Genomic DNA, 57,671 nt, shown 5'->3' with positions numbered 1-57,671 from the left:
CCCGGCCCCGACGGTTATCAAGTGTGCGAACAACTCAAAACCGACCCCGCCACCTCGCACATTCCGGTGGTGCTGCTCACGGCCCGTGCCGACCCGCACGACAAGCTCCAAGGTCTTGAAACCGGCGCCGACTCCTACCTCGCCAAGCCGTTCAACCCGCGGGAACTGCGGGCGCAAGTGCGCAACCTGCTGGCGCTACGGCGGCGCCTGCAAAGCCGGTTTGCCGTGTCAGGGGCCGTAGCGCCAGTGGCCACGCCAACTGCCGCCGCGCCTCAAAGCATGGCCGTGGTTCCTTCCCTGCTACTTTCTCCGCTGGAGCAGCACGCCGCCGCCGTGGCAGCGCTGCCGTCCCTCGACCAGGCCTTCCTGCGCCGCGTGGAGCAAGCCGTAGAAAGCCACCTCGACGACGGTGAATTCAGCGTGGAAACCCTCAGTCAAGAAGTTGCCCTGAGCCGGGCGCAACTGCACCGCAAGCTGAAAGCCCTCACCGGCCAAGCGCCCAGCGACTTTATTCGAACCACCCGGCTACTACGCGCCCATGCTCTGCTGCAAGGCCAGGTCGGCAACGTGGCGGAAGTGGCTTATCTGGTAGGTTTCAACAGCCCCACGCATTTCAGTACCAGCTTCAGCAAGCATTTCGGTCACCCACCAAGTGAGGTAAGAAGCTAAAGCTGTGCATCTAGCTCCCCTCCTTTTTTCAAGGAGGGGTGGCCGCAAGCCAGGGTGGTAAAACCGTCAGAACAGTATCTAGCTCTAGCTTTCTACTTTTAGATAACCACCCCCAACCCCTCCTTGGAAAAAGGAGGGGAGCTAGCTTATTAGCCTCTAGCCTCGCTCACGCCAACGCCCAGCGGACGGCGGCGGTGCGGCTATCGACGTTGAGCTTGGAGTAGATATTTTGCAGGTGGTTTTGGGTGGTGCGTAAGCTGATGCCGCAGACTTGGCTGATGGCTTTGTCGGGGAGGCCTTGGGTGAGATGGAACAGCACTTGCGCTTCCCGAGGTGTGAGGCCGAGGCGTTGCAGGGCTGCCGCAGAAGGCAACGCCCGCTCGTCTAACAAGAGCAGCAACTCACCCGCCCCGGTCGGAATAAGGCGTACGCTCAACTCCGTGTGCTCGGCGCGGTGCACGAAGTCGGCAAGGGGCATTTGGGGCGCGGTACGGTATTGGTGCAGCCACCAGAGCAACATGCTGGGAAGCGGGCGGCCCTGAAAGGAAGTCAGCCCGAAGTGCCCCCGCAGCAACCGCTCGGCGGTAGGGTCGCAGGAAAGCAGGGAGCCGGTGGCATTAATGCGAGCCAACCCCGTAGTGGCGCTGGCCCCGATGGTGGCGGGCGTGGGCTGCTGTAGCCGCGCCACGGTGAGGGCATTGCGCACGGCTGCCACGAAGTGCGGCCGGAGCAAGCTGATGATGGTGCGCTCGTCCTCGGTAAAGTCGCGGTGGCGGCGGTTGAGGGCGCAGGTAATCCAGCCGTGGTTGGGCACATCCATGCCCGTGATGAGCTGGTGGGTGAGGGAGTAGGGCCGGTAGAAGTCGTTGAAGAGGGTGGTGCGAAAATACTGCTCCATGTGGCAGAAGTCGCTGGTGCGCATGGCCTCGGGCCGCCGCTGAACGATAATCTCCTGAAACAGCGGGTGCTGAAACAAATGCGCTTGCAACACTGGGAAATCGGCGGCGGCCCAGGTGTCTTGTGGGTACGAGCCCAAGTGCCCAATGCGGCCAGCCGGGTCGAACCCATCGAAGCAAGCCGTTTCACTGCTAACCGCCCGCGCCGCCGCCTCCGACATCCGGTCGAACAGCGAATCGGGCGTTACGTCGGTGTGCAGCACTTCGATGGCCTCCAGCAGGCGGGCCATGGATTGGTAGGCTAAGTGAGGCATAAAAACGGCGGCTAAGAACGGGGCAAAGGGGCGGTTGCTGAGCTATATAGAGACTAGGTAATAATACTCATTTCTGGCGGTTTGCTGCCCGATAGTTTTGGCTTTTCATCAGGCTTGCCTCAGCGCCCGGGCTGTAGCCACGACCCCACAGTTCCCTTTTTCCGGTCAAAAAAACCTTGGGTTTGCCATGCGTTGCGACCAGCGCATACGCCTTTGCGACCTGCGTGAATGTCGTGCGACGATGGCTGTTCTTTCTTTGTGATGTCGTCAAGTGGCAGGTTTACAGATGATTGGCTACTGCGTTATATGTCGATTTTCGTGTCTGCTCGTCGTTCCTCTTTTTCCCTCTCCTCATTCGTCATGAAGCATTGTCTACTCTTTGGTTTCGTGTGGGTCGTGCTCAATGGCCTGGTGCAGCCCGTGCAAGCGCAGGTAGGCGTGGGTACTACCACCCCCGATGCTTCGGCCGCGCTGCACGTGAGTGCCACCAACAAAGGCGTGCTGTTTCCGCAGGTGAATCTGGCCTCACTCACCGATGCCGCCGCCGTACCTAACCCGGCCCCAAGCCTGCTGGTGTACAATACCAACGCCGCCCTAAGCGGCGGTGTAGGCTTCTACTATAACGCCGGCACCACCACCGCCCCTACCTGGACGAAACTCAACACGAGTGCTGCCCCAACTGGCGCCGGCTGGAGCCTCACCGGCAACGCCGCCACTAACCCCGCCATCAACTACGTGGGCACCACCGACCGGCAGCCGCTGGTGTTTCGCACCCAGGGCATCGAGCAAGCGCGGCTGGGCGTGAACGGCGCGTGGTGGCTAGGCGGGGCTCCCATCGGGTCCGCCAGCTACCCTGACAACAATTTGCTGCTTGGCTATCAGGCAGGTAATTCGCTGGGCCCAACTGCCGATATCAACAACCACTTTGTAGGGTATCAGGCGGGGCTGAATTCCACGGGTGCATTCAATCAGTTTACGGGTTTTCAGGCGGGCTACAACAGCACTTTCGGTGAGGAGAACTATTTCAGCGGAATGCGGGCTGGCTACGCTACAACCACTGGCAGCTACAACCACTTTGTAGGGTATCAGGCGGGCTTGGCGAATACCACGGCTTCGCGCAACCACTTCGAGGGCTACCGGGCCGGACAAAAAGCCACCGGCAGCAACAACTATTTCAGTGGGTATGATGCGGGCCTGGATAACACTACGGCTAGCAATAACCATTTCGTAGGCTACGAGGCCGGCAAACGCAACGTCACGGGCCAGAACAACTATTTCTCGGGCTACCAGGCCGGTGCCAACTCCACAGGCGGTTCCAACCATTTTGTTGGGTATCGGGCTGGTTTCAACAACGCTGGTGCAGGTATCAACCATTTCGAAGGGTATCAAGCGGGTTTCAGCAATACCACCGGCGAAGCCAATCACTTCAGCGGCTACAACTCGGGAGCCAGCAATACCACGGGCGCGCAGAACGTGTTTGTGGGCTACCGAACTGGCGACAGCAACACCAGTGGCCGCGACAACGTGGTGGTAGGCTACTATGCCGGGGCGGCAGGTACAACGGGCAGCCGCAATTTTTTTGTGGGCTTTCAGGCAGGCCAGAATGCCACCGGCAGCAACAACCACTTCAATGGCTACAACGCGGGAGTGAATACCACCACCGGCGAAAACAACTATTTCAGCGGGTATGATGCGGGCCACAGCAACACCACCGGCGAAAACAACTACTTTGAGGGCTACCGGGCCGGGTATGCCAATACCACGGGCCGCTACAACCACTTTATTGGCTACCAGGCCGGGTATGCCAATACCACGGCGTTTAACAGCCATTTCTCGGGCTACCAGGCCGGTACCAGCAATACCACTGGTGTCGAAAACCATTTTGAAGGCAACAACGCGGGCCGCTACAATACCACCGGTAACAACAATTTCTTTATTGGAAACGAGGCCGGCTATCAAAACGTAACCGGTAACACCAACACGTTTGTGGGCAATGGGGCCGGCACCGACAACGTAACGGGCAGCGGCAACCTGTTTGTGGGCTATCTGGCCGGGTGGCGCAGTACCGGCGGTGGCAACCACTTCGTGGGCCACCTGGCCGGCCAGTTCACTACCACCGGCATCAGTAACCACTTCGAAGGCTCTTTGGCCGGGCGGAATAACACGACAGGGGAGAAAAACTATTTCAGCGGCTACCAGGCCGGCCTGACCAATATCAGCGGCGACAACAACCTGTTTGTGGGCTATGGGGCCGGCAAGGCCAGTACGGCGAACAACAACCACTTCGTCGGCTACCAAGCAGGCAGCCGTATCACTACGGGCACCGGCAACCAGTTCGAGGGCTACCAGGCCGGCCTCAATAGCAGCGGCAGCGAGAACCTCTTTATTGGCTATGAATCGGGCTCGGCCACTGCCACCACGGCCCGCAACACGTTTGTGGGCTACCAGACCGGCAAGGCCAACGTGACGCCCGACAATCATTTTGTGGGTTATCAGGCTGGGCTGGCTAACACCAGCGGCACCCGCAACACCTTTGAGGGTAGCCGCGCCGGGGCCGGTAATACTGATGGCGACGACAACACTTACCTCGGCTACCAAGCCGGCGACGTGAGTTACAGCGGCAACGGTAATACCTTTCTCGGTGCCAATGCGGGCGGGCTCACCAATTTCGGCGACGACAATGTGTTTGTGGGCCGGCAGGCCGGACAAGGCAACCGCAACGCCAACGAAAGCACCTTCGTGGGAGCCCACGCCGGGGGCGGGGCGCGGTTCGGCCCCAGGAATGTGGCTCTGGGCTACTTCGCGGGCAACAACATCAGTACGGGCAACAGCAACACGCTGCTCGGGGCCAACGCCGACGTGGACAATGGCAGCCTGACCGGGGCAACGGCCCTGGGCTACGGGGCACGGGTAAGCCGGCAGAACGCCATGGCCTTCGGCAGCACGGATGTCACTTACTGGTCGTTTGGCCGCAGCTCCACCGACAACCTGGGCATCTGCCTGCAGGTGGGCGTGGCCAACAATTTCAACGGCAACGGTGCCTACCTCAGCAACGGCGGCACCTGGACCAACGCCTCCGATATCAACCTCAAGGAAAACATTGAGCCCGTGGAAGGCGCGCAGGTGCTGGGCCTAATCCGGCAGCTTCCCATTAGCCGCTGGGCCTACAAAGGCACGCGCGGCGAAACCCACCTCGGCCCAATGGCGCAGGACTTCTACCGCCTGTTCCACCTCGGCCTCAATAACACCAGCATCAGCACCATCGACCCGGCCGGGGTGGCACTGGCGGGCGTGCAGGAGCTGGCCAAGCAAAACGACCAGTTGAAGGCCGAGAACCAGCAACTCCGCCAGCAGCTACAAACCATTCAGGCCAGCCAAACCACCCTTGAAAGCCGACTGGCAGCGCTGGAACAGGCGCAGCCCCTCGCGCCCACTGCTGCTACAGCCCCTATGCCGCAGCTCCACTAGCCTTCTTTTTCCACAATCCTTTATTGCCTGATTTCCTATGAAACCATTGAAATTTCTCCGGCTACTAGCACTCCCCGGCCTAGCCCTTTTTGCGGCCAGCTGCGACAAAAACGACGAGGATAATTTGCCCTCGAAAGCCGCGCAGCTCACGGCCGTTACGTGGCGGGAAAGCAGCTCCTCGCTGGTGGTGAACGGCGTGGAAGGTATCCAGACCGTGCCCGTAGCCAGCGCCGACAGCTACAAATTCAGCTCCGATGGCAAAGTGGTGGTAACCGAGGCCAGCGGCACCGCCACCAACGGTACCTGGGCCCTGACCGACAACGACAACCAAGTGGCACTAACCATGGGCGGGCAAACCCAAACGCTCCAGGTCTTCACCTTGTCAGCCACCAATTTATCGTTGGGAACCAGCTTTACGGAGGCGCAGGTGAAGGCCTCGCTGGCCGGCCAAACTGTGCCAGGCATGCCCAACGGCTCGATTTCACTGCTGCTGTTGTCGGCGGGCGGCTTCACGTTCCCGCCCAACACGCCCACCCTTAATGCTAATACCATTACTAGCCTACAGGTGCGCACCAACATGGTGCCGAAGTAGCCGCGCTTTTCTTCCGGGCTTTCCACCCTAATCAGCTATTCCTATGCCTTCCTTCCGCTATTTCTACCGTTCCGTTGCGCCACTGCTGTGCGGGGTGCTGCTGCTGAGTGCCTGCGGCAACGACAAAGACGACGACGATGCCGCCACTGCCGGCGACGGTACCGTAACCTGGACCCACAACGGCACCACCTACACCAGCACAATGTATTCTGCGGCTGTTGTCGATGGGGTCAGTAAGCTGCTAGTCACGGGCGCCTCTGCGGACCTGAAAAACACCGTGTCGTTAGCCCTTGAGGGCATTGATACCAAGGGGGCCAACGCCTACGATTTACGCAAAGGCTCGGTGCTCGACAACCTACCCTCGGCGGCCCTTACGCTCAGCAACGGCACCACGGGCACGACCCACAACACGCTCTACGGCCCCAGCGCAAGCAACGGCACCATCACGGTAACCCAGTACGACAAGGCGGGGCAGAAAATCAGTGGCACGTTCAGCTTCACGGCGGGGGCAGTGCCCAACACCAGCGCCACCGGCACCCAGGCCGTCACCAACGGTAGCTTCAGCTTCACCAAGTTCCGGTAGGCGGCTAGCCGCGCATTTATTCAATTGTTTTTAGTTCTGCTCTCGCCATGAAATTATACGTTCTGCTGATCTGCCTGCTACTGTTCGGGTACCCCTCTGTACAGGCCCAAAACGCCGCTAAACAGCCTGAAACCGGCTTTCTGAAGCGTAGCGTGACGGTAGGCTCCCGTACTTACGCTTACCGCGTGTACGTACCCGCCAACTACAAGCCCGGCAAAGCCTACCCGGTGGTACTCTACCTGCACGGGGTGGGGGAGTGGGGCCAAGACAATGAGAAGCAGATGGGCGGCCCGAACCTGGGTAGCGTGATTCAGCTGTATTCTTACAAAGAGCCGTTATACAGCCAGTTTCTGGCGGTATTTCCGCAGGAGCCCGAGCCCGAGCTGTGGTTTGGTGAAGGTGCCGAGCAAGCAGTAAAAGCCCTCGACCAAACCGTAGCCGAGTTCAACGCTGACCCCGCGCGGCTCTACGTTACGGGCCTCTCGATGGGGGGCTACGGCATCTATTATCTGGTGGCCAAATACCCTGGCAAGTTTGCGGCGGCGGCTCCGGCAGCGGGCGGGGTGGTGGTGCCCGAATGGTTCACTCAGGCTTTTCCGTCGCCGATGCTTACTGCCTACAAAGGGCAGGCGCTGTACTCGTATCCGGCCACTGCCAAAGCTGTGAGCAGCACACCTTTCTGGGTGTTTCACGGGGCGAAAGACGAGGTAGTGCCCGTGACGGAATCCCGCCAGATGGTGGCGGCCCTGCAAGCCAACGGCCACCCTGCCAAATATACCGAGTACCCCACTGAGGGCCATTTTATAGCCGATAAGGTGTACACCGACCCTGCTTTCTGGCAGTGGCTGCTCGCTCAGAAGCTGCCCAATACCAAGCCGGCCACTGCCCCAGCTGCCGCCGGCGCCCGGCGCTAAGGCCAGTTTCTCACTACTCAACCACCGCTCCTAAGCTCCAACCTTAGGTCTGCTATGCAGCACGGCTTGGCCGTGGCCTTCATTTTCCAGCGTATCGTTTTCGCCTTCCTTCCACATCATGAAACTAGTGCTACAATTCTTCTTGCTGCTATTGCTGCTCCTGGCCTCTGCCTCACTCCGGGCACAGGTGGGCGTGGGCACCACCACGCCCGACAGCAAAGCCGCCCTCGACATCCAGGCTACCGACAAAGGCCTGTTGATTCCGCGCCTCACGCAGGCCCAACGCTTAGTCATTTCGCGACCCCCACAGGGCCTGATGGTGTACCAGACCGATGGAACGCCTACAGGCGGACCTCAAACTGGCTTCTGGTACTATGCCGGCGCGGGCGGTTGGGTGTTCGTGGAGCCCGCGGCCGGTGGTAGCGGTGTGGTGTTGCCTTACACTGGCTCGGCCAATGCTGTAGGCAGCGTGTTCCAGGTTACCAACTTGGGTGGTGGCATTGGGGTGCGGGGCGCTTCGGCCAGCGGGCAGGGGGTGGTGGGCCGCGTCAATGGCACTGGCCCCGGCCAGGGTGTGGTCGGCGCAAAAGGTACTAGCCTACCTACTATAGAAGATGCCGGCGTGGTAGGCCTGAGTGAAGCAGATTACGGCGTGTATGCCCGAAGCACCCAGGAAAGCGGTGTCGTTGGCCTTACCGACGGCAGCGCCGCCGGTGTGGCGGGCGTGCGGGGCCGCGCCACGGGGGCCGGCCTGGGCGTACTGGCTGAGTCGGGTAGTGGCGCGGCGGTGCAGGCAGCCAGCACCAGCGGCTACGGCGTGCAGGCCAGCTCGGGCAGCACGTCGGCTGTGTTTGGCTCGGCCAGCAATAACTCGATTAGCAACGGAGCCGTGGTAGGCACCAATACCAATGCCGGCAATAACGCCGTGGGCGTACTGGGCCTGACGCAAAATGGATGGGGCGTGCGCGGGGTGGCCTCGGCCAGCAATGGATTTGGGGTGGAAGGTGTAGGCACGGCCGGCTACGGTGTGCGCGGGCTCTCAACCAGCGGCAGCGGCATATATGGTCGTACGGATGCCGCTGGAGGCAGCGCCGCAGATGTGGCCGGAATGCAGGGGTATAGCAGCAGCAATACGGGCATCGGTGTTCTGGGCTCAGCGGGTAGCACAGGCGGCGGCACCGGCGTGCTGGGCAGTACCAACAGCGGCATTGGGGTGTGGGGCGTGGCTACTGCCAACGGAACAGGCGTGCGGGGGCAGACAGCCGGTGGCTATGCCGTACAAGGCGAGGCCACCGGTAACAACGGCACAGCCGTGTTTGGGGTAGCAACAGGCAATGCCTTCGGTGGGGTGTATGGCCAAGCTAGGAACAGCGCAGCCAATGCCGTGGTAGGAGAAGCCCAGGGCGCCGGGCGGGCAGGCTACTTTATCAAAAGCCTGAGCGCTAGCACGGCCAACGCGCTGGAAGTGCAGAACAACGGCCTGGGCCGCACGGGATTCTTCAGCCAAAATAACGCGGCTGGCACGGCCAACGCGCTGGAAGTGCAGAGTAGCGGCCAGGGCAATGCAGCCTACCTCAACCTGAACAATAGCGCCGCCTCGGCTAGCGCCCTAGAGCTGCAAAGCAATGCTGAGGGCTATACGCTGCAAATCACGTCTTTAAGCAATTATGATGACAATGGCTCTATTGCCTTTCGGCGGCCGGGCGCCAACAACCAGTCTGCTACCATTACCGCTAGCCGCATCAGTTCTTCAGGTGGGCCACGGGGCTTTCTGTCCATGGCCTGCCTGAACGCTGATAACCTCTTGCAAAAAGGGTTTATCATGGGAACTGCCATTCGGAACAACGCGCCAGCAATCAGCGGCCTACTACTCGATGATTGGCAGGTGAGTGGGCGTCTGGCCGTTACGGGTTCCTTGTCGAAGCCAGGCGGCTCGTTCAAAATAGACCATCCGCTCGACCCCGCCAACCAATATCTCTACCACAGCTTCGTGGAAAGCCCCGACATGATGAACGTCTACAACGGCAACGTGGTGCTTGATGCCAGCGGCGCGGCCACGGTGGCGCTGCCCGACTACTTCGAGGCCCTCAACCGCGACTTTCGGTACCAGCTTACGCCCATCAGCGCCGCTTTCACGCCCTACGTGCTGGCCGAGGTCAGCGGCAACCAGTTTCGCATTGCCGGGCAGCCGGGCGGCAAGGTGAGCTGGCAGGTGACGGGCATCCGACATGATAAGTGGGCCGACACCCATCGTATTCCGAATGCCGAGCGGAAAGAGCCGGAAAACCAGGGCAAGTACCTGCACCCGGCGCTGTTTGGTCAGCCCGAAAGTCAGGGCATAGGGTACGAGCTGAGCGAAAGAACGGCGCAGGCAGGCAAGCCCGGTTCAGGTAGCCCGGCAGTACCCTCTAAGGCTACCACCGCTACCCCAACTGTTTCGCGCCATGACTAAGCTACTCACTTCCCGGCGCTACGGGCCGCTTGTGGCGTTAGTGGCCGCCGCGCTGCCATTATCCACGCAGGCGCAGCTTGCGGTGCCCGCCGGCAGCACGCTGAGTGTAAGCAGCGGCAGCACGCTCAGCGTGACGGGCGCGGTGCTGAATGCTGGTACCCTCAGCAACGAGGGCACCGTACAGCTCACCGGCAACCTCAGCAGCATCGGCATCCTGAGTGGCACCACCGGTCAACTGAAACTAACCGGCACCAGTACCCCCCAAACCCTGAACGTTACCAGCCTCGTACCGGCCCTAGAAATACTGAACCCGCAGGGCGCCACGCTGGCAGGGCCGTTGCGGGTGCGGCAGTTGGCCCTTACAGGCGGTGCGGTTCGGCTGGGGGCACACATACTTACATCTACCACCGGCGGCAGTATTACCGGCGTTGATGGGGCTGCGGGGCGCTTCATTATCACCGATGGTGCGGGTATGTTGCAGCAACAGGTAGGTACCACGGCCCGGCTATTTCCAGTGGGCGCCAGCGCCACCAGCTACGCACCCGCCACCCTTGCCCGCTCTGCTGGCTCTGGGCTGTATGAGCTGCGCCCGGCCAGCGGCTTCCTCAGCAATGGCAGCACTGGTACCCCACTTACCACCGATGCCGTGGGCCTGCACTGGGAACTAACGCCGCCCGATGCCGTGCCATTCACTCTTACTGTGCAGTGGCAAACTGCCGACGAGCTATCCAACTTCACCCGCGCCCAATCGGCGCTGGGGCGCTGGAATGGCACGGCATATGGGTTGGAAGAAGCCTTTGGGCCGGTGGGTGGTGCGCCGCCTTACAGTCGCACCGTGAGTGGTCTTACCAACGCTGGCCCCTACGTGGTCCTCGACCGCCAGGCCCCGCTGCCCGTGGAGCTGACGCGGTTTGAGGCTACCCGGCCCACTGGTCAGCCGCGGGTGTTGCTGAACTGGACCACGGCTTCCGAGCAAGACAATGCCGGCTTCGAGGTGCAGCGCCAGGATGAAGGCCAGACTACCTTTCGGCGCGTGGGCTTCGTGGCTGGGCGCGGCACCACCAGCGCCGCCGCTGAATACACCTTCCAAGACCCCAACGACTTTCGCGGCCTGAGCTACTACCGCCTCCGCCAGCTCGACCAAAACGGCACCGAAAGCTTCTCGCCGGTACGCACGGTGGCGGGCTTAGCGGGTGGTGCGTCATTCAGTGTGGCCGTGTATCCCAACCCCGTAGCCCCGCAAGGCATCCTCACGCTGGAAGCCACCGGCCCGCTGCCCGCTGGCCTTCAACTTACTCTCTACGCCGCCGATGGCCGTGTGGTGCGCCGCTTTAATTGGCCCACCGGCCAAGCGCAACACAAGCTATCTGCCGACCTGCCCGCCGGAGCTTACTGGCTGCGCTACCATGCTCCCAATGGCACTGCCGGCACGCTGCCAATGCTGGTGAGCGAATAGCCTGCTCCAGTAAACGTGCCGTGCAGTACCTAATCAGGCACCCACCGCAGTGTTCTTTTTGCTCCGATCAGTTCTACCTCTCTACCCCGTTCACACTATGAAAACTGCTGCTATTGTCCTGAAAATTCTGTTCGTTTTGCTGCTTGTTATTACCGTAGCGTTGGCCGCCTTCCAGCTCCGGCAGGCTCGATACCAGGCCGCCGACCCGGCTTTCCGCCAACCTGCCTCAGCGGCGCCTTCCGTGTACGCCTACGCCCGGCCCGGCGCCCAATAGTCACATGATTGTGTGATTGTGCGAGGCATACATTTTTCCGTGCTTGAGCCTCGCCCTGATTTGCCTTTCCCAGCTGATAATCCGGACAGAATTTCTCTACTCCTTTCGTTGCTCGTACTCATGAAAACAATAGTATTTCTGGCGGGTCTGCTGAGCGCCGCTGCTGCGGTGGCGCAGCCCACCGCCCCCTCGGTGCCAGCTACCGACACGTACTTCGGGGTGAAAGTAGAGGACCCCTACCGCAACCTCGAAAACCTGCAAGACCCCACCGTGGCCGCCTGGATGAAAGCGCAGAGCGAGTACGCCCGCAAAACCCTGGATGGCATTCCGGGTCGGCAGAAGCTTATCGACCAGATGGTGGAATTCGATAAGCGCAAAGCCACTAAGGTGACCGAGTTGCGCGTGGCCGACAACGACCGGTACTTCTACTTCAAGTCGCGGCCCGAAGACCAGCAGCCCAAGCTCTACTGCCGCGAAGGCTACAAGGGCGCCGAAACGCTGCTCTTCGACCCCGAGACGTTCGAGCCAGGGAAAGTGTTCAACATCAGTGGCTTTGCGCCCACCAACGACGGTTCGAAAGTATCGTTCGGTATCAGTGAGAAAGGAGCGGAATTGGGGCGCATGCTGATCATGGACGTTAAAACCCGCAAGCTCTACCCCGAGCAAATACCCCTTACGCGCGGCGGCGGCGAGTGGCTGCCCGACAACCAGAGCCTTACGTACGTGCCCTACAACAACGGTGACCTGAAAAATATGGCCGCCCGCCAGAACACGCAGTGCCGCCTGCACCGCGTGGGTACGCCCGCCAGCCAGGACCAAATCATTTTCTCGGCGCAGCTCAATCCCAAGCTTGGCATCAAGCCCTCCGACTACCCCTACGCCGGCATCGACCGGGACACCAACCTGGCTTACGGCTTCCTGTATTCCGTGGACCGCTACCTACACGGCTACTATGCCCCCGCTGCCACGCTCAGCAAGCCCAACGTGCCCTGGCAGCCACTGTTTCGGCCCGCCGATGAGGTAACCAATTTCGTTTCCGACGAGCGATACATCTACTTCGTGACGTCGAAGAACACGCCGCGCCAGAAGGTGATGCGCATGCTGGCCACCAAGCCCAACGTGGCCACCGCTGAAGTGCTGGTGCCCGAAAGTGCCAACGAGGCCGTCATCGACGAGCAGCTGAAAACCACCAAAGACGGCCTCTACTTTGTGCGCGCCCGCAACGGCGTGCAAGCTAAGCTCTACTTCGTGCCGAAAAACTCGAAAACGGTGCGCGAGCTGAAGCTGCCGCAAGCTGCGGGGCGGTTGGAATTGGTAGCCAAAAACGCGCAGTCGTCGGACTTGTGGGTGACGCTGGGTGGCTGGACTACGGACCGCCAGCGCTACCGCTACGAGGTGGCTGGCAGCGGCAAGTTTGTGGCCGAGCCCTTGTCGTCGGAAACGCAGTACCCGGAGTTTGCCGATTTGGTGGTGGAAGAACTGATGGTGCCCTCGCACGACGGCGTGCTGGTGCCACTGTCGTTGGTGTACAAGAAAGGGCTGAAGCGCGACGGTACCACACCCGTGCTGATGGTAGGGTACGGCGCGTATTCGCAGACGCTGGCGCCTACCTTGATGCCGACATTCTTACTGTGGACGCAGCAAGACGGGATTCTGGCGTGCCCGCACGTGCGCGGCGGCGGTGAACTGGGGGAGGATTGGCACAAAGCCGGCCAGAAAACCACCAAACCCAACACCTGGAAAGACTTAATTGCCTGCGCTGAATACCTCACCAAAAACAACTATACCGCCCCTGGCAAAATAGCCATCAACGGCGGCAGCGCCGGGGGCATCCTCATCGGGCGGGCCATGACCGAGCGGCCCGATTTGTTTGCCGCCGCCATTCCGGAGGTAGGTTGCCTGAACGCCGTGCGCATGGAAAACTCGCCCAACGGCCCGGTCAATATCCCGGAGTTCGGGACTATGGCCAAGGCCGATGAGGCCAAGGCGCTGCTGGAAATGGATGCCTACCTGCACCTCAAGCCCGGTGCTAAATACCCCGCTACGCTCGTTACGGCCGGTTTCAACGACCCGCGCGTCATTGCCTGGCAACCGGCCAAGTTTGCCGCCCGCCTGCAAGCCACCAACGCCTCCGGCAAGCCCATCCTCTTTTTCACCGACTATGATGCGGGCCACGGCATGGGCGATTCCAAGCAGAAGCAGTTTGAAAGCATAGCTGATTTGATGGCCTTCGGGCTCTGGCAAACGGGCACACCTGGCTTCCAACCTCTCGCCACTGCCGTGAAATAAAGCGGCTATCAACCAACACAGATAGGCCGCAGTGCCCGTCGGTAGTCAACCGGCCAAGTATCTGGGTGCCGATGTATAGCACATCAGACCTGCCCCGTGCTGGTAAGTGGAGACGCACTGTAGCTTAACAACCAACAACTAGTAACTCATCTATGCGTTTTTTAACGCCCGTCCTGCTTTCCTTTCTAGCAACATTGCATGCCGCGGCCCAGCCCGGCCGGCCGCCAGCAGCCATGGTGCAGAACGTTACGGACCGGTACTTCGGTACCACCGTCATCGATCCGTACCGCTGGATGGAGCAGCCCGGACCAGCCTTCGATACCTTCCTGAAGAAGCAGGCCACCTACACCGACAGTGCCTTGGCCAAGCTGCCGCTTCGGGCGGCGCTGCTGGCCCGCCTGAACGAGCTGGATAAGGGCGCGGCGGCGCCGGCGGGTGGCGTACAACTGCTGCCGGGCGAGGTGTATCTGTACCTGAAAGCCCCGGCGGGCAGCCAAACCCCTAAGCTGTACCGCCGTCAGGGTATCAGTGGCGCGGAAACGTTGCTTATCGACCCTGACCGTTTCAAAACGGCCACCGAGCAGTATAGTATCAGCTACTTCGTGCCCTCGCCCGACAACAGCCGTATTGCGTACGCTATAGCCGCCAACGGCTCGGAAAAGCCCACGCTGCACATCCTCGATGTGGCCACCGGCAAAGACCTGTCGGAAACCATACCGCGCATGGATTGGGAGTACGCCCGCCCAGAATGGCACCCCGATGGCCGCTCGTTTTTTTACACCCAAATGCGCGCCTGGCCGGCCGGCGCCCCCGTCACCGACCTGCAAAAAAACAAGCAGGTGCGGCTGCACATCCTCGGCACCGACCCCGCCCGCGACCAGCTGATTCTGGAAGCCGGGAAGGCGGGGCGTGTGGCCCTGGATGCCGCCGATACGCCCATCTTACTTACACTTACCCACACACCCTCGCCGTTTGTGCTGGCCCTGGTCAAGCACGGCGACGCCGGCGAAGTCTCGCTCTACCGCGCCCCGCTGGCCAGCATCGGCCAGCCGAATACGCCGTGGGTGAAAATCTGCGGGCGGGCTGATGAAGTCCGCTCGTTTGTGGCCCACGAAGACGACCTGTACCTGTTGACCTCGAAAGGCGCGTCCCGGTTCAAGATTGTGCGCACCAGCCTTGCTAAACCCAACCTGGCTACCACCGAAACCGTGGTGCCGCCCGGCCCGGCCCTGCTCGATGCCATGAGCCCCGCCGCCGACGGCCTGTACGTATCGGAAGTGCGCGGTGGGCTCGATGAAACCTGGCGCATTGCCTGGAAAGGTAAGCCTGTGCCCGAGCGGATTTTGGCGCCCAATGCCCCGGCCTGTTTCGTGGCGGGCACCAACCACCTGCTGCCCGGTGCCCTCATTGCCTCCACCGCCTGGACTGGCAATGGCCTGGCCTACCGCTACAATCCCGCCACCAAGCAGTTCACCGATACCGGCCTGCTCCCCAAGCACCCGCTGGAAGAAGCGGCGGGCCTGGAGTCGAGGGAGGTGCAGGTGCCCAGCCACGACGGTACTCTGGTGCCGCTGTCCATTGTGTACAAGCGCGGCCTGGTGCTCAACGGCCAGAACCCCACCTTGCTCACTGGCTACGGCGCATACGGCAAGATTCAGTACCCGTATTTCGACCCCGAAGCCCTGGCCTGGTTCGAGCAGGGCGGCGTGTTTGCGGTGGCCCATGTGCGCGGCGGGGGCGAACTGGGGGAGGAGTGGCATAAGGCCGGCCAGAAGCTCACCAAGCCCAACACTTGGAAGGATTTTATTGCCTGTGCCGAGTATCTGGTGAAGGAAAAATACACTAGCCCCGCGCACCTGGCCGGCGAAGGCACCAGCGCCGGTGGCGTCCTCATCGGAAGGGCCATCACCGAACGGCCCGACCTGTTTGGGGCCGCTGTTATCAATGTGGGGATGCTGGATGCGCTGCGGTTTGAAACCACCGCCAACGGCGTGCCCAACATCCAGGAATTCGGCACCACCACCGACTCGGCCGGCTTTCGGGGGCTCCGGCAGATGAGTGCCTTCCACCACGTGCAGCAAGGCACCCGCTACCCCGCCGTACTGCTCACCACCGGCACCAACGACCGGCGGGTGGAAGCCTGGCAGACCGCCAAGATGGCCGCGCGCCTGCAAGCTGCCACCAACAGCAGCAAGCCCGTGCTGCTCCGCGTCGATTATAGTGCCGGCCACGGTGCCGGTGCCTCGCGCCAGCAGCGCAACGAAAAGCAAGCCGATACCTACGCTTTCCTGTTGGAATGGCTGAAATGAGCTAGTGCTGCCCGGCCTTCTGCTACAGTGAAATTTATCTACTTCTTCATCCTAATGCATTATGCTGAAATCAACTGCTTTCCTGCTGCTGGCTGGGGCACTGCTAACGGCCTGCTCGTCCGATAAAGCCCCTACCAACACCACTGCTACCGAAACTACGGCTGCCGCACCGGAAACTCCCGTTGCCAAACCCGCTCCCGCGGCAGCGGCTCCGGTAGCGGCCACCGTGGCCCCTGCGGCCCCGGCCGGCTTCGACCCAAGCACCGTGCCGGTTTCATCGGCCAAGCCGGGTGCGTTTCCATTTGTGAGCTTGCTGGATGGCTATCAGAAAATGACCCGCGAAAACGAGCCCGGTAACTCAGCCAAAGACTACCTGCGTGATGTTGCCTACGACCAGTACGAGTTCTTCGATGGCACCAAGCTGATTCCGGTGGAAGGCCGGCTTTACACGGTGCGAGCCATGGGCAAGGGTGCCTCCATCTTTCAGGTGCAGAAAACCTACGAGAAGCTCATCAAAGACCTGGGCGGGGTGAAAGTATTCGAAGGCAAAGGCAAGCAGATGAGTGAGCTGAAAGTGAAGTTCGACGACAAGCGCCACCGGGCCTACAACCTCGACTACGACCAGATGGGCGTGTACATGACCCGCCTACCCGACCGGGAAATTTGGGTGGAAGCCTACAAAACCTGGAACGACAGTGACAACGACAATTACTGGCTGACCGTGGTGGAAAAGAAAGCCCTACCCATGCAAGCCAGCGCACTGCCCGCCGAGGAGCTGAAAAAAGCGCTGGACACCAACGGCCACGTGGCTCTCTACATCAACTTCGACACCGATAAAGCCAGCATCAAGCCCGAATCGGAGCCGGTGGTGGCCGAAGTGTCGAAGCTGCTCACGGCTAACCCCACCTTACGCCTCACTGTGGAAGGCCACACCGACAACAGCGGCACTCCCGCCCACAACCAGCAGCTCTCCGACCAACGCGCCCAAGCCGTAGTAGCTGCCCTCGCCACCCAAGCCGGCGCCGGTCCGCGCCTGAAAGCCATTGGCTACGGCCAAACCAAGCCGCTGACCGACAACAGCACGGAGGAAGGCAAAGCCAAAAACCGCCGGGTAGAGTTGGTACGGCTGTAAGTGTTGCTCAAGGCGAAGTTAGAAATTCGAGTTGGTAGCGTAACGCCGTTACCTAGATTTCGTGCGCTGGTTAGAAGTAGCAAACGGGAACATTTTCACCGTCTTGCAACGTTTTGTGGCTGATGTGCGTACATTCGCACCCCGTCCTTCGTGGCGGGTTCGTTCTTTTACAACTGGGGCTGACCGGAATTGACAGCTTGTGCAAGTCACGAGTAAGCGTGTCGGGAGTTGAGTGAATCTCCCGCCAAAAAATCATTCAAACAACAACCGGCGAGTATAGCTACGCCATGGCTGCTTAGTCTAGGTACTAAGTAATTGCCATCGTCCCGCATCCGTCTTCCTTTTCACGGGTGAGTTCGGGGCGTCGTAAGTATTAGGATAGCTTTGGTGGCGCTGCGACGCCAAGGCGAAACTCAAGCAGATAAGGGTAAACCAAGGGCCTGATGTGCGCCTGGGATACCTCGAAAATCTAAGCATAGATACACACGTAGAAAGCTCGATGGGTTCCTTGTCTGGACCAGAGTTCGAATCTCTGCAGCTCCACAGTAGTATTTGAAAAACCCTCTCAGATTGTTTCTGAGAGGGTTTTTTGTTTTCAAGAGTATGGGTAGTAGGTGATGCGCTGGGTACAGCCAACGCCAAAAAATAGCCCCGACACCGTAAACGGGTCGGGGCTATGGAAAGCGCTAAAGCAGGCTGACGCTTACTTGTTCAATACTAAGCGCTGGGTAACGGTTTTGCCGGCGCTGATGAAGCGGCAGGTGTAAAGGCCCGCCGTGAGGCCAGTGCCATTAAAGGTCCGCTCATACACCTGGCCTTGCTGGGCAACGCCTTCGTAGAGCGTGGCTACCAACTGGCCTAGGGAGTTATACACCTGTACTTGGGCCAAACCGGTTTGCGCCGCTTCGAAGCGGAAAGTGGCCTGCTCTTTGGCCGGGTTGGGGTACACTTGCAGCTTGCTTAACTCAGCTGAGGCACTTGCGGCTACGGCTCCCGTTCTGGTAGCTACGGCGCTGGTGCAGGTAGCATCACCTACTAGCAGCACGGTTACGGTCTGGGTAGCCACGTTGCCAGAATTATCGGTGACGGTTACGGTTACGGGGTTCGGGCCGACGTTGGCGCAGGTGAAGGTGCTCGGGCTAATGCGCACCGAGGCAATACCGCAGTTGTCGGTGCTACCGTAGTCAATGTCGGCGGCCTGAATAGTGCGGGTGCCGTTTTCCAAGCGCGTCTGTAAGCCAGCGGCCAGAATGGTGGGGGCCGTGTTGTCAACCACCACTACTGTTACGGTTTGTGCGGTGGTGTTGCCTGCGTTGTCGCGCACGGTGATGGTTACCTGATTAGGGCCCACGTTGGCGCAAGTGAAGCGGGTTTTGTCGAGGGTCAAGGAGGCCACGCCGCAGTTATCAGTGCTGCCGTAGTCCACGTCGGCGGCCTCAATGGTGCGAGTACCGTTGGCTTCCAGCGCCACAATAAAGCCGGCGGCCAATACGGTCGGGGCCTGGCGGTCTTGCACCGTCACGGTAAACGAGCCGGTGGCGGTGCCGCCGCAGCTGGTAGCCGTAACGGTTACCGTGGTAATACCCACCGGGAAAACGTACGGCGACGTAATGGGCGTGTTGCCGATGCTGTAGCTTACGGTGGGGGCGGGCGTACCGCTTACCGATGCCGCGAAAGGCACGCTGGCGCTGCACAGGTTGGCATCGGCGGCTACGGTCAGGTTGGTTAGGGCACCAAGTACTGGCCGTTCGCAAGGCGTGATAGAGAAGTCGGCGTTGGAAATGTCGAAGAAGTAGTTGTCGGCAGCTTCCACCATAATGCGGGCCGTGGTAGTGGCTACGTTCGGTACGGTAACCGCAGCCGAGCCGTCGTTGGGCGTGTTGGCGAGCAATACCGTAGGGTACGTCAGGCCACCATCGGTGGAGAGACGAATGTTGACGGTGGCGCAGTTCACGCCGTTGGCATCGGTGCCGGCTACGTCCCAGGTAACAGGCTGGGAAGTGCCGCCCGCCCAGCTCATGGCCGCGTTGGGCATGGATACCAAGAACGGACCAGCAGCACTAGTTGAGTTCAGGCTAACAATAGTGCTGCTGTTGAGGCCGCCTACCACACCTTGCGCGCCATTATGTTCGTCGCGCAGCGTCACCCGGAAGTTGAGCGGGCGCGTTACGGTAGGCAGCCGCTCGGCGCTAGAGCTGGTGTTCGTAATAATGTCGCTCAGGCTCGGGAAATAGCGCGTAGGGCTGGTAGTGGGATTGAACGAGCGGAACAGTGGTATCGTCTGGCCCGGAATCTGAGCAGCTACGAGGGTAGCAGCAGCGCCCCGGTCGTATTGCTCCCAGTTGTATGTCAAGGCATCACCATCAGCATCCGAACCCACGGCCGTTAGCTTGAAAGGTGTGTTGATGGGCAATACTTTGCCGCTAGCGGGCAGCTCTACAGAAGGCGGCGTGTTGCCGGTAGCCGTTGCGGTGCCGCAAGTGGCGTTGTTTACAACCGTCTGAATTTCCTCGTAGCTCTCCACGTGGAAATAGGGGTCGGAGTTGCGCTGTACGTTGTCGGCGGCGCAAATACCGGCGTAGGCCATGATGGTGGTACCGGAACCAGGCTCGTAGGCGTGTAAAGCCGAGCGGTTGCCGCCAGCGCAGCTGCCCAATGGGCTATTAAACGTGTGGTTGCCGCCGAACTGATGGCCAATTTCGTGAGCCACGTAGTCGATGTAGAAGGCGTCGCCAATGGGCGAGGTCAGACCGGTTACGCCCCGTGCCTTCTGGGTGTCACGGCACAGCACGCCCAGGCCTGCTACGCCGCCGCCGCCCGTGCTAAACACGTGCCCGATGTCGTAGTTGGCCGCCCCAATCAGGTTGGTTAGGTTGGTTTGGTTCTGGCCTAGCATCGTGCTGCCGCTGTTGTTGGTGTACGGGTCAGTGGTAGCGTCGGTGTACACCAGTTGGCTGTTGTTGGCTATCAGTATCAGGCGCACGGCCAGCTCTTTCTCGTACACGCCCACCACGCGGTTTATGGCCGTTACGATGGCTGCCTGGCCTTGGGCCACTGTGCCACCGTGGAAGGCCGTGTACTCGCCGGTAGCGGCTACGGCCAACCGGAACGTGCGCAATCCAGTGCCCGCCACGCGTTGGGCCGAGGTAGTATTTCCGGCGCTACGCTGGGCCGGACTTACCTCGTTCACGTCGCAGGCGAAGGGTTGCATCTGCATGTCGCGGTGGTAGAAGCTCAGGTAGTGCTCCTGGTCGGTGGCACTTACCGGGTCGATGTACACCGTGCCTTTAGTCGACAGCACCTGCGCGTGGAAGCCAAGCGGCGTCACGTCGAGCCGGACGCTGGCTGTGGGGTCACTCACGCCCACGCCGCTATACGTTTTGATGCTGGGGAACTGGGCCGCCAGCGCTGGTTCCATCACCGGCGACTCTACCACCCGAAACTGTTCGGTGGTACCATTCGGCAGGGGCAGTGAAAACAGCAGGGGCGTAGCACCAGCCCGGCTTTCCAGTGGGGCCGCCGCCAATACCGTCCGCATGGCGGTAGCATCAAGGGTGAGGGGCCGGGCCTGGCGTAGCGCCGCCGCCATAGGCGACTGGGAAGCGGCCCGGCGAGCCGCTACATCCTCCTGAAATAATGCCGGTGTGGAGCGTTGCTGGGCTTGCGCACCGGTAGCGCCCAACAGCGTGAACAGTAGGCCCATCGTGCCCGGTAGCAGCGAAGTAGCCTTGCTCCTAAGAGCCTTGGCGCAGCCAGAAAATGGTGATACGTACGTGTGTTTCATAGAAAAAAGATAGGTTGGAAAGAACAAGGGGTAAGCAACTGGCTACAAGCTCCACTGTTGAACACACAGCTTTTTCAGTATGCTAGGTATAGCACCAATGTAAGTTTTAATTTATCCCGAAAGGCATTCGAGGATAGTATTTCATCATATTCTACTCTGTTTTCAACCCTGCACTACCGTCATCAACAAGCTTAAAGCACTAGGGTAGTGGACGGCAGCCCAACAAAGGCCCTCAGGCTACGCGTAGCGAAGCCTGAGGGCCTTTGATATATAAAATAATCTGCTGTAGGCTATTTACTATCCACGCAACCTAGTCAAGCCCACCACAAAGCCAACATTCTTACGGATTCAACGACTGGAGCCACGGGAGGGCATCGGCCATCATCGGGATGATACTGGACTCGTGGGTGCCGCCGGATATGGGCGTGAAGGTGACGTTGGTGGCACCAGTTGCCCGAAATCGGTCGTAGGTGCTTTGGGAGGTGCTGAAGAATACGCTGCCGTCGGCGGTGCCGTGGTAGAGGCGGGTGGGGCTGGTGGGCACCCAGTTGAAGAAGCTGTTTTCTTGGAGGCGCTGCTTGAGCGCCGGCTCGGCGCTGGGGTTGCTTAGGCTGGCGTAGAAAGTGGGTGTAAAAAGGGCAGCTGGGCTGTTGGTCAGGGCAGCGTCAATTTCAGCGCGGGTTTTCATGCCGTCGAGCAGGGCGGGCAGCTTGGCGGCGTACGTAGCTTGGAAGAAGTCGGTGAGCGGGCGGTTCCAGTTGTAGGTGGTGTTGTAAGCCTGCAAGAACAAGCCCAGGAAGGCCGGGGTGGCGTAGGTGGGCGTGGCGGCAACGCTGCTAAGCATGCCCGGCAAGTCGTAGCCGCCGGCGCCGGCCGCGGCGGCGGTGAGCGTCAGGCCGTGTTCGGGCATGGTTTCTATAACTTGCTGGGCGGCCATGGTGGCGTAGCCACCCTCAGAATAGCCCACCAGAAACAGCCGCGGACCGAGAGCCACTTTCTTCTGCTGCAAGTAGTATTTGGCGGCTTTAATCATGTCCACCACGGTGCCGGCCGTAGAAGGCTTATCGTAGAACGACTGCCGAATGTTGCTGGACACGCCGAGGCCAATGTAATCGGGGATGAGCGTGACGAAGCCGGCGCTGGCAAACAGCTCGAAGCCTGTAAACGTCAAGGGAAAGTTGGAGGGCGCATCGGAATACTTGAACATGGTGCCGTGCTGGGCGCTTAGTATAGCGGGCGGCGTGGGCGTATTGCGCGGCACAGCCAGCATCCCCGATACTTCCAGCAACTGGCCCTGGTAGGTGGTTTTGTACCGGAACCGGCGAAACGTAACGTCGTACTTCAGCTGTGCGGTGAAAGCGCCAAATCCCGCTACCGTCGCCAGGGTCTGCAATTGGGCTTTCGGAATGGTCGTGACGGAATCGGCTGACACGAAAAGCTGCTCGCCGGTGAGTACTGCGGGGTTCGGGTCCGGGTCGTTGGAATTGTTGCAGCTACCCAGGCACCAAACGGTGAACAGCACCAGAACCCAGCGAGATGATAGAAGTGTTGTTTTCATAGTAGGTAGGAAATCAGGGTGATAAGCGGCGGGGTTTCATCAGCATCGGGCAGACACTTGCGGCATGCTAAGCGCCTGTGCATCAGGCAACCAGATGCAGATGAATAGTTGAATTACAATTATTCTTTTGATAAAAACGAGTTTTGCTATATTCTTCCGCAAGGCCGCCCGGCCCTGGCGTTGCACCACGGCCTAGTCTGCTGGCTAGCACTTGATACCAACAAAACGCCCCATCCTGCTCAGGACGGGGCGTTGAAATAACGTCTGTACAATTTCGGCACCAGCTTACTGCATCGAAAAGCGGAAGGCGGCGGGCGTCAGGCCGGTTTTGCTTTTAAAGAGCCGGCTGAAATACTGCGGGTACTCGAAGCCGAGTTGAAACGCCGTTTCGTTGATGGTGAGTGAAGTGCTCATCAGCAAGCGCTTGGCTTTCTCAATCAGGGCGTGGTGAATGTGCTGCTGGGTATTCTGGCCGGTGAGGGTGCGCAGCATGTCGCTCAGGTAAGCCGGCGAAACGTTAAGGGTATCGGCAAAATATTGCACCGTAGGTAGCGGCTGCTCGTCTTCTTGGGCGAAGTAGGTCGTCAGCAGCGCCTCGAAACCACTTAGCAAGTCGTGTTCTGCAGGGCGGCGCGTCAGGAACTGGCGGTGGTAGAAGCGGTTGGCGTAGCTCATGAGTACCTCCAGTTGCGACACCAGCACGTCCTGGCTGAAGGCGTCAATGGACTGCTCGCACTCCAGCCGGATGCCGCTCAGCAGAGTAGCCAGGGCCTGTTCTTCCCGGTCGGAGAGGTGCAGCGCCTCGTGTACTTGGTAAGAGAAGAAGCCGTAGGTGGTGATTTTCTTGCCCAGCGGGTACTTGCCCAGCAAATCGGGGTGGAAAACCAGCATCCAGCCGCTTATTTCCGACACGTCGATGGAGCTGTTACCTTCGCAAAGCTGACCGGGGGCGTAAAAAGCCAGCACACCCTCGTTGAAATCATAAGAGCTACGCCCGTATTGCATCTGGCCCTTCAGGTTCTTCTTCAGCGAAATAATATACAGCTGACGCAGAGCCGCCCCGGTTGGCTGGTTCAGGTGGCGGGTTTTCTCCAGGTCGATGACGGTGAGCAACGGGTGCGCCGGATTCGGGAACCCAAAGTGCTGGGTGAAGTCCGAAACGGTGTTGAGCACCCGAAAATCCCTGGCTGGCTGTTTCATATAGAAGTGCTTGATAGTAATTAAAACTACAGGCTAGTTAGCTCCCCTCTTTTCAAGGAGGAGAGCTAACATCTTGGTTTCAGCCTCAACAACAAAGTAGCTGTTTTGGCTTTGGCAACTTAAAAGCCAGCCGGATACGCGGCACCGACTGCGCTGCCTATGGGCATAATGGCGTCCAACTCGGCTAGCTCGGTTGCGTTCAGTGCAATGCTGGCGGCGGCTACGTTGGCTTCCAAGTACTTGCGGCGCTTAGTGCCCGGAATAGCTACCACGCCCTGCGCCAGCACCCAGGCCAACGACAACTGTGCGGGAGTTACGTTTTTGGTGGCGGCCAACGTTTTCAGTTTCTCCACCAACTCCAGGTTCTTGTAGAAATTCTCGCCCTGGTAACGCGGGAAAAAACGGCGCGAGTCGTTGGGTTCAAAATCGTCGGGCGTTTTGATTTCGCCCGACAGGAAGCCCCGGCCCAGCGGCGAGTAGGCCACAAAACCAATGCCCAAGTCGGCAGCGGCTTGCAGGATGCCTTCTTCCTCCACGCGGCGGTCGAACAGCGAATACTCGCTTTCCAAGGCCGTAATGGGGTGCACGGCGTGGCCCCGCTGCAACTCATCGGCCGATACTTCCGAGAGGCCTAGGTAGCGGACTTTGCCTTCTTCCACCAAGCGGCTCATGGCGCCCACGGTGTCTTCGAGCGGCGTGGCCGGGTCGATGCGGTGCAGGTAGTACAGGTCGATGTAGTCGGTGCCGAGGTTGCGCAGGGAGCGTTCCACTGATTTGCGCACGTACTCGGGGCGGCCGTTGTAGCCACCGGTCCACTGCTCGTGGTCGTTTACTTCAAAGCCGAATTTGGTGGCTACCGTGAACTGGTCGCGCCGGCCGGCAATGGCCTTGGCCACCAGCCGCTCGTTCAGCATGGGGCCGTAGAGGTCGGCGGTGTCGAGCATGTCCACGCCCAGTTCCAGGGCGCGGTGCAGGGTGGCGAGGCTTTCTTTTTCGTCGGCCTCGCCGTACACGCTCATGCCGTTGATGCCGCCGGTCATGCCCATGCAGCCCAGCCCTTCCACGGGTACTTCCAAGCCTTGTGTTCCTAATGCTACTCTTTTGAGGGTGCTCATATTACGGGTTGAGTAAGAGAGTATTGAAAATGAAAGCGGACTGCTTTCGTACTCTACAAAGGTCCTCTGCTGCCACCCGGTCCAGAGTATACAAACCGCAGTTCCTGCAACACAAAACGTGGCCCCGGCCGCTTGCCGCCGCTTTCTTAGTGCCCGCCCCGCACGGTGTTGCCCCCGAATATCGACTGGCTGATTTGAGACGTGAAAATGCCGTACGGGAAAGGTGTCTCGGGCATGCTGCCTGCCTGCAGGGCCTGCAACTGCTCCGGACTGAGGCGAACCTCCAACGCCGCCAAATTGTCGTGGAGCTGCGCCAGCTTGCTAGCCCCAATGATGGGAGCCACCACGCCCGGCTGCGCCAACACCCAAGCCAGTGCCACCTGCGCCATTGGGCGCTCTGCCTCGGCGGCCACCGTGCGCAACACTTCAAGCACTTCCCAGTTGCGCTTGGTGAAGAGCGTGTTGCCAAACGGATTAGCGCCCATCAGGCGGCCTTCGCCGGTAGCGCCGCTGGTGGCAGGTTGGTATTTGCCGGCCAAAAAACCGGCCGCCAACGGGCTCCACGGCGTGATACTAAGCCCACATTCCAGGGCAGCGGGCCGAAATTCGTGTTCTAAATTGCGCTCCACCAGCGAGTAGGCCATCTGCAAAGCAATGGGACCTGGCACGCCGTGCACCTGTGCCAAGATAGCGGCTTTGGTGGTGTACCAGGCCGGCACGTTGGAAAAGCCGAAGTAGCGGATTTTGCCGGCCCGCACTAAGTCGCCGAGGGTTTGCAGCACTTCCTCCGGGGGCGTCAGCTGGTCCCAGGCGTGCAGCCAGTACATATCCACGTAGTCGGTTTGCAGGCGGCGCAACGATTTTTCCAGGGCTTGGTAGATGTGCTTGCGGCCGTTGCCGCCCGCGTTGGGGTTGCCGGGGGCGGTGTTCCAGGTGAATTTGGTGGCCAGCACCAGCTGGTCGCGCAACTGCCGGTCGGCTACAAAGCGGCCAACCATTTCTTCGCTCCGGCCGCCGGCGTACACGTCGGCCGTGTCGATGAAGTTGCCCCCTGCCTCTACGTAGGCATCGAAAATAGCCTGAGATACGTCGTCGGGTGAGCCCCAGCGCTGGGTGCCAAAGGTCATGGTGCCCAGCGCCAGCGGGCTAACTACGAGGCCCGAGCGGCCAAGGGTACGAAAGGAAGAGTAGCTCATGAAAGTGGAAAAGCGTAGAAAAAGACGGTTTGCTAACACAACAAGGTTGCGCCGCAAAGGTCCAGGTACGCTTTCCACCAAGGCTATACAAAACCCGGTTTCTGCAACACAAAACGCTTGGCTTACTGGCCAGTGGAGAGGGCAGGCGCGGTAGGCTGCGGCCGAAAATCGGGGTTGAAGTTGAGCGTGAATTGCAGGGTGTGGTTGTGCTCGAAAACGGTGCCGTTGCCTTGCTGGACCAACTGATGCAGGTAGCCGGCCTCCAGGGAAGTGGCTTTGCTCACCTGATACCCCAGCGCCAGATAGGCCCGGTTCTGGTCGAAGGTGTTGCGGGCCACGTTGCGCCCAAAATTCACGAACACCTCGTCGTAGGCGGCTACGTAGGGCGTGCGGGGCTGAAGCTGGCCGGTGGGTCCCAGGGGCACCATAAAGCGCAACTGGTAGCGGGTACGGTTGAGGTAGGTGTAGTCTTCGGCTGCCGGAAAGCGCAGCCAGCGTTGCTCCAGCCGGTAGCGGTGCGTGAACTGCACCCGGCCCAGTGCGTCGCGCAGCAATACTTGCTGGTATATGCGGTGCTCGGGAAACTGGCTGGCCGCCGGATAGTCGCCGTAGGGATAAGTAAGAGCGTAGGCGTAGCCGGCCGTGAGCATCAGGCGCGGACTCATGTAGTAGTTGCCGCCTAGCCGTACAAAATTTTGCTGCGAACTAGCTCCAAGCTCGCTACGCCGCAATTGTGCCTCGGTATGCACGCCCCAGCGCTCCGACAAGCGGGCGTCGCTGAAGTACATCAGCCAAGCATGCGCGTTGTGGTCATGCAAGCGGCGCGGCTCGGTTTGCGCCCAGCTGCTGGGGCAGGAAAGAAGCAGGAAACCAGCCGTGAAAAGGGCGTAACGCGCAGAAAATGCCATGCAGTAACTTGGGTGGATAACTCCCCGATGTTACGCGAATGTTACCTGGTCGGTTCCTGCGCAGGTGTGCACCAAATTGCCCCGGAGCTACTGCTGGCCGGCTTCGAATCGTTTTTTGGTGAGCTTGGTAGGCGTGTGTTCCATAGGTTTGTCGGGCCAGGGGTGCTTGGGGTAGCGGCCTTTCAAATCCTTGCGCACCTCGAAATAGCCGGTCTGCCAGAAGCTGCGCAAATCACGCGTAACCTGTGCTGGACGGCCGCCGGGGGAAAGCAAATGCAACAGCAGCGGCACCCGGCCACCAGCTACCGTGGGCGTTTCGGTCAGCCCAAACAGCTCCTGCAACTTCACGGCCAGCACCGGCACGGCGGGATCTGCGTAGTCCAGCGCTACGCGGGAGCCGCTAGGCACCTCCAGCTGCGAGGGGGCCAGGCGGTCTAGCTCCTGCCGCTGGGCCCAGCCGCCGGGCAGCCGCTGGAGCAGCAGCTCGTTCCAGTCCAGTCGGCTTACTTCGTTCAAACTCTTCAGCCCGATTAGCTGCGGCCCCAGCCAGTCGTCCAGCTCCGCCGCCAGCACCTCATCCGACACCTCAGGCCAACTATCGGGGAAATGATGATGCAGAAACGCTAGCCGCTGGCGTAACGCCATGGCGGCTTCGCTCCACGGCAGGCGCGTAATACCCGCTGTGCGCAAGGCTTCCAGCAGCGCCTTGGCTATCAGTTCGGGGTTGGGATTGTTGAGTTGGGTATCGGAAAGCACCAGGGCTCCTAGCCGCCGGAGCCGCCGCGCCAGCACGCGGCCGGTGGCGGCATCCCAGCGCACCTCGTCCCGGTTCTCCATCTGATCGGCAAACAGCTCCTCCAACTCCGCGCGGCTGATGGGGGCGGCCAGCGCAGCGCGTAGTTGCTGCGGCGGGCCCTCCAGGTAGGCCACCGCCAGAAACTGGTCGTCGCGGCCGAAGAATTCGGCGGGCAGCTGCACACGCTGGCCGGTGGCGAGGCGGACTCGGTCGGCGGTTTCGCGCTGGGCTATTCGGTCAGGGTAGGCCAGCGCGGTCAGTAGGCCGGCGGCGTCGGCATCGGCCGAGGTGGACGCGTCTCGGATGCCGGCCCGCTGCCGTAAATTGCGGGCGGCGTCTCGCACGCGGTGCAGGGTGTTGTGCTGGACCAGTAAGCCGGGTAGTGCCGGCCGGCCGTGCGCAATGGTTTCAAAGCGCAGCCGCAAATCGGGCGGAGTTAGCTGGGCATCGGCGGAGCGCAGCACGTCGCGCTCCGACAGCAGAGCTGCCAGCGCTGCCGCTGCTGGCCCGTGCCCTAACTCGTGCCCGCGCACAACCAAATGCCCCAGCCGCGGCGCCAGCCCCAACCGCGCCAGCGCCCGGCCGTGGGGGGTAGGTTTTAGTGGGGTGCTGGGGTGTTGAGGTGTTGGGGTCTTGGCTTTTTGTTGGGCTTGCTCAGGGGAATTGGCGGCTTTTTCGGGGCTAATGGCTGCGGAATGTGGTTGCTCCGGTGCGACCTGTCCAAAGTCCGAAGCCCCTACGTTTTCAAAGTTTTCTACGGCGTCCAACCGGCGCAGTAGGTCATTGGCGAGGGCCATGGCGGGAGTGGGGGGCGTGTCGAGCCAGCGCAACCCGGCGGGCGTGGCGCCCCACAACGCCAGCTCCAGGGCCAGGCCGCTAAGGTCGGCGGTGAGGATTTCGGGCGGCAGGTGGGCCGGTAGGGCATCGTGCTCGGCGGTGGTCCAGAGGCGGTAGCAGGTACCCGGCCCAAGGCGACCGGCGCGGCCCCGGCGCTGGTCGGCGGCCGCTTGGCTGACGGGTACGGTTTCGAGGGTGGTGAAGCCGGTGCGGGCCTGAAAACGGGGCACCCGGGCAAAACCGCCATCCACTACCACCTGCACGCCCTCAATGGTTAGGCTGGTTTCGGAAATGGCGGTGCTGAGCACAATCTTACGCTGGCCGGCTGGGGCGGGGCGCAAGGCAGCATCCTGTTGCTCCAGCGGTAACTCGCCGTGCAGCAGGTGCAGACGAGTGGTTTCGGACAGGACCGGTTCCAGCTTGTCGGCTACCCGGCGCAAATCGGCGAGGCCCGGCAGAAACACCAGAATGTCGCCTTCGGGGTGGATGCGCAGGGCTTCACGCACGGCGGTTGGTACCAGCGTAGCCAGCCGCTCGTTGGGCCGGGTGCCGCCCGTGGCGGCCTGGCGCGAGCTGAGGTAGTGCGTCTCGACCGGGAAAAGAAACCCGGCGCTGGTAACCACCGGCGCATTCAGCCACGCGCCCAGCCGTTCGGCTTCCAGCGTGGCGCTCATCACCAGAATCCGCAATTCGGGCCGCAATACTGCTTGCACATCCAGCGTGAGAGCCAGCCCAAGGTCGGCGCGCAAGCTCCGTTCGTGAAACTCGTCGAACACCACTGCCGCCACGCCTTCCAGCGCCGGGTCGTCCTGAATCAGGCGGGTCAGGATGCCTTCGGTAATCACCTCAATGCGCGTGCGGGCCGATACCTTGCTTTCCAGCCGCACCCGGTAGCCGATGGTCTCGCCCACGGTTTCGCCAAGCAGCTTAGCCAAGCGGTTGGCGGCAGCGCGGGCAGCCAGCTGCCGGGGTTCCAGCACCAGAATCTTGCCACCTTCCCGCCATGCGGTTTCCAGTAACGCCAGCGGCACCACCGTCGTTTTGCCCGCACCGGGCGGCGCCTGCAACACCACCCGCTCATGCGCTTCAAGAGCCGTGAGCAGGTCGGGTAGGGCGGCGGTTATCGGGAGGTTGGGGTAGTGCATGAGGCTGTTCAGTAGAGGTTCCCGCAGGGGGCGCAGAGGTTGGCGCAGAAGACGCGGAACGTTCTGCGTCTTTGCGAGCTAGAAATGTCTGCTTAGTAAATGGCCACGGTGGGGTCTACCCGCAGGCTCCAGGCGTGGATGCCGCCGCGCAGGTTCAGCAGGTTCGTCATCTCGTGGCGGTGCTGCAAAAACGCTAGGGCCTGCATAGACCGTACGCCGTGGTGGCAAATCAGCACGATGGGCCGGGTATCGTCCAGCTCCTCCACATGGCGCGGCAGTTCGCCCAGCGGAATCAATTGGCTGCCTTCAATGCGGCAATATTCGTACTCCTCGGGCTGCCGCACGTCGATGAGCTGGAGGTCTTCGCCGTTGGCGAGGCGGGCGTGGAGTTCTTCGGGCGTAAGTTCGGGCAGCATAGAAGGAAGGCAACAAAGGCGAGCTGCAAAATTAGCTGGTGGCTCGTTAGCTTTGGCCCCGGCGCGGCAGTGGCCTTTCCGTGGGTTGCCGGCCGTTTTATTTTCGCTCTCTACGTTTCCGCTGTGCTGCATTCCCTGTACGAGTTCTGGACGGCCGCTGTCGGCAACAACCCGCTGGAATGGGTGGCGGTGCTTACCGGCTTTGCCTGCGTGTGGCTGGTAGCCCGCGAGTCGGTCTGGAATTTTCCTATTGCCATCTTCAGTTGCTCGCTCTACATTCAGGTGTATCGGCATTCGGGGCTCTACTCCGATTCGCTGCTGCAAATCATGTTCATAGCCCTGAGTTTGTACGGCTGGTACGAGTGGCTGTACGGCGGGCGGGGCAAAACTGAGTTGCCCGTATCGAAGACCCGGCCGTGGGAGTGGGCGGCCTGCGCAGGCTTTATTGGGGTGTTTACGGCGGGCTTCGGCTACTATTTGCAGCTGCGCACCGATACCACCGTGCCCTACTGGGACAGTTTCACCACGGCCGGTAGCCTGGCCGCGCAGTACCTGATAACGCGCAAGCGCCTGGAAAACTGGTGGCTCTGGATTATGGTGGACATTATCTATGTGCCCGTGCTCTGGCACAAGCACTTGTATCCTACCAGCGCCCTCTACGCTTTGTATCTGGGCCTGGCCACCTACGGCTACATCCAATGGCGCCGGCAGCTAGGGAAGCAGGAAGCAGTATTTAACAAGTAAACATCAGGTATCAGATAATCCACCGCAAGCCGACCAGTATAGCTAGTCCTACCTTCTTAATCCCAAATCCACCCAATGCTCCGCGTTGCCATTACCGGCCCCGAATCGACGGGCAAAACCACGCTTAGCCGGCAGCTGGCGGCACACTACCGCGCCAGCTGGGTGCCAGAGTATGCCCGCACGTATCTGGAGGAAAACGGCGCCAACTACACCCTTGCCGATCTGGAGGCCATTGCCCGCGGACAGCTAGCGGCCGAAGCTCAGGCTGCCGCCGAAGCGCATGCGCAAGGCCACGCCGTATTGTTTGCTGATACCGACTTGCTGGTGATAAAAGTGTGGGCCGAGCACGCCTTCGGCCAGTGCCCCGCCTGGATTCTGCAGCGCCTCCAGCAGCAACGCTACGACCTAGTGCTGCTGCCCAACATCGACCTGCCCTGGGAGCCGGACCCGTTGCGGGAGCATCCACACCTGCGGCAGCATTTCTTTGAGGTGTATCACCAGGCCCTGCAAGACCTGCAAGTGAATTTCGCCGTAATCAGTGGCACCGCCGAAGCGCGGTTCGGGCAGGCCCGGCAGTTGGTAGATGCGTTGCTGGCAACGAAGAAGCCGCACTCCGTTATATAACAGCCGTTCGATTCGTACTGCCTTTCGCCTAACCCAAAGCACATCCAACCTATTGCGCTTTATGACCACCTACACCCTCGAAAACGACCAGTGCCGCGCCACCATAAATGCTCACGGCGCCGAATTGAGCAGCTTTATCCGCAAAGACCTCGATAATCTGGAATACATCTGGGAGGCCGACCCGGCGGTATGGGGCCGACACGCTCCAGTGCTGTTCCCGATAGTCGGGCGCCTGCCGAATGACACCTACACCTACCAGGGCCAGCAGTACCGCCTCACCCAGCACGGGTTTGCGCGCGACCAGGAGTTCACGCTAATCCGCCAAACGCCTGCCGAGCTGGTTTTGGAGCTGCGTGCCAACGACGCCACCCGCGCCCTGTTCCCGTTCGAGTTTAGCTTGCTAATCAGCTACCGGCTGGCGGGCCCTATGCTCACTATTGGCTGGGAAGTAATGAACGTGGGCACCGGCGAGCTGCTGTTTGGCATTGGCGCGCACCCGGCCTTCCGCTGCCCGTTGCAGCCCGATGAAACGTTCGAGGACTACGATTTTATGTTCGACCACCCGGTTACGTTCGAGCGGTACTTGCTGGAAGGCGGCCTGCTGAGCGGCCAAACGGAGCCCGTGCTACAGGATGAAACTACGCTGCCGCTGCGCTACGAGCTATTCGAGCAGGATGCGTTGGTGCTAAAGCATTTCGATTTCACGCACGTAACGCTACGTAGCCGCCGTTCGGGCCGCGGCGTGCGGGTGCGCTTCGATGGGTTTCCCTACCTCGGCCTCTGGACCAAAGGCCCTGGCGCCCAATTTGTGTGCATCGAGCCGTGGCAGGGCATTGCTAGCTCCGTATCCGACTCCAGTGAACTGACCGACAAGGAAGGCATGCTGACTTTGCAGCCCGGCCAGGAATTCGCCACTTCCTACAGCATCACCCTGGAATAAGTATGGCCACCCCCGCCATTTGGGCCATTGCGCCCAGCCACACCTACGCTCTGCGCCATCAAGTGCTCTGGCCTGATAAGCCACTGGACTATGTGCAGCTACCCGACGACCCCAACGGTTACCACTACGGCGCCTTCCAAGACGACCGACTGGTGGCAGTTATTTCCTTGTTCGTAGAAGGTGAGGATGCCCGTTTCCGTAAGTTCGCCACCGACCCCTCCTATCAGCGGCAAGGTATTGGTACGGCCCTGCTGCACTACGTACTGGCCGAGGCCCGTCGGCTGGGGGCCCGCCACATCTGGTGCGACGCCCGTCAAGACAGCGCCGCCTTTTACGCCCGCTTCGGCTTGCTGCCCGAAGGTCCGGCATTCTTCAAAGGCCCTATAGCCTACGTGCGCATGGGCCGGGAATTGTGAGATAAAAATAAAGGCTAGCCCCCCTCATCTGAGGGAAACTAGCCTTTTCTTCTAAACCGCAACGGCCCTCCCGGCGTTGCTTCCTGTTGAACATCGTGTCTGATGCAATAGAAAGCAGCGCCAGGAGGGCCGGTTTTTGTGTTGACTCTGAGCGCCTATTTGCTCTCAGGTGAGGTGCGGGGCCGTGGGGCGGACTGGCCGCCGGGGACGGCGGTTGTAGTCGGGCTCCCAATCGTTGATGGGGCGCGTGATGCCGGGTGGCAAGTCCAGATCTGGTAGGCCGTCGTCGAGCGGTTCGCCACCCTCATCGTCATTGTCGGGCTGGGGCGGATTGGGGAAGCGCCGCCGCGGCATCAGCAGAAAGTAAATAGTGATACCGAGGACGGCAAGCAAGTATACGAGGGGAGTCATGGCCGAAGGAAACTGGGGGGACATACGAGCAGACGAGCGAGGAGCGTGAAATAAATAACGGTGCTGAGCCAGCGGATGTTTTCGTTGGGGCCAGGCTTTTTGCTGGTGGAAAGCTTTTCTAAGGTAATTGATTATCAATCGAAAGTAAAGCAGTGGCCGCTTTTGTTGCCAGAGATGCCACGGCCTTTAAATGAAGTAAAGAATCTTCCTGATTTATCCCGGATTATTACTTCTAGCACAAACAACAAGCAAAAGCGCCTACCTTTGCTGCCAGAAGTTTAGGGGTGCCCCACGCCAGTACGGCCAAGGCTGAGATCATACCCATTGAACCTGATCCGGGTAATGCCGGCGAAGGGAACAGACGATCCGCGAACGATACAACCGATGCGCCGACCCCTGGCGCGGGCCCGTTCCACTTTTCCGCTTGCATTGTTGAAAAATTTACTGGTTTCTGGGGTGGCGCTGCTGGCGCTACCTCTCTCGGCCTGGGCGCAAGGTCCCGTGTCGGGTACCATTACCGACGCCCAAACGGGTTCGGCCCTGCCCGGCGCTACGGTGTTGCTCGATGGCGCACCCAGCGCCGCCACTGATGCTGCCGGCGCCTTTTCAATTCCGGTGGTGCCAGCCGGGGCGCATGAGGTGCGTGTCACGTTTGTAGGCTACGAGCCGCTGGTGCAGCAGGTGCAAGGCCAAGCTGCCGCGCAGCGCCTGAACGTGACGCTGCGCTCCGGCGGGGTGCTTACTGGCGAGGCGCTAATTACCGCTCAGCGCGCCAACGACCGGACCGCCACGGCTTACACGAACGTGAGCAAACAGGACTTAGCGAAGCGCAATTTCGGCCAGGATTTGCCGTATCTGCTCGATCAAACTCCTTCAGTGGTAGTGAATTCCGATGCTGGGGCGGGCGTGGGCTACACCGATATCCGTATCCGGGGCACGAGCAACACGGGCATCAATATGACCATCAACGGGGTGCCTCTGAACGACGCCGAATCGCGCGGCTCGTTTCTGGTGAATCTGCCGGACTTAGCCTCGTCGGTGAATAGCCTGCAAGTGCAGCGGGGCGTAGGTACCAGCCAAAACGGCGGCGCAGCGTTTGGGGCCAGCATCAACATCAGCACCCTCGACAACCGGCGCGAGGCCTACGGCGAAACTCAGAACAGCGTCGGCTCCTTTGGCACGGTGAAAAACACGGTGCAGTTTGGCACCGGGCTGCTCGACGGGCACTTCACGGTGGATGGCCGCTTGTCGCGCATCAAGAGCGACGGGTACATGAACCGGGCGGCGTCGGATTTGAAGTCATATTACTTTGCGGCGGGCTACCAGACCAACAACACGCTGCTGAAGTTCATCACCTTCTCGGGCCGCGAGAAAACCTACCAGGCCTGGAACGGTGTGCCCGAACCCGCTATTACCGGCAACCAGGCGCTGCTCCAGAACTACATCGACAACGGCGAGCTAAGTGAGGCCGATGCCGAGCGGGTACGCCGCGAAGGCCGCCGCTACAGCTACTATACCTACGACAACCAAACCGATAATTACCAGCAAAACCACTACCAGTTGCACCTCTCGCAGGGTTTGGGCTCTGACTGGAACATCGGGGCGGCACTGCACCTCACTCGCGGCTTCGGGTACTACGAAAGCTACCGGACCAACCGCCGCTTCTCGGCCTACGGCCTGGAAAACGTAGTTATCGGTGGCCAAACCATTTCGCGCACCAACCTGGTAGACCGCAAGTGGCTTGATAACTACTTCTACGGCGGCACTTTCGCACTCAACTACCAGCCCAAAGCCAACGACAAGCTGCAAGCCACTCTCGGTGGCGCCTGGAATAAGTTTGACAACGACCACTACGGCGAGGTAATCTGGGCGCAGTACGCTTCCAACAGCAACATCCGGCAGCGCTACTACTTCAACAACGCCCGCAAAACCGACTACAACGCCTACGCCCGCGCCACTTGGCAGGTGCTGCCTCAGTTGGGCGTGTACGGCGACGTGCAGGTGCGACACATCGAGTACACGATTGATGGCGTGGAAGACGACCAAAACGACGTGACCACCCGTGCCAAGTACACGTTCTTCAACCCCAAAGCCGGCGCCACTTTCGCGCTGGCCGAGGGGCAGCAGCTCTACGCCAGCTTCGCGGTGGGCCAGCGTGAGCCAGTACGCTCCGACTTCACCGACCGCCCTGCTGGCGACCAGAGCGCCAAATCCGAACGCCTCCACGATTTTGAGGGCGGCTACCGCTTCACCCGGCCCGATGCCGAGCTGCTGGGTCCGCACACGTCGTTACGCTTCGAGGCCAACTATTTCCACATGAACTACCGCAACCAGCTGGTTGCTACCGGCCAGCTGAACGACGTAGGAACCGCCTTGCGCACCAACGTGGCGAGCAGTTACCGCCGCGGCGTGGAGCTGACCGGTTTTGTGTCGGCCGACGACAAAATCAGCCTCAGCAGCACGCTCACGCTCAGCCGCAACCGCATCCTGAACTACCGCGACGTAACCTACGACGCCGACTACTCGCCCGTGGTAGGGGAGGCGCGCACGTCCACCATTTCGTACTCGCCCGGCACGGTGTCGGCGCATACGCTGGAAGGGCAGCCGTTGAAAAACCTGCGCGTGGCGCTGCTCTACAAAACCGTGAGCCGCCAATACCTCGACAACTCCGAGAACGAAGCCCGCAGCATCAAGCCGTACCAAGTGCTCGATTTCCGGGTGCGCTACAGCATCAAGCCGCGGTTTGTGAAGGAAATCGAGCTGGGCTTGCTGGTCAACAACGTGCTCAACCGCGAGTACGTGGCCAACGGCTACACCTACAGCTACCTCGGCGCCAGCGGCGGCCTCGACACCTTCAACTGGTACTTCCCACAAGCCACCCGCAATTTCCTGGCTTCGGTAGGGGTTAAATTCTAAATAACAGAACAAGTAGCAGGCCGTCATGCAGAGGCGGAGCCGAAGCATCTCGCGTGTTAATACTGGATTACTAAATCTGGCATCAGCCCGCGAGATGCTTGGGCTGCGCCTCTGCATGACGTTTCTTTTGTTGAAATATTCCTCAGACAATTAGGCGTACACCTCCTAACTCAGAGATGCCATAGGGAAACCGGTCACCAGGGGAGCCGATGAACATGAAGTTCTTGGGGATGTTCCATTCCTTGGAGAGTTTATCAATCAGCTCCGGGCCGAAATGGCCATCGAGGGTCACGAAATCCACTTCAATTTGCTCGTAGGCGCGGTCGAGTACCCGGATATCGGTCAGCAAATCCTCGGGGTAGGTTTCGCCTTCTTTGAGCAAGGTCACGATTTTGAGGCGGGTGGTAAACTCGTTTTCCACCACGTAGGCCATCACCTTGTTAAGGTTTGATACATTGTCGCCTTTGGTGAAAAATACAAATTCCTGGCGGTGCAGCTCCCGTAACTGCCGCCGAATGTTGAGCTGCGTGAGCCGCGAAATCCGAGGCGAGTGTTTGGCAAACGATTCGGCCGCGGCTAGCACCAGATTGAGAATGCCGGTGCGGTTGAGCATAACCGACACCACCAGCAAGGTGGGCAGGAAGTATTGTAGGAACACAATCAGGTAATCGGGCCGCATACGGATATTGCCGTACAGCGCCGCCAGTACCCCTAGTAGGGCCAGTGCCACCGTCATCAAGCCAGCATAAACAGGCCGCGGCAGCTTTGGGCGTTTGCGCTTGAGCAGGAAGTTGCCCAACGCAAAAAAGGCCATTACCGATAAAAACGAAATGGTGTACACGCCCGCCAGCGGCCCTAGCTCGCCGTTGGTGATAACTAGCACCGACAAACACAGCAGGAAGAAGGTGATGAGGATGATGTAGTTGCTGCACCGTTTGTTTTCCTTGAGGAAGAACTGCGGTAGAATCCGGTCTAGGGCCATGCGCTTCATCAAGCCGCTCACGCCCACAAACGAGGTCAGCACCGCTCCGCTGAGTACGGCCACGGCATCCACGGAAATGAGGGTGGCCAGCCACGGGCCACCGGTGCGGTTGCCGAGGTGAGAGAGAAGCGTTTCGGTGTGCTCTCCCACTTCCACCAGTGGCAGCGCCGCAATGGCCAGAAACGCCAGCAGCGGGTTGAACACCGTTACGACCACCCACATGTTGCGCAGGGTTTTCTGAAACACGCCGCGGGCTTGTTCTTCCACGAAATTCGCGGAGCTTTCAAACCCCGAGATACCTAGCATGGCTGCACTGAACCCCAGAAACAGCGCCGTGAGCAAGCTGCCCTTCAGTGGGACGTGCCAGTTGGCTACCAGCGTATCGAGGCCGTGCGTAAACAAATACCAGCCTGTAACGCCAGCCAGCAGCGTGAGCGATGCCAGATGCAGCACGAAAATGCCCACCGCCACCACCGCCGACTCGGAAATACCCAAGATGGTGAGCAGCAGAAAAAGGCCTAGCAGCAGGATGGTGGCCCAGATAATGGGCAGCCCTTCCCACAGCGTGTGCAGGTAGTGCATGGCCTCGGAAGCCGAAATAACGGCCGTAGCCATGTACGACAGAATAGTGAGGCAGGCCGCCACCGCGGCGTTGCGCTTGCTGGTGGTGTTCAGCAGTACGTTGTAGGCGCCACCGTTGAGCGGTAGCGCGCCCACCACTTCGCCGTAGATGCGTCGAAACAGAAACAGCACTGCGCCCACTACCAGCAGCGCCACCCAGGCGTATTGGCCAGCGTGCGCAATAGCCAGCGCCGACACGTACAGACACGACGACGAAATGTCGTTGCCGCAGATGGCGGTGGCTTCCAGCTCGTTGAGTTTCTTGTGTGTAGTAGACTGGCTCATGGGGTGGCAAGGAGGTGGAAAGTACTGCTGCTTCTACGCAGCAAACGCAAACTCGAACAACCCTGCCGCACCTATCAATTTCACCGCTGGGCGTGGTGCTGGCTGCTAGTCTTGTAGCGCTACCGAACCATCGGTTGGCGCGGCCGGTTTCACGTATTGAAACCACTATCTTTGAACTGATTCCCACCCAAGTTATTTCACTTATGTCTTCGCAAGCCGACGTCCTCTCGCCCCAGGCCAAAGCCGCCAAAGCCCACGGTTCCACCAATGCCGCTGGCTTTACCGATTACTATGATATCGACGGACTGCTCACCGAGGAGCACCTGCTAGTTCGCCAAAGCATCCGCGACTTTGTAAAAAAGGAAATCAGCCCGAGCATTGAAAAGTGGGCCCAGGATGCGCACTTTCCCTCGGAAATCGTGCGCAAGTTTGGTGACGTAGGCGCGTTCGGCCCCACTATTCCTACCGAGTATGGCGGCGGCGGCCTCGACTACATCAGCTACGGCCTAATTATGCAGGAAATCGAGCGGGGCGACTCGGGTATGCGTTCCACAGCCTCGGTGCAGGGCTCGTTGGTGATGTTCCCGATTTACGCCTACGGCTCGGAGGAGCAGCGCAAGAAATACCTGCCCAAATTGGCCAGCGGCGAATGGCTCGGCTGCTTCGGCCTGACGGAACCCGACCACGGCTCCAACCCCGGTGGCATGACCACCAAAATCGAGGACAAAGGCGACTATTATTTGCTGAACGGGGCTAAGCTCTGGATTTCCAACTCCCCCGAAGCCCAAGTGGCTGTAGTGTGGGCCAAAGATGACAACGGCCGCATCCGGGGCGTGATAGTAGAGCGCGGCATGGAAGGCTTCAGCACGCCCGAAATTCACAACAAGTGGAGCCTGCGCGCTAGCACCACCGGTGAGCTGGTGTTCGAGGACGTGAAGATTCCCAAGGAAAACATTCTGCCCAACATCGACGGCCTCAAAGGCCCGCTGTCCTGCCTCGATTCCGCTCGTTTCGGTATTGCCTGGGGCGCTATTGGGGCAGCTATTGACTGCTACGAGTCGGCTCTGAAATACTCGTTGGAGCGGGAGCAGTTCGGTAAGCCCATCGGTGGTTTCCAGTTGCAGCAGAAGAAGCTGGCCGAAATGCTAACGGAAATCACCAAAGCCCAACTGATGGCTTGGCGCCTCGGCATGCTCAAAAACGAAGGCAAAGCCACCAGCGCCCAAATTAGCATGGCCAAACGCAACTCCGTGGACATGGCGCTGCATGTGGCCCGTGAGGCCCGCCAGATTCACGGTGGCATGGGCATCACCGGCGAGTACCCCATCATGCGCCACATGATGAACCTGGAATCGGTCATCACCTACGAAGGCACCCACGACATCCACTTGCTCATCACCGGCGCTGACATTACCGGCATCCAGGCGTTCAAATAAACGCTGATTTGCCTACCTTGAAACGGCCGCTCTGCTTGCAGAGCGGCCGTTTTTATTGGTTTCACTCTTACAGCAATTCAACTATGAGCATGACCATGACACTCAGAAAAGTGAGCGACAAGCTGCTGCGGGAACTACTCGATGAGCCTGATTTGGTACTGGATTTTGTTGATGAAGAGGTGCCTGCCAATCAGGAGTTGGACTTGGATAAAGCCTGGCACGGGCTGCATTTTATGCTGACGGGCTCAGACTGGGAAGGGTCGGAACTGTTTGCGTATCTATTGGCTGGCGGCGAGTTCATTGGCAATGAGGAAGACCACGACCTGGGCTACGGCCCCGCGCGCGGACTGACCAGTGCCGAAGTCAGCCGCTTTGCCTCTGCGCTAGATAGTTTGTCGGAACCAGAGTTCAAGGTGCGCTATGATAGCGCAGCAATGGACGAGCTGGAAATATATCCGCTGGACTGGAGCAAAGAGGAAAAGCCGGAGGAAATAGTAGAATGGTTAGCAACTAGTTTCAAGGAGTTGAAGAAGTTCGTACGCGAAGCCGCCGCTGCAAAGCAAGCCTTGCTGATCTACATGTAGACAGTTAACCGTTTTTGTTCGTAAGAATATGGATCAGGAAACCGTCCGTTATATTATCGATTACCATAAGGATTTACTCTCAGAATCAGAGCAGTGGGCGTTGCGCCACATCCTTTACAAGGAAAAGTTAGCTGTAGTACAGGGAGAGGCAATAAAAGCACGGCTGCTGCTGACAGATCAACAGCAGCGCCGTTTGATAACAGACCAAGCCGTTTTAAATCGGCTGGCGGACGGGCCAGATGCTTTTCTGTATAATACAGCCATTCGTGTTTTCAACGAGCATGGGGGTGAAAAGCTGCTTAATCTATGGGCGGCTTACCCGAACCCCCACTGCCCGGCAGTGCCGCCATTGCGGCCATGATTGGCATTAGCTTCTACTTTGTAAACTATGGGCCTCGATACTGTTGAGTTAGTTATTGCTTTCGAAGAGTACTTCCAGCTTGCCATCCCAGATCAGGAAGCTGAAAAACTCAATACGGTTGGGGAAGTGGCAGCCTGCGTAACGCAATTCAAAGGCCTTTCCACTGACCCCGCTCGCACGGCAGCGTATTACATGGTGCTGGCAAAGCTGCTTGGCTGCTTGCAAGCAGTACACCAAAACCCAACGGAAGACACATTGCTAGCTGCCCTCTGGCCGCCTGGCACCGCCAACCAAACCACAGCTCTTGCTACTTGCTTGCAACTTGAGGTGCCTGCCTTACCGAGCCTCGGGCCGCCAAAACAGCCAAAACGCACTACCTGGTTACAACGACTTTTCGGCCCTGACTATCTAGCCCCGCATCCGTCCGATTGGTCTGCCTGCACCGTGGCCGACCTCGCCGATTGGATATTAGCTCAGAACTACGCCAACTTATTGCCTGCACCAGCCACCCTATACGAAGTGCAGCGAGCCACAATAGGTATTACCAGTTATTGCGGCGGCATAGATGTGCCCGAAATTCAATTGACCGACAGCTTCACGAATGATTTAGGGATGGACTAACTACCGCAACTCGTCGAAGGCGTATTGTGCGGTGCTCCAGAACTCGTCTAGGGCTATGAGGCGGGGCTTGAAGAACGAAATTAGGGTAGGCCAATCGTCGCGGTTGAAGAGGTTGGCGGGCGTTAGCTCGGTGAAGATGCGGCTCAGGGGCAAGCCGTTTGTGTCTTCGGCGTGCAATTCCCAGCGCCAGGTTTCGCCTAGGGTTTCGTGTAGCATCGCCTTAATCTGCTCGAACTGCGCGAAAAACAACTCCCGGATTTCCGGGTCGGGGTGGGTAAGCTCAATGGCTATGGCAGCCCGGCGGTTGTCGGCGTGCAGCCGAAAATACACGTGCTTGAGACCGGTTTTGTAGTTGATCCAGTTTGTAGGCACCCCTTCCGCCGACGGCACGGGGGCCATATATTGGCCGAATGTGGTCCAGAAGGCTTGGCGGAGCTGGGTGGCTTCGGCTTTACTATACATAGAGTAGAAACGGTGAAATGTTGTTGCGGCCGGCTGCCGCGCAGGGCAGAGGAACAGTAGAATACGGGAATGCCAGCCCGTGAGGTACGGATTTTTGGGCTTCTGCTGCGAAGCTGCGCGCAACTGCTTTACTTTACGGCCTCACCAGTTTCCGTTGCCATGGCTGCTCCCGCTTCCGAACCTCTCGTTTTGCTTGAATGCCTGATTGCCGGTACCACCCACCGGGCCGGCCTCGCCGATTACGAACCGAAATTGAAAGTAGGGCAGCGCCTAGCCCTAGTGCGCGAAGCCGACAGCTCCTACGACGATTGGGCCGTGCGTGTGCTCACCGCCGAGGCCAAACCGTTCTGGCTGGGCTACCTACCCGAAGGCCGCAACGAAACCATTGCCCGCCTCCTCGACGCCGGCTTTCCCCTGGAAGCCCAACTCAATCACAAAGCTTGGGAAGAAGACTGGCTGCACCTGGAAATAGAAGTGCTCCTGATTCGGTGAGGAACGGATAAGTGAGCAATACAAGACCGTCATGCTGAGCTTGCCGAAGCATCTCTCCCGCCAAACTAACTCAATCATGAGGGTGAAGCAGTAGATACGGTTCGGCTGCGCTCAGCATGATGGTCCTATAATCCCCTCCGTACTTTACAGCGCGTCGGCGAGGGCCAGCACTTGCTGACGGGCGGCTAGCAGAGCAGGCTCTTCGGGGAACGTGTGCTGCACCCAGCGGGTGAAACCACTTACCATTTCGCTCACGGCCTGCCGATGGCTAGGCGCCGGCGTGGCGGCTGTTTCCGTTTCGCGCGCCGGAAACAACGCCTCCAGCCCCAGCCGCTCCAGCACCTCCGATACGAACACCATGCCGCACACCTGCATGGCTTGGTACAACTGCACCAACTCCGGCATAGTCAGCGGTAATTCTTCGGTGGCTTGCAACTCGCCCAGGCGGCCAATCATCGGCTCCAAGGCGGTCGGCTGCAAATTGGACAAAGCAGCTACGGCGCGCAGAAACGCATGGTCGCCAGCTTCGGGTAGGGAATGCACCAGCAGCAACGACAGGCGTACCATTTGCAACTGCGCCTCCGAAAAGCGGACGGTGGCGGCCGGTGGGGCGGGGGCAGGGTGCGCCTCCACGTAGCTATGAAACACTTGCTCCACCCGCAGCCGATGCAGACCCAGCGCCAAGTCCGTTGGCAAATGCTGCTCCAGGGTCAGCAGAAACGCGCCGCTTAGTTCCTGGCAATACGTTTTCAGTTGCTGCATCTGCGCAATGCCGATGCCCATTTGGCGCTGCACGTATTCCAGCACCGGCTTAGCTAGGCTGGTATCCAGCGTTAGCCGGCCTACTAGCAACAAGTTGTAGAAATCCAGCGGCTGCTTTTGTAGTGCGTTTAGTAGCTGCTCATGGCTGGCAATGGTATTTAGCTCGGTTACGCGGGCCGTCGTGAGGCCCGTAAGCGCCATTATCTGGCGCGGCAACGCGTCTTGTGGGCGGCTGAGTAGCTCCACACACGCCATGCCGTGCAGCGACAGACAATGCGCCAGTTGGTCGTAGAAATCAGGTGGCAGCGTTTCCAGCCAGTTATCAGAAGGGGTAGACATGCGGCAACAAAAGCAATTGAAGCCGCAAGTTACGGCTGCATTCCAATGCCATAGCTGCCATAATTCGCGCTTTAGCAGCTAGCCAGTGGCCCGATGCCGCTAGCTTTGCTAACTAATTTAGTAAAGAGGTGGCCTTGAATGTTTTTTGCTAAAAAAGGGACAAATTGCCGGAGCAAGATGTTACCTTGCTGAATCCAACTTTTCTTTCGGCTGCTATGCGCGAAAACTATCTAACCGGCGGCGCCGACCACATGGACGCCTCCGAAAAGGACATCGACAAGGCCCTCCGTCCGCTTTCCTTCGACGACTTCGCGGGGCAGGATAAGGTAGTGGACAACCTCAAGGTATTCGTGGCGGCTGCCAAGCGCCGCGGCGACGCCCTCGACCACGTACTGTTGCACGGGCCTCCCGGCCTCGGCAAAACCACGCTTTCCCACATCATTGCCAACGAGTTGGAAGCGGGCATCAAAATGACCAGCGGCCCAGTGCTCGACAAGCCTTCCGACCTGGCCGGCCTGCTCACCAACTTGGAGCCACACGATGTGCTGTTTATCGACGAAATTCACCGCCTCAACCCCGTAGTGGAAGAATACCTCTACTCGGCCATGGAGGACTACCGCATCGACATCATGCTCGATTCGGGTCCGAATGCGCGTTCGGTACAGATTTCGTTGTCGCCGTTCACGCTGATTGGGGCTACTACTCGCTCCGGCATGCTCACTTCGCCGTTGCGGGCCCGTTTCGGTATCAGTGCGCGTTTGGAGTACTATGATGCCAAACTGCTGACCAGCATTGTGCAGCGTTCGGCGGAAATCTTGGGCACGCCTATCCATGAGGATGCGGCCTTCGAAATTGCCCGCCGCTCGCGCGGTACGCCACGTATCGCCAACAACTTGCTGCGCCGTACCCGCGACTTCGCCCAAATCAAAGGCGACGGCACCATCACGGTAACCATTGCGCAGTTTGCCCTCAACGCCCTCGACGTAGACGCCCGCGGCCTCGACGACATGGACAAGCGCATCCTCACCACCATCATCGACAAGTTCAAAGGTGGTCCAGTAGGCCTCAGTACTATTGCTACAGCCTGCGGCGAGGAAGCCGAAACCATTGAGGAAGTGTACGAGCCGTTCCTGATTCAGGAAGGCTACATCAAGCGCACCAGCCGCGGCCGCGAAGCTACCGAGCACGCCTATCAGCACCTCGGCAAGCTCATGCCTCAGCACCTGCGCGGCAATACCGGCGAGCTGTTTAGCTAATACGTATAGATCGTAGTTCATCAACCGTAGCGGCGAGAAGTAGTGAAAAAGCTACTTTTCGCCGCTTTCGTTTTGAATGCAAATTATATAGCTAACAGTCAGTAGCTAAGCGAAAAACAGCTATTGGCTTTATTCCTGATGCACTCGTACGTAGAGAAGCGTCGTCTCAAACAGTCTTCTAACTATAAAAAAAGAACCGTGGCACTAAACCGTATTGCTTGGCGATTTACCAAAGAAATCTACACTGACTCAGCAAGATTCAATCAAGATGTAGTAGTGTATCAACTAGCAATCTATCAGAAGGATAGCAATTGGGAGCCTAACGCCATTGCAGTTGCTGTTCCAGAATTACAAGTTCAATATATGGCATGGGTAAAAGAGCCCTCAGACTTGCTGGAAAACGAGACGCTAATCGATGAAGACAAACAGGTTTTTGAAGAAGAGCCTGAAGAAGAAATGCATCAGGTTGAAATCTTGGCAAAGCTGAAAGCCAATGACGGAGAAAAGTTTACAGCCTTGGAATTCCTGATGAAAGCGCACAATCAGCAAGCAAACAAAGACCTGGGTGATCATATATTCTTTGAAGGGACTGATGATACCCCGCGGATTATAAATGGGTTGCCCACTTATTTTATAGCGTGTGGTAGTTGAAGCCGTATTAAAAATACCTGTCAACAGCGTAGTGGCGCCACAAGATTGACCCGGTAAACTCCACTGCCGCTAGGGCTTTCACTTTTCCAGTGAACTTTGAAATTACTTGCGTAGTCTGTCTTGTAGCTGCCATGTAATTACTTTTGGTGCTTTCTGCTCATGCTCCCCACCGCTCACTATACTGCCTTTATCAAACAACGCGCGGCGGAGCTGGGCTTCATGTACTGTGGTATTTCCAAGGCCGAGTTTCTGGAGGAAGAAGCGCCGCGCCTCGAAAATTGGCTGAACCGCAACATGCACGGCCAGATGGGCTACATGGCCAACCACTTCGACAAGCGCCTAGACCCGCGCCTGCTCGTGGATGGTGCCAAATCGGTGATTTCGCTGCTGCTCAACTACTACCCACCCCAGGAAACCCAGCAGCCCGACGACACGCTCAAAGTCAGCAAGTACGCTTACGGCCGCGACTACCACTTCGTCATCAAAGACAAGCTGAAAACGCTGCTGGCGGCTATGCAGGAGGAAATAGGGGAGGTAGGCGGACGGGTATTCGTCGATTCGGCACCGGTGATGGATAAGGCCTGGGCCAAGCGAAGCGGGGCCGGCTGGATGGGCAAGAACACCAACCTGATTACGCCTGGGGCGGGCTCGTTCTACTTCATTGCCGAACTGATTGTAGACGTGGAACTAGACTACGACGGCCCCATCAAAGACTATTGCGGCACCTGCACCAAATGCGTAGATGCTTGCCCTACCGGCGCCATCACCGAACCCTATGTGGTGGATGGCAGCAAGTGCATCAGCTATTTCACCATCGAGCTGAAAGACCAAATTCCGCGGGAGGTAGAAGGCAAGTTCGGCAACTGGGTGTTCGGCTGCGACATCTGCCAGGACGTGTGCCCCTGGAACCGATTCGCCAAGCCCCACCAAGAGCCGCAGTTTACTGCGCACCCTGGCCTGAAAGACCTAAAGGCTTCCGATTGGCAGGAAATCACGCATGAACTCTTCACTGAGTTGTTTCGGCAGTCGGCGGTGAAGCGGACGGGTTACGTGGGGTTGCAGCGCAACATCCGATTCGTAACGGGTGAGTAGGCTGCTGGGAAATGAGTAACAAAAAAAGCGTCCTTACCTGTACAACAAGGCAAAGACGCTTTTTAATATAGGCCAGTTGGCTATATCGCCGGCTGAGCGAACACACGGTTCAGGATGCGGCGGTAAAGGCGGGAAAACTGTTCGTAGCACCACGCGCGCAATTCGGTTAGTTCGGCGGGTACCAGCATGCGAAGAGCCTTGCGCAGCTCCTTCTCAAATAGGATTTTATCGAAGCTCACTTTGAGCAAGATGGTTTTTGCATATTCCAACATCGGAGTAAGCTTGTTTTCTTTTTGGTTGTGGGTGGGAAGTAATGGTAGCAGACATGTATACGGGCCGCCGGGAAAAAGATGCGCCCCGACCGAAGGATAAACTTTGGTGGAAGGAAGAGTTATTACAACAATGTAGATGATTATACGCATTTTGTGCGTGTAAGATTCCGACGTTGAGGTAGTTAAATATATCCTAATACTTGCATTATTACTCCTTCGTGCATAAAAAAAGAAGCGCTTATAGCGCTTCTTTTTTTGGTAATAATAGTACGAAAGTCAGATATAGCTAGTATGTAAACAGGCCAAGTAGTGCCTCTACATCAGCAGCGGCTAGCGGTTCGTCGAAGGCCTCTGGTACGCTTTGCGTTAGCAGATTAGCCCCCGAACCGATAGGAAGCAGTTGGAATTGGATGGGGGTATTGATAGGTGCTGGCAGTAGTTGAGTGGTAGCGTGTTCGGTGGCATACACTACGGCGGTTTTGCCCGCTACCGTAATATCGGCGTCGGTGGGGCTGGGCCAGGGCTTCACTACCGCGCCCCGCAGGCGGCGCATCGTGCGGATGCGAGCAGCGTGGCGAGCTTCGGTAGAGTGTAGCTGCAAGGCGGTTTGCAGGATGTAATTGTCCTGCACTAAAAACTCGACGGCACCTTTATAGGCCCTTACGCTGGTGTCTTCTAGTAACTGCGCCAGCCGCAGAAACTCGTCGAAGTTACTGAACACGTTAGGAAAGAGGGCCGCTTGCGTGTTGTTCTTACTGCCCGTAAAATCGTAGTTGGGCAGCGTTGGCACGTCGCCGTTCGAGGTGGTAATTACGCGCGTCAGCAATGCTACGTGCTGCTGCTGATGGGCTTGCATCTTCACAATGGAGGATCGGAAGCTAGCATCGGCTGGGAAAAAGCCTGGCCCAGCTGTTAATGCGCGGCTGTACAAAGCGTTCTGCAACTGCTCAAGGCGAGTGGCAAGCTGCAACGAGTCTAGAATGGTGCGCGTATCGCGCGCTTGTGCGGGCAGAGCTGCCAAGCCTAGTGGTAGAGCAGCAGCTAGGGTTTTGGCACCTACCTTACCTAGGCTGGCTATCGTAGCGCGCCGCGAAGCAGCTTGGTGGAAGTCGGTGGGCGTAGCAGCCAGATCGGCGAGAAGCTTCAGAATATTCATGGTAAACAGCACGCCTTAAGAAATAGGCAGGTTCGCTGCCGATAGTTTGATAGGAACAAAGGGCTGAATCAGCACAAACACTTCGGTGGGCGTTTTGGTATCGTCCAGTCCATCAGCACCAATAGTTGCGCCAAACGAGTCAGCCTGTACCATCTCGTGAGCCAACGCCGCGTGGCGAGATTCAACAGAGGCAATTTTGGCTAAGGCCAGTAGATTAGCCGTTACAACTAGCAGCTTGCCAGCCCCATTGTAGGCTGCCGCGGCAATATCCTCTAGCTGTTGCGCTGCGGCCCAAACGCCGACACGCGTAGTGAGCGTGAACGAAGTGAAGGTAAACTCCAGCGGAGTGGCAGCGCCACTATCATACGCCTTGCTACCCAGAATGGCCTTCAGATATTCGCGGTGAATCAACTCATGGTCGCGCAAATCGGTGAGGTAAGCCAATTCCCCTTGCTGAAGATCTGCTGGCGGGGCTGCCACCACTTTCTGATAAAACGCAGCCTCTAGTTGGGTTAACAAGTATGCGTAATTGAGAATGCCATCATCAATAACGTTGCCTTGCGCGTCGAAACTATTGAAAGCTAGTATGTTTTCTGCTACAGGAGTAGGATCCGGCTCGTCGCTGCAACCAGCCAGCACCAGTGTAGAAGCTGCCACCGAGGCCCCCGCTACTTTAAAAAACGAACGGCGCTGCATGGCACGCGCCAGAAAAGAAACGGTTGTAGATTCTGACATACGCGAATAAACCAGTTGGCCAGACTGAAAAGCAACAATGCGTCCCTGGCATAACAAAGATACTCTGATAAACCGGGATGCCCTAACTGTAGGAGTAGCACCTAATCGGCAGAAGTTGCATGCTGCGTCAAACAAAAAGGGCAGCCTTGTGGCCGCCCTTTTTGTGTATACTAAAATGAAGTAGGCTTACAAAGTGGTACCAACTACAAAGTTGAGGACGATATTGGTTACCGTAGTACCATCTAGAGGCTCGTCGAAAGCTTCTGTGAAAGCTGTTGCTGGGAAATTCAAACTCGATAATGCTGTCTGAAGATTAACGCCACCTTGTGTTACGTTGTCTTCAGCAGGGAAGCCCGAAGCACCTGCTCCGTAAATAGGGGCAGTGATGCTACCACCAGCACCGCCACTCTCAGTGCCTGTAATCCAGCTCTTAGGAGAAGCACCCGTACCAGCACCCGCTACAGTAGGACCGCCGCGCCGCATCGTGCGCAAGTGGGAAGCGTGGCGAGCTTCAACAGAGTGAATGTTTAGAGCTGCTTCCAGAATAGTGTCGTTAGCCATCAAGCCAGCGGCGCCTCCTTTATAGGCCCGTACGCCCGTGTCCTCGAACGACTGAGCCACTGCTAGGAAGGTCTGATAGTTGCTGAATACATCAGCAAATAGTGCGGCGCGGGTACCACCTTTCGAACCCGTAAAATCGAATTTAGATTCGGGTACTACCACTGTTGCTGCGGAAATACCAAGCGCAGTTTTCAGAAACGCAACGTGTTTGTTTTCGTCGTCGCGAATTACGCTTAGGGCATCGCGGCCAGCACCGGAAGGGATAAGACCCGTGGTAGCTAAGCCCTTGTTATAGAAGTAATACTCCAAGTACTCCAATTTCAGCGCGAAATTCAGAATGTCTTGAATACCCTGGGGTAATGTCGAAGTTTGGCCATATGCCTTATTGAAAACGGCACCCAGAAAACCTGGTACAGCGGCGCTGGCAAGTGTCTTGCCCATGCCAGTCATATGTTTGAACACCTTGCGGCGCGAATCGAAACGGTCGTAGACTTCTGGATCTACTTTCTCGATGTCAGAAATAAGTTTTAAGATATTCATCTGGAGGCGAAATTTTGGAAGTGAAAGAGAGTAGCAGCAGCGGCTTACTTGATATTCGCTACGTTGATTTTAGAGCCTTCCTTGAGGAAGGTATTTGCCGTTTGTGCTACTACACTAGGCTCTTTGGAAATCTCTAAACCATTAGCAGTGTTCACTACGTCGGTACCAACGAAGGTACCGTTGGAAAGCAGGTCGCGAATGAGCGCCGCGTGGCGAGCTTCCACCGACACGATTTTACCAGCCAATGTTAGGTAGCCTGCATCAGCAATGTATTTACCAGCACCATTGTAAGCTGCTACTCCCAAATCTTCGAATGCTTTAGCTGCATCAAGCACGCCTAGTTTTGCAGCCCCAGCTGATGCCGTGCGCACCGCAAAGTCAATACCCGAGAAATCTGGCTCTAGGGCTTTGATGGCATTGGTTGCCAACGCCGTTTTAAATAACTCCCGGTGAATTACTTCGTGGTAATACAAATCGTCGAGTGCCGACTTTTCAGCTCCTGCCGATAGGCCTTTGTAGTAGTTGCCGTTGCGCAGTTCCGTGTAAAAGCCAGCTTCTAATTGCTCAAGAGCATAAGCATAATTGAGTACACCTATGTCACCCGTGCCTACGTCTACCATGCCAGGCATACCGTTTCCACCCGAATCATCATCGTCGCAGCCGGATAGTAATAGAGCAGTAGCACCGGCAGTGGCGCCAGCATACATGAAGAACGAACGGCGTTTGATGGGAACGTAAAGCGGCTTGGCAAATTCAGCCTCGTCGCCACCCTTTTTTAAGTTGTTGGACATGTGATGGAAGAGATTATGGTAAAGGAAAATTTCGGCAAAGGAATTCCTGTACACCATCCACAGAAGGATATGTATTGAAGAAAACCTAGAATGACGGGGGTATTTGAAAGCACATACGGCGGGGCTTGACAGCAGGATTTCCTAAAGCCGGAATTTTATTGCTGTGCTTGTCAAACCAGTAAGCTCAACTAGTTGATAGCCGAGTTTGAATAATAGATGAGTTAAGCAGTAAAAGCGCGAAAATCGGCTGAAAACAAGGTTTATGCGTAGCTTTGATTACGCTGTTTCGCCCTGTATGCTTCGCTATCTGTTTTGCTGGTTTTTTTTTGTTTGTTGCGTAGGGCAGCCATATGCTGGTAGCGCGCAGCCGCCTGCCAAGCCACAGGCAACGGCTCCAGAAATGCAGGCCGAGCTAGAATTGGGGGAAGCGTCTTTTCCAGTTACCGAGTATTACACAATCAGCTTTCGGCTGCGTGGGGCTGCGCTGGAGCGGTACTCGGCCTTTCCTGATATCGAGGGGTTCAAGAAAAGCGGTAAGTCGAGCACCACGACCACGCGCATCGTGGAAGGCCAAACCACCACCGAACTGACTATTACGCAACGGTATGCCGCTTATGCGGAGGGCGAGTACGTGCTGAAGCCATTTACAATGGTGATAAATGGGGTGACGGTACGCTCGGCTGGTGCCACGCTGCAAGTGGAAACGGCCCCAGCCGCTGCCACCGGGCCCCCACCGAGTGGGAGCTTGCAAGGTATGGGACTGCTAGATAAACTGTTTGGCAAGCCGAAGCCGCAGGAATATGTGGAGCCCAAAGACAACGCCTTCATGGCCTTGGTGCCCGACAAAACCAGCGTGTATGTGGGCGAGGGTGTGCACGTAGGCCTATACTTCTACCTCACGCCCGCCGACCAGGGCCTACTGGCATTCCATGATTTTGGGGGCCAACTACCGGCTATTTTGCAGCAACTACGGCAGCGCACAGCCTGGGAAGAGCCCTTCAATGAGCAAGAAATAGTGCCTGAGCCAGTAACTATGGGTGGCAAAGAGTTTTTGCGCTACCGCCTCTACGAAGCCGAGTATTACCCGCTCAACACCGAGCCCTTGATGTTTCCGGCCGTGGCGTTGCGCATGGTTAAGTACCGCTTGGCCAAAAACCCAACGGAAGGCCTCGACAACCGCCTCGAAGGCTATAAAACGTACCTTAGTAGTGCCCGCACAATTACTGTGAAGCCGCTTCCTCCGCACCCTCTGCGCGACCAGGTGCCGGTGGGCAGTTACCAACTGCGGGAAGCCATCAACCAAACCACTTTCCGCACTGGGCAGGCTTTTACCTACAGTTTTGGGGTGGAAGGCGAAGGTAATCTGGCAGCCGTTAGTGCGCCTTTAGTGGCTGCGCGGCAAGGGCTGGAAGTGTATGGCCCAGATGTGCGGCAGGAGCTAACCCGGCAGGCTGGTCGTGTGGGTGGGCGCAAGGTGTTTACTTACCGGTTTGTGGCCCGCCGGCCCGGCCCGCTGCCGTTGGATAGCCTGCTGGCAATGGTATTTTTCGATCCGGCAACCGGCCGCTATGATACGTTGCGTGCCGAAGTACGCCCTTTGGTGCGCGGCCCCGTTAGCACCGCCAGCGCCTTCCGTGCCCCCTCCGACGACCAGTTCTACCAGAATGTGCTCTTCGACGCCAACAACACCTTACAACCCCTGGACAGCTACCGTGATGTGCGCCGCTACGCCAACTACATTCTGGCCGCGCTGCTGGCCGTGGCGGTGTGGGGCTGGTGGCGGAAGCAGTGAAATTGCGAAACGGTGAACTTGTAAGTTGATGTTCTGGTAGCTTTGCGGCAGTTTACGTCAACCGATGCTGGCACTAGATAGAAGCTGCTGTCGAGGCTGACTCAGCCGGCTGAACGTCAACTCACAAGTTCACCGTTTTCTTATTTCACCGTTTCCGCTATGTCTAATACGTTCGGCACTCTGTTTCGCATTACCACCTTCGGCGAGTCGCATGGGCCGGGCATTGGCGTGATACTGGATGGCTGCCCAGCGGGGCTGGCCGTAGAGGCTGCCGACATTCAGGCGGCCCTAGACCGGCGCCGGCCCGGCCAGAGCGACCTGACCACCCCGCGCAAGGAAGCCGATCAGGTGGAAATTCAGTCGGGTATTTTCGGAGGCTACACCACGGGTACACCCATCAGCCTCTACATCCGCAACCAGGATCAGGCCAGCCACGACTACTCGCATATCGAGCACGCCTACCGCCCCTCACACGCCGACTATACCTACGACCAAAAATACGGCCGGCGCGACTACCGGGGCGGCGGACGTAGCTCGGCCCGCGAAACGGCCGCCCGTGTGGCCGCCGGTGCCATTGCCGACAAGTTTCTGGCGCAGCACGGCATTGTGGTGCGCAGTTACGTGTCGCAGGTGGGGGCTATTGCGGTGCCTGTGGGCTACGAGCAGCTGGATTTGGGGCTTATCGACAGCAATACCGTGCGATGCCCGCACCCCGAAACGGCCGAGCGCATGACCGACCTGATTCGGCAGGTGCGGGACCGGCACGACACGGTGGGTGGCCTCGTAACGGGTGTGGTAACGGGTGTGCCAGCAGGCCTCGGTGAGCCGGTGTTCGATAAGCTGCACGCCGAACTGGGACGCGCCATGTTGAGTATCAATGCTGTAAAGGGCTTCGAGTACGGCTCTGGCTTCGCGGGTACGTTGCTATTTGGGTCCGAGCACAACGACGCTTTCTACGCAGACGAAACTGGCGCAGTGCGCACCCGCACCAACCATTCGGGTGGCATTCAGGGCGGTATCAGCAATGGGCAGGACATCTACTTCCGGGTGGCGTTCAAGCCGGTAGCTACCATTCTGCAACCTCAGCAAACCCTCAACGACCAAAACGAGGAAATTATGTTGGCCGGCCGAGGCCGCCACGACCCCTGCGTACTGCCCCGTGCCGTGCCCATCGTAGATGCCATGACCAGTCTCGTGCTAGCCGATATGCTCCTGCGGGCGCGAGCCAATAAGGTGAAATAAGGAGGTGGTGAAACAGTGAGTTTGCCGTTCTACCTGCGTAAATAGCGCAAGGCGAACGGCAAACTCACTGTTTCACTACCTCCCTATACTACTGTAGCGGCGGTTCGGGAGTTATCCACTCGTATAGGCCTAGGGTACGCGGTTCGGCGGCCAGGTTGACGGTGGGGGATACAATGGGGCGGTTGGGGCGGCGGTTGAGTTGTACCTGCGAATCGGCGTAGATGGCTACCGGGCCGAGGCCGCGCCGGGCGTAGTCTTCAGCCAGAAAATGCGCGAATTGCAGAATGGCATCCGGCTGCCCAATGAGCTTGCTAACCTGCCGCCGGGTGAGGTAGGTTGTGGGCTGCACAATATCGGTGTCGCCGTTGGGGAGCACCACCCGGTAGCTGAGAGAGCCGGATTTGGCGCGTAGCATCATGTGCCAGGCAAAGTGGTGACCTTCTTCGGTCCAGTGTACGTCGCCGGCGTATAGGAAATGCCGCAATGGCACTAGCAATTGCACGGCCGCATACAGGCCCAGGCTTGCCAGCAGCACGGGTGCCCAGCGAGGTACCTGCAAGGGTAATGTACTAGCTGTTTCGGTGGGTTGCGGAACGCGAGCGGCAATCCAGCGGCGCAGGTAGGGGAGGTGGCGCGGCCAGTCGGGCGGGAAGAACAGGGCACCTGTAATCAGCAGCGAAAACCACGGAAATGTGCCCAACCCGAACACCAGCACGTTGGAAATGTGAAAGAACATAGCTGCGCCAAAGGCCCACGGCCGGGTGCGACGCCAGAGTAGCAGCGGCGCCACCAGCAAATCAAACGCCACGCCAGCGTAGCTCATCACCCACGGCACGGCCGCACTGCCCAATAGCTCACCAATAATCGGGTAAGTAGCTTTTGGGGCCAGCCACACCGTGAGGGGGCGCGCCATCAACCAGTCGGCATTAAGCTTGGCTAAGCCAGCGTAGAAGTACACCAAACTCAGTTGAAACAGCAGCAAGTAGCGGGTCCAGGCGGGCGTGGTGTCGGCAGGCAGCACGCGGCCAGCGCGTACGTCAGCCGAGGCGGCGCGGTGGGCCGGCATTAAAGCCAGCATGGCGGCTACCAGGCAATACAAGTAGAAGTGGTTGATAAAGCGGGTTTGCTCGGCCAGAAACAGCAGCGTGTAGCATAATGCCAGCGTAACTGCTGCCCATCGGTAGCGCCAGCCCGCTGCTACTGCCATACCCGCCGCAATGGCTCCCAAATGCAGCCCGATGATTACGGGTGGCGACCAGTGCGGCAACCAGCTGAAAAACAGGTACGAGAAGTGAAATTTCGGCTCGATATATTCTCGGGTGTAGCCCAGGGCCAGGCTACCGGCCATTTCCATAGCCAGCAAAAAGCCAACTACTACGCGGGCCACTACCAGCCAGGCAATATCAATCGGGCGAAAAAGGGTAGTGGTAAGGCGAGCCAGCATCAAGGTAAGATACGCCAACCAGGGCCCGCTGGGTTGCCGGTGGCGCTAAGCAAAGCAAGGTGCAGCCAGTCGGCACCAGCCACCAAAAATGCCTACTGTTAGCAACATGCTTTAAGTCTGTTGCCACCGACAACTCGATTGAACTACAGCAATTAGGTTTCGTGCACCTTGTTTTATAGAAGTAAGTATCTGATTTTTAATATGTTGAATTGAATAAGATTCTGGCTTTTGTGACCTTGTCGAGGTCAGGGCCGTACAACTCTCCAGAGCTGCTTGCCACTTGCGGCACCTAGCTCTCCCCTCCACCAGACTCTCTTTCCTAATGAAAACGAAAAGCCTATTCGTGGCCGCTACCCTGTTCTTCGGAGCCGCTGCTACCACCCAAGCCCAAATCAATCCTACCGCCCCACAAACCGGCGGCACCATGAACCAGACCACCGTACCGGCCGCTCCACCAGTTAACCCTGGTACCATAGACCAGCGTACTCCAACTTCCACTAGCCCCACCCAAATGGGCACCGGTACCATCGACCAGCGCAACACGGTACCCATGGGTACCAATGTGCCTTCGCAGATGGGCACCAGAGTTGGAACCACCGACCGGCCCGTAATTGAGCGTTCAACTACCATTGAGGAACGCACCACTACCACGCCAATGCGCCGCAAAGCCACCAAGCAGCGAGCCGAAACCACCACCACTCGCCCCTAAGTTCATACCGCCACGGTAGCTGTCCTACGTTGGCAGTTAGCCGGCGAGCCCAGCCCCCGCTCAAGCCTTTTCGGCTCGGGCGGGGGCTGCGGCTTTGTATAGATTAGAGCCCAAAAAAAGAGAACCAAGAGTGTAGAGTAGGATTATGTTCTTAGCTCTACACTCTTGGTTCTCTTTTTTTGGCTCTAGCTTTAACCTAGGCGGCTCCTAGCTTGGCACCAAGCTGCAAGAGCAGGTCGCCGAGGGTGCGGAGTTGCGCCTGGGTGTCGGGAGTGGCGGTGGCGGCCGCCTGGTTGGTTTGGGAGCCCAGCATGCTGAGGGAAGCACCAATAGCCTCGGGATTGAGGTTGCCGCTGCTCAACAAGGATTGCAGATTGCCGATTTCCCGGCCTACATCCTGCAACGCCGGCTCACCACTTTGCAGCAAATGCTGTTGCCAGGTTTCGGTATTGTCTTGAGCGGCGCTGAGTGGAATGCTGGTCAGGCCGTTTTGCAGGGCGTGTATGGTAGCGCCTAATAGGTCGTTGGTCATAAGAAGAGAGTGGTGTGGAAAATAAAGTGGGATTGGTGGGGAGGCTACTTAATTGAAGCCGCCGAAGTTTTAGTGGTTTTGGCGCGGGGCTTTTTAGGCTTAGCTGCCTCGGCTTCCGAAGCAGCCACCACTTGCTTCGGTGTGAAGATGGGCGGCTCGTAACCAGCCGGTGCTGGTGGCAGCAACGACAACTCGCGCATCATACCACAAGCTTTATGAGCGCTGGCTTCCTTGTCCTTGATTTCCAGCATAATGTCTACGTCCAAGTCGCCTAGCTCCTTCAGGAAGTCCCGAAACAGGTCTTCCTCAATGGCCGCTACGTGTTTGCCCCGCCGCTCGCCGTGCGACTGAGAACTGTAGTCCATCATCATGTTGCCGTCGCGGGTGGGGTGCCAGGTGGCAGCAGCCAGGCGTAGTGCCTCGGCCATGGGCTCGCCATGGTTGAGACACTCGTGGTGGAAGTTGTCGAAGAGGATAGGGATGCCGGTGGCGGCGTGCAACTCTAAGCAGTCATGAAGGCTGAACAGCCGGTCATCGTTTTCTACCACCACGCGCACTTGTACATTAGCGGGCAGCGTGTGCCAGGTGGCAATAAAGCGGGCAATGGCCGTGTCCCGGTCGCCGTAGAGGCCGCCGAGATGAATTTGCAGCTTGGCGGTGCTGTCGAGGCCCATTAGATCCATCATCGAGCCCTGATATACTAGCTCAGCAATACTGCGCTGCACAATATCCGGGTTCGGCGAGTTAAGCACCACAAACTGGTCGGGATGCATGGAAACACGCATTTTGTGCTCCTTGATAAAGTCGCCGATGGCCTTGAACTCCGGCGCAAAACGGGTTTGCCAGGGAAAGGTGTTGATGGCGTGCGAGCCAAACGGCACAATGTCGGAGCCGATGCGGAAGAACAGCAGCCCATGTTCCAGATTATACTCCAGAATTCGCTTCAGGCAGGCTAGATTGGAAGCCACCGTCTGCTCTACCCGCTCATCGGAGTAAGAAGCCAACCGGAACGTGGACGCCGAGGTGCAGTCCAACGAGTTATTCATGCAAGGATACCCGATTTTCATATCCTTGACTTACGCACGGTAAATGGTGAAGTTGTGAGATTGTGAAATGGTGAGTTTGGTGTTCTAACTAGACAGCTAGCGTTGTTAGAATATCAAACTCACCATTTCACCATCTCACAACTTCGCCTTTCTGCCGCTTACGGCTCGTAGCCACGGTTGTCCTTGAAGTTCTTATTGTATTTCTGGCGGGTCTTGCGCGCAGCTTCCGCAGCTTCGGCCGCCCTGATTTCCTCCATCTTGCGGCGTTCTTGGCCGGCTCGGGAAAACTGCTCATAGATCAGGCTGACGGGACTAGCCAGTGTAGGAGTAGGGGCTTTGGGTGCCGTGGAATCTATTGGGAACAGCGGCTTGGGCGCGGGCGGGCGTTTCACAGCACTGGTAGGGGCGGTGCTGGGACGCTTGATGTTGCGCAGGGCCTTGTTGATGGCTGCACGGTCGGGGCGGCCCTCCGTCACGCGCACCTCACCCAGCAGAATACTGTCGCGCATTAACGCTACTTGCACCACCAGCTGCGAAAGGCCCGTGCCACCTA

The 57,671-nt window shown here is 58.6% G+C and carries 49 protein-coding genes, 1 other RNA gene and 1 riboswitch (2 of these 51 only partly in view); of the genes, 28 read left to right on the top strand and 22 right to left on the bottom strand.

The features are described from left to right. A protein-coding gene (locus G536_RS0114325; protein ID WP_022824295.1) for a hybrid sensor histidine kinase/response regulator transcription factor crosses the window boundary here: on the top strand, positions 1–669 show its 3' end. 3,444 nt of this gene lie to the left of the window's left edge; only the last 669 of its 4,113 coding nucleotides appear in the window; the start codon falls outside the window, past its left edge; it ends in the stop codon at positions 667–669. A gap of 166 nt (positions 670–835) precedes the next feature. On the opposite strand, the gene G536_RS30735 is transcribed toward G536_RS0114325, so the two are convergent. Further along, positions 836–1,879, bottom strand: coding sequence for a helix-turn-helix transcriptional regulator (locus tag G536_RS30735; RefSeq protein WP_157530631.1), 1,044 nt, complete (start codon positions 1,877–1,879; stop codon positions 836–838). Positions 1,880–2,239: 360 nt separating this feature from the next. Here G536_RS30735 and G536_RS30730 point away from each other — a divergent pair, with 360 nt between their 5' ends. From G536_RS30730 to ssrA, 11 genes are all read left to right on the top strand, one after another. Beyond that, positions 2,240–5,347, top strand: a complete 3,108-nt coding sequence (locus G536_RS30730; protein WP_022824293.1) for a tail fiber domain-containing protein — start codon at positions 2,240–2,242, stop codon at positions 5,345–5,347. 37 nt (positions 5,348–5,384) lie between these two features. Next, entirely contained in the window at positions 5,385–5,939 is a 555-nt protein-coding gene (locus G536_RS0114310; protein WP_022824292.1) for a lipocalin-like domain-containing protein, read from the top strand. Between the two features lie 43 nt (positions 5,940–5,982). Continuing rightward, positions 5,983–6,522, top strand: coding sequence for a DUF6252 domain-containing protein (locus tag G536_RS0114305; protein ID WP_022824291.1), 540 nt, complete (start codon positions 5,983–5,985; stop codon positions 6,520–6,522). 47 nt (positions 6,523–6,569) lie between these two features. Continuing rightward, on the top strand, positions 6,570–7,436 hold the full coding sequence (locus G536_RS27970) for a carboxylesterase family protein (RefSeq protein ID WP_022824290.1): 867 nt from the start codon (positions 6,570–6,572) through the stop codon (positions 7,434–7,436). Positions 7,437–7,554: 118 nt separating this feature from the next. Beyond that, positions 7,555–9,888, top strand: a complete 2,334-nt coding sequence (locus G536_RS0114290; RefSeq protein ID WP_022824288.1) for an autotransporter outer membrane beta-barrel domain-containing protein — start codon at positions 7,555–7,557, stop codon at positions 9,886–9,888. After that, positions 9,881–11,344 (top strand): T9SS type A sorting domain-containing protein, encoded by a 1,464-nt coding sequence (locus G536_RS30725; RefSeq protein ID WP_022824287.1) that lies wholly within the window; start codon positions 9,881–9,883, stop codon positions 11,342–11,344. Before G536_RS0114290 ends, G536_RS30725 begins: the two co-directional genes overlap by 8 nt. A gap of 97 nt (positions 11,345–11,441) precedes the next feature. Then, a complete protein-coding gene (locus G536_RS32215; protein ID WP_022824286.1) occupies positions 11,442–11,618 on the top strand; it encodes a hypothetical protein in 177 nt (58 codons plus the stop codon). Positions 11,619–11,738: 120 nt separating this feature from the next. After that, positions 11,739–13,907, top strand: coding sequence for a prolyl oligopeptidase family serine peptidase (locus tag G536_RS0114275; RefSeq protein ID WP_022824285.1), 2,169 nt, complete (start codon positions 11,739–11,741; stop codon positions 13,905–13,907). Between the two features lie 152 nt (positions 13,908–14,059). After that, positions 14,060–16,216 carry a prolyl oligopeptidase family serine peptidase gene (locus G536_RS0114270; protein ID WP_026880188.1) on the top strand — a complete coding sequence of 719 codons (2,157 nt, stop codon included), beginning with the start codon at positions 14,060–14,062 and terminating at the stop codon, positions 16,214–16,216. 61 nt (positions 16,217–16,277) lie between these two features. Then, positions 16,278–17,348 carry an OmpA family protein gene (locus G536_RS0114265; RefSeq protein WP_022824283.1) on the top strand — a complete coding sequence of 357 codons (1,071 nt, stop codon included), beginning with the start codon at positions 16,278–16,280 and terminating at the stop codon, positions 17,346–17,348. Positions 17,349–17,523: 175 nt separating this feature from the next. After that, positions 17,524–17,894, top strand: a transfer-messenger RNA (tmRNA) gene (ssrA, locus tag G536_RS31525). A 157-nt stretch (positions 17,895–18,051) separates the two neighbouring features. Here the strand turns inward: ssrA and G536_RS30720 are convergent. The 8 genes from G536_RS30720 to G536_RS0114220 form a co-directional block, all read right to left on the bottom strand. Beyond that, entirely contained in the window at positions 18,052–21,132 is a 3,081-nt protein-coding gene (locus G536_RS30720; RefSeq protein ID WP_084708625.1) for a zinc-dependent metalloprotease, read from the bottom strand. A gap of 340 nt (positions 21,133–21,472) precedes the next feature. Next, positions 21,473–22,690 carry an alpha/beta hydrolase gene (locus tag G536_RS0114255; protein ID WP_022824281.1) on the bottom strand — a complete coding sequence of 406 codons (1,218 nt, stop codon included), beginning with the start codon at positions 22,688–22,690 and terminating at the stop codon, positions 21,473–21,475. Between the two features lie 285 nt (positions 22,691–22,975). After that, positions 22,976–23,890 (bottom strand): helix-turn-helix domain-containing protein, encoded by a 915-nt coding sequence (locus G536_RS0114245; protein ID WP_022824279.1) that lies wholly within the window; start codon positions 23,888–23,890, stop codon positions 22,976–22,978. Positions 23,891–24,009: 119 nt separating this feature from the next. Then, positions 24,010–25,005: an aldo/keto reductase gene (locus G536_RS0114240; protein ID WP_022824278.1), complete on the bottom strand. Its 996-nt coding sequence runs from the start codon at positions 25,003–25,005 to the stop codon at positions 24,010–24,012. A 146-nt stretch (positions 25,006–25,151) separates the two neighbouring features. Continuing rightward, complete coding sequence (locus G536_RS0114235) at positions 25,152–26,201, bottom strand: aldo/keto reductase (RefSeq protein WP_022824277.1); 1,050 nt, start codon at positions 26,199–26,201, stop codon at positions 25,152–25,154. 122 nt (positions 26,202–26,323) lie between these two features. Continuing rightward, entirely contained in the window at positions 26,324–27,109 is a 786-nt protein-coding gene (locus tag G536_RS27955; protein ID WP_022824276.1) for a DUF2490 domain-containing protein, read from the bottom strand. Between the two features lie 87 nt (positions 27,110–27,196). Next, the gene (gene hrpB, locus G536_RS32780; RefSeq protein ID WP_022824275.1) at positions 27,197–29,887 is read right to left on the bottom strand and encodes an ATP-dependent helicase HrpB; all 2,691 of its coding nucleotides are present in this window, start codon (positions 29,885–29,887) and stop codon (positions 27,197–27,199) included. A gap of 92 nt (positions 29,888–29,979) precedes the next feature. After that, positions 29,980–30,303 (bottom strand): rhodanese-like domain-containing protein, encoded by a 324-nt coding sequence (locus G536_RS0114220; protein ID WP_022824274.1) that lies wholly within the window; start codon positions 30,301–30,303, stop codon positions 29,980–29,982. Between the two features lie 123 nt (positions 30,304–30,426). Between G536_RS0114220 and pnuC the strand changes: the two genes are divergently transcribed. From pnuC to G536_RS0114200, 4 genes are all read left to right on the top strand, one after another. Then, the gene (gene pnuC, locus G536_RS0114215; protein WP_169515102.1) at positions 30,427–31,047 is read left to right on the top strand and encodes a nicotinamide riboside transporter PnuC; all 621 of its coding nucleotides are present in this window, start codon (positions 30,427–30,429) and stop codon (positions 31,045–31,047) included. 75 nt (positions 31,048–31,122) lie between these two features. Beyond that, the gene (locus G536_RS0114210; protein WP_022824272.1) at positions 31,123–31,671 is read left to right on the top strand and encodes an AAA family ATPase; all 549 of its coding nucleotides are present in this window, start codon (positions 31,123–31,125) and stop codon (positions 31,669–31,671) included. A gap of 61 nt (positions 31,672–31,732) precedes the next feature. Next, positions 31,733–32,611: an aldose 1-epimerase family protein gene (locus tag G536_RS0114205; protein WP_022824271.1), complete on the top strand. Its 879-nt coding sequence runs from the start codon at positions 31,733–31,735 to the stop codon at positions 32,609–32,611. 2 nt (positions 32,612–32,613) lie between these two features. Then, positions 32,614–33,027, top strand: coding sequence for a GNAT family N-acetyltransferase (locus G536_RS0114200; RefSeq protein WP_022824270.1), 414 nt, complete (start codon positions 32,614–32,616; stop codon positions 33,025–33,027). 165 nt (positions 33,028–33,192) lie between these two features. Here G536_RS0114200 and G536_RS27945 read toward each other — a convergent pair whose 3' ends face one another. After that, complete coding sequence (locus G536_RS27945; RefSeq protein ID WP_051166977.1) at positions 33,193–33,438, bottom strand: hypothetical protein; 246 nt, start codon at positions 33,436–33,438, stop codon at positions 33,193–33,195. Positions 33,439–33,708: 270 nt separating this feature from the next. After that, a riboswitch (TPP riboswitch) is annotated at positions 33,709–33,812 on the top strand. A gap of 10 nt (positions 33,813–33,822) precedes the next feature. Here G536_RS27945 and G536_RS0114190 point away from each other — a divergent pair. Next, positions 33,823–36,354 (top strand): TonB-dependent receptor, encoded by a 2,532-nt coding sequence (locus tag G536_RS0114190; RefSeq protein WP_022824268.1) that lies wholly within the window; start codon positions 33,823–33,825, stop codon positions 36,352–36,354. Between the two features lie 142 nt (positions 36,355–36,496). Here the strand turns inward: G536_RS0114190 and G536_RS0114185 are convergent, their stop codons facing one another. Continuing rightward, a complete protein-coding gene (locus G536_RS0114185) occupies positions 36,497–38,242 on the bottom strand; it encodes an APC family permease (RefSeq protein ID WP_022824267.1) in 1,746 nt (581 codons plus the stop codon). A gap of 203 nt (positions 38,243–38,445) precedes the next feature. Here G536_RS0114185 and G536_RS0114180 point away from each other — a divergent pair, with 203 nt between their 5' ends. The 4 genes from G536_RS0114180 to G536_RS33085 all read left to right on the top strand — a co-directional run bounded on the left by G536_RS0114180 (position 38,446) and on the right by G536_RS33085 (position 41,244). After that, positions 38,446–39,678 carry an acyl-CoA dehydrogenase family protein gene (locus tag G536_RS0114180; protein WP_026880183.1) on the top strand — a complete coding sequence of 411 codons (1,233 nt, stop codon included), beginning with the start codon at positions 38,446–38,448 and terminating at the stop codon, positions 39,676–39,678. Between the two features lie 95 nt (positions 39,679–39,773). Next, positions 39,774–40,262: a YfbM family protein gene (locus tag G536_RS27940; RefSeq protein ID WP_169515101.1), complete on the top strand. Its 489-nt coding sequence runs from the start codon at positions 39,774–39,776 to the stop codon at positions 40,260–40,262. 28 nt (positions 40,263–40,290) lie between these two features. Continuing rightward, a complete protein-coding gene (locus G536_RS0114170; RefSeq protein ID WP_022824264.1) occupies positions 40,291–40,623 on the top strand; it encodes a hypothetical protein in 333 nt (110 codons plus the stop codon). Between the two features lie 27 nt (positions 40,624–40,650). Beyond that, on the top strand, positions 40,651–41,244 hold the full coding sequence (locus tag G536_RS33085; RefSeq protein ID WP_051166957.1) for an acyl carrier protein: 594 nt from the start codon (positions 40,651–40,653) through the stop codon (positions 41,242–41,244). Here the strand turns inward: G536_RS33085 and G536_RS0114160 are convergent, their stop codons facing one another. Continuing rightward, positions 41,245–41,706 carry a DUF4268 domain-containing protein gene (locus tag G536_RS0114160; protein ID WP_022824263.1) on the bottom strand — a complete coding sequence of 154 codons (462 nt, stop codon included), beginning with the start codon at positions 41,704–41,706 and terminating at the stop codon, positions 41,245–41,247. 159 nt (positions 41,707–41,865) lie between these two features. On the opposite strand from G536_RS0114160, the gene G536_RS27930 reads away from it, so the two are divergent. Then, a complete protein-coding gene (locus tag G536_RS27930) occupies positions 41,866–42,198 on the top strand; it encodes an HIRAN domain-containing protein (RefSeq protein WP_022824262.1) in 333 nt (110 codons plus the stop codon). A 144-nt stretch (positions 42,199–42,342) separates the two neighbouring features. On the opposite strand, the gene G536_RS0114150 is transcribed toward G536_RS27930, so the two are convergent. Further along, a complete protein-coding gene (locus G536_RS0114150; protein ID WP_022824261.1) occupies positions 42,343–43,299 on the bottom strand; it encodes a hypothetical protein in 957 nt (318 codons plus the stop codon). Between the two features lie 215 nt (positions 43,300–43,514). Between G536_RS0114150 and ruvB the strand changes: the two genes are divergently transcribed. The 3 genes from ruvB to queG all read left to right on the top strand — a co-directional run bounded on the left by ruvB (position 43,515) and on the right by queG (position 46,298). Next, a complete protein-coding gene (ruvB, locus tag G536_RS0114145; RefSeq protein ID WP_026880182.1) occupies positions 43,515–44,555 on the top strand; it encodes a Holliday junction branch migration DNA helicase RuvB in 1,041 nt (346 codons plus the stop codon). A gap of 123 nt (positions 44,556–44,678) precedes the next feature. Continuing rightward, positions 44,679–45,206 carry a hypothetical protein gene (locus tag G536_RS0114140; RefSeq protein ID WP_169515100.1) on the top strand — a complete coding sequence of 176 codons (528 nt, stop codon included), beginning with the start codon at positions 44,679–44,681 and terminating at the stop codon, positions 45,204–45,206. Between the two features lie 159 nt (positions 45,207–45,365). Then, entirely contained in the window at positions 45,366–46,298 is a 933-nt protein-coding gene (gene queG / locus G536_RS0114135; RefSeq protein ID WP_022824258.1) for a tRNA epoxyqueuosine(34) reductase QueG, read from the top strand. 80 nt (positions 46,299–46,378) lie between these two features. Here queG and G536_RS0114130 read toward each other — a convergent pair whose 3' ends face one another. From G536_RS0114130 to G536_RS0114110, 5 genes are all read right to left on the bottom strand, one after another. Continuing rightward, the gene (locus tag G536_RS0114130) at positions 46,379–46,570 is read right to left on the bottom strand and encodes a hypothetical protein (RefSeq protein WP_022824257.1); all 192 of its coding nucleotides are present in this window, start codon (positions 46,568–46,570) and stop codon (positions 46,379–46,381) included. A gap of 286 nt (positions 46,571–46,856) precedes the next feature. Next, on the bottom strand, positions 46,857–47,726 hold the full coding sequence (locus tag G536_RS30705) for a ferritin-like domain-containing protein (RefSeq protein ID WP_022824256.1): 870 nt from the start codon (positions 47,724–47,726) through the stop codon (positions 46,857–46,859). Between the two features lie 15 nt (positions 47,727–47,741). Further along, on the bottom strand, positions 47,742–48,461 hold the full coding sequence (locus tag G536_RS0114120) for a ferritin-like domain-containing protein (RefSeq protein WP_026880180.1): 720 nt from the start codon (positions 48,459–48,461) through the stop codon (positions 47,742–47,744). A gap of 186 nt (positions 48,462–48,647) precedes the next feature. After that, positions 48,648–49,562, bottom strand: a complete 915-nt coding sequence (locus tag G536_RS0114115; protein WP_022824254.1) for a ferritin-like domain-containing protein — start codon at positions 49,560–49,562, stop codon at positions 48,648–48,650. A gap of 44 nt (positions 49,563–49,606) precedes the next feature. Further along, on the bottom strand, positions 49,607–50,353 hold the full coding sequence (locus tag G536_RS0114110; RefSeq protein WP_022824253.1) for a ferritin-like domain-containing protein: 747 nt from the start codon (positions 50,351–50,353) through the stop codon (positions 49,607–49,609). 400 nt (positions 50,354–50,753) lie between these two features. Here G536_RS0114110 and G536_RS27920 point away from each other — a divergent pair, with 400 nt between their 5' ends. Both G536_RS27920 and aroC read left to right on the top strand, forming a co-directional pair. After that, the gene (locus G536_RS27920; protein ID WP_022824252.1) at positions 50,754–52,145 is read left to right on the top strand and encodes a BatD family protein; all 1,392 of its coding nucleotides are present in this window, start codon (positions 50,754–50,756) and stop codon (positions 52,143–52,145) included. Between the two features lie 159 nt (positions 52,146–52,304). Continuing rightward, a complete protein-coding gene (gene aroC / locus G536_RS0114100) occupies positions 52,305–53,387 on the top strand; it encodes a chorismate synthase (RefSeq protein WP_022824251.1) in 1,083 nt (360 codons plus the stop codon). 88 nt (positions 53,388–53,475) lie between these two features. Here the strand turns inward: aroC and G536_RS27915 are convergent, their stop codons facing one another. Then, positions 53,476–54,831: an HTTM domain-containing protein gene (locus G536_RS27915; protein WP_022824250.1), complete on the bottom strand. Its 1,356-nt coding sequence runs from the start codon at positions 54,829–54,831 to the stop codon at positions 53,476–53,478. Between the two features lie 322 nt (positions 54,832–55,153). Here G536_RS27915 and G536_RS0114090 point away from each other — a divergent pair, with 322 nt between their 5' ends. Further along, a complete protein-coding gene (locus tag G536_RS0114090; protein WP_022824249.1) occupies positions 55,154–55,540 on the top strand; it encodes a hypothetical protein in 387 nt (128 codons plus the stop codon). Between the two features lie 196 nt (positions 55,541–55,736). On the opposite strand, the gene G536_RS0114085 is transcribed toward G536_RS0114090, so the two are convergent. The 3 genes from G536_RS0114085 to G536_RS0114075 all read right to left on the bottom strand — a co-directional run. Further along, on the bottom strand, positions 55,737–56,072 hold the full coding sequence (locus G536_RS0114085) for a hypothetical protein (protein WP_022824248.1): 336 nt from the start codon (positions 56,070–56,072) through the stop codon (positions 55,737–55,739). Between the two features lie 44 nt (positions 56,073–56,116). Continuing rightward, a complete protein-coding gene (gene uvsE, locus G536_RS27910; RefSeq protein ID WP_022824247.1) occupies positions 56,117–57,139 on the bottom strand; it encodes a UV DNA damage repair endonuclease UvsE in 1,023 nt (340 codons plus the stop codon). Positions 57,140–57,276: 137 nt separating this feature from the next. Next, on the bottom strand, positions 57,277–57,671 hold the 3' portion of the coding sequence (locus G536_RS0114075) for a carboxypeptidase-like regulatory domain-containing protein (RefSeq protein ID WP_022824246.1). The gene runs 283 nt beyond the window's last position; only the last 395 of its 678 coding nucleotides appear in the window; its start codon lies beyond the right edge, outside the window; the stop codon is at positions 57,277–57,279.

Origin of the sequence: Hymenobacter norwichensis DSM 15439 (assembly GCF_000420705.1) — a bacterium.
GTDB classification, from domain to species: Bacteria; Bacteroidota; Bacteroidia; order Cytophagales; family Hymenobacteraceae; genus Hymenobacter; species Hymenobacter norwichensis.
This window is presented reverse-complemented; position numbering and strand designations above follow the sequence as displayed.

Bases quoted from the DNA above. Each gene is read 5' to 3' on its own strand.
- G536_RS27940 (WP_169515101.1), top strand. From the start codon at position 39,774: ATGACACTCAGAAAAGTGAGCGACAAGCTGCTGCGGGAACTACTCGAT.
- G536_RS0114265 (WP_022824283.1), top strand. From the start codon at position 16,278: ATGCTGAAATCAACTGCTTTCCTGCTGCTGGCTGGGGCACTGCTAACG.
- G536_RS0114170 (WP_022824264.1), top strand. From the start codon at position 40,291: ATGGATCAGGAAACCGTCCGTTATATTATCGATTACCATAAGGATTTA.
- G536_RS0114185 (WP_022824267.1), bottom strand. From the start codon at position 38,242: ATGAGCCAGTCTACTACACACAAGAAACTCAACGAGCTGGAAGCCACC.
- G536_RS0114190 (WP_022824268.1), top strand. From the start codon at position 33,823: ATGCGCCGACCCCTGGCGCGGGCCCGTTCCACTTTTCCGCTTGCATTG.
- G536_RS27920 (WP_022824252.1), top strand. From the start codon at position 50,754: ATGCAGGCCGAGCTAGAATTGGGGGAAGCGTCTTTTCCAGTTACCGAG.
- G536_RS0114180 (WP_026880183.1), top strand. From the start codon at position 38,446: ATGTCTTCGCAAGCCGACGTCCTCTCGCCCCAGGCCAAAGCCGCCAAA.
- G536_RS0114210 (WP_022824272.1), top strand. From the start codon at position 31,123: ATGCTCCGCGTTGCCATTACCGGCCCCGAATCGACGGGCAAAACCACG.
- G536_RS0114220 (WP_022824274.1), bottom strand. From the start codon at position 30,303: ATGCTGCCCGAACTTACGCCCGAAGAACTCCACGCCCGCCTCGCCAAC.
- aroC (WP_022824251.1), top strand. From the start codon at position 52,305: ATGTCTAATACGTTCGGCACTCTGTTTCGCATTACCACCTTCGGCGAG.
- G536_RS0114305 (WP_022824291.1), top strand. From the start codon at position 5,983: ATGCCTTCCTTCCGCTATTTCTACCGTTCCGTTGCGCCACTGCTGTGC.
- G536_RS33085 (WP_051166957.1), top strand. From the start codon at position 40,651: ATGGGCCTCGATACTGTTGAGTTAGTTATTGCTTTCGAAGAGTACTTC.
- G536_RS27930 (WP_022824262.1), top strand. From the start codon at position 41,866: ATGGCTGCTCCCGCTTCCGAACCTCTCGTTTTGCTTGAATGCCTGATT.
- G536_RS0114085 (WP_022824248.1), bottom strand. From the start codon at position 56,072: ATGACCAACGACCTATTAGGCGCTACCATACACGCCCTGCAAAACGGC.
- hrpB (WP_022824275.1), bottom strand. From the start codon at position 29,887: ATGCACTACCCCAACCTCCCGATAACCGCCGCCCTACCCGACCTGCTC.
- G536_RS0114160 (WP_022824263.1), bottom strand. From the start codon at position 41,706: ATGTATAGTAAAGCCGAAGCCACCCAGCTCCGCCAAGCCTTCTGGACC.
- G536_RS30730 (WP_022824293.1), top strand. From the start codon at position 2,240: ATGAAGCATTGTCTACTCTTTGGTTTCGTGTGGGTCGTGCTCAATGGC.
- uvsE (WP_022824247.1), bottom strand. From the start codon at position 57,139: ATGAAAATCGGGTATCCTTGCATGAATAACTCGTTGGACTGCACCTCG.
- queG (WP_022824258.1), top strand. From the start codon at position 45,366: ATGCTCCCCACCGCTCACTATACTGCCTTTATCAAACAACGCGCGGCG.
- G536_RS27955 (WP_022824276.1), bottom strand. From the start codon at position 27,109: ATGGCATTTTCTGCGCGTTACGCCCTTTTCACGGCTGGTTTCCTGCTT.
- G536_RS0114120 (WP_026880180.1), bottom strand. From the start codon at position 48,461: ATGTCAGAATCTACAACCGTTTCTTTTCTGGCGCGTGCCATGCAGCGC.
- G536_RS0114275 (WP_022824285.1), top strand. From the start codon at position 11,739: ATGAAAACAATAGTATTTCTGGCGGGTCTGCTGAGCGCCGCTGCTGCG.
- G536_RS30725 (WP_022824287.1), top strand. From the start codon at position 9,881: ATGACTAAGCTACTCACTTCCCGGCGCTACGGGCCGCTTGTGGCGTTA.
- G536_RS0114200 (WP_022824270.1), top strand. From the start codon at position 32,614: ATGGCCACCCCCGCCATTTGGGCCATTGCGCCCAGCCACACCTACGCT.
- G536_RS0114235 (WP_022824277.1), bottom strand. From the start codon at position 26,201: ATGAGCTACTCTTCCTTTCGTACCCTTGGCCGCTCGGGCCTCGTAGTT.
- G536_RS27945 (WP_051166977.1), bottom strand. From the start codon at position 33,438: ATGACTCCCCTCGTATACTTGCTTGCCGTCCTCGGTATCACTATTTAC.
- G536_RS30720 (WP_084708625.1), bottom strand. From the start codon at position 21,132: ATGAAACACACGTACGTATCACCATTTTCTGGCTGCGCCAAGGCTCTT.
- ruvB (WP_026880182.1), top strand. From the start codon at position 43,515: ATGCGCGAAAACTATCTAACCGGCGGCGCCGACCACATGGACGCCTCC.
- G536_RS0114240 (WP_022824278.1), bottom strand. From the start codon at position 25,005: ATGAGCACCCTCAAAAGAGTAGCATTAGGAACACAAGGCTTGGAAGTA.
- G536_RS0114290 (WP_022824288.1), top strand. From the start codon at position 7,555: ATGAAACTAGTGCTACAATTCTTCTTGCTGCTATTGCTGCTCCTGGCC.
- G536_RS0114205 (WP_022824271.1), top strand. From the start codon at position 31,733: ATGACCACCTACACCCTCGAAAACGACCAGTGCCGCGCCACCATAAAT.
- G536_RS0114090 (WP_022824249.1), top strand. From the start codon at position 55,154: ATGAAAACGAAAAGCCTATTCGTGGCCGCTACCCTGTTCTTCGGAGCC.
- G536_RS27970 (WP_022824290.1), top strand. From the start codon at position 6,570: ATGAAATTATACGTTCTGCTGATCTGCCTGCTACTGTTCGGGTACCCC.
- G536_RS32215 (WP_022824286.1), top strand. From the start codon at position 11,442: ATGAAAACTGCTGCTATTGTCCTGAAAATTCTGTTCGTTTTGCTGCTT.
- G536_RS0114255 (WP_022824281.1), bottom strand. From the start codon at position 22,690: ATGAAAACAACACTTCTATCATCTCGCTGGGTTCTGGTGCTGTTCACC.
- G536_RS30735 (WP_157530631.1), bottom strand. From the start codon at position 1,879: ATGCCTCACTTAGCCTACCAATCCATGGCCCGCCTGCTGGAGGCCATC.
- G536_RS27915 (WP_022824250.1), bottom strand. From the start codon at position 54,831: ATGCTGGCTCGCCTTACCACTACCCTTTTTCGCCCGATTGATATTGCC.
- G536_RS0114115 (WP_022824254.1), bottom strand. From the start codon at position 49,562: ATGAATATCTTAAAACTTATTTCTGACATCGAGAAAGTAGATCCAGAA.
- G536_RS30705 (WP_022824256.1), bottom strand. From the start codon at position 47,726: ATGAATATTCTGAAGCTTCTCGCCGATCTGGCTGCTACGCCCACCGAC.
- G536_RS0114110 (WP_022824253.1), bottom strand. From the start codon at position 50,353: ATGTCCAACAACTTAAAAAAGGGTGGCGACGAGGCTGAATTTGCCAAG.
- G536_RS0114245 (WP_022824279.1), bottom strand. From the start codon at position 23,890: ATGAAACAGCCAGCCAGGGATTTTCGGGTGCTCAACACCGTTTCGGAC.
- G536_RS0114270 (WP_026880188.1), top strand. From the start codon at position 14,060: ATGCGTTTTTTAACGCCCGTCCTGCTTTCCTTTCTAGCAACATTGCAT.
- G536_RS0114310 (WP_022824292.1), top strand. From the start codon at position 5,385: ATGAAACCATTGAAATTTCTCCGGCTACTAGCACTCCCCGGCCTAGCC.
- G536_RS0114150 (WP_022824261.1), bottom strand. From the start codon at position 43,299: ATGTCTACCCCTTCTGATAACTGGCTGGAAACGCTGCCACCTGATTTC.
- G536_RS0114130 (WP_022824257.1), bottom strand. From the start codon at position 46,570: ATGTTGGAATATGCAAAAACCATCTTGCTCAAAGTGAGCTTCGATAAA.